The sequence below is a fragment of the Aquabacterium sp. genome (genome assembly GCF_036279675.1).
Taxonomy (GTDB): Bacteria; Pseudomonadota; Gammaproteobacteria; order Burkholderiales; family Burkholderiaceae_C; genus Aquabacterium.
The window spans coordinates 1-57,671 of sequence record NZ_DASUIS010000049.1 but is presented as its reverse complement, the minus strand read 5'-3'; the positions used below and the strand labels follow the sequence as shown (position 1 = coordinate 57,671).

Below are 57,671 nucleotides of genomic sequence, written 5' to 3'. Positions count from 1 at the left end.
CTGGGCGACAAGACAGGGCAGACCACCGCCACCTTCTCATACATCTCCGAGACTGAGGAGGGGCCCAGCTGGAATTCGGGCTCCAAGAAGGTGGACAAGACCGCTTTGATCTACCACATGCCTGCTGGTGCGGCCGAGGCCACGATCACACGTACCGCTCACGAAGGCACGCTGTATGACAACGATTACATGTTCCAGCCGGTCGCGATTCCGAACGTGACCTTCCATCTGCCGATCCGTCGCTCGCTGTCACATACCGAGTCGTACGTAGGTTTCGAGGGCTCCTACATCCATGCCGAGGAACCTGATGGTGCCATGGGCTCGATGGATGCCAACTCGTTGAAGGCATTGACCGCCTACATGTCCACCCTGGATGAAAACGATGACGATCTGCGCAATGCGGGCATGTTCCGCTGGCTGAAGTCCAACGGCAAGCTGGCCCAGACTGGCAGCACCGGCACAACCGAAGGCAGCTTCGTACAGAACGGCTGGAAGGCCTATCCCGGCGTGAGCAGCGCAGTGGCCGCAGGCAAGGTCACCTATGACCAGAACTGTGCAAGCTGCCACGCGGACAAGGTGGGCGCCAACACCAACGAGCGCATGATCCCGCTCAACCAGGTTGGCCGTTTCTTTGCGCCAACGGGCTTCCAGATCAAGCAGCAGTCCATCCGTGCAACGTATCTGCGTGATTTGTACTGGGTGACCTCGCGCGGTCTGCTCAGCGATGGCCACGTGCGTAATCTGGAAGATCTGGTGCATCCGGATCGCTGTACGGAAGGCTCTGCGCTGTACAACCAGTACTACACCCTGCACGCACCCGTTCGCCCGGCACCTGGTACGGCAGATCAACCCACCCCGGCGCCCGATCTGAACCGCAAGGGCGATGTGTTCCGCGTGCCCAAGGCCAAGCAGATCAACGTTTTCGATGTGACCTCACCGGCGCGCAACCTGTTCGTGGAGCGCCACAAGTACTTCACGGTGCCTTCGTTCGACGCGAACAACTACTACTGGGACTTCCAGAAGATGCGCAAGGAATTCGGGCCTGAAATGGGTGCATCTGCTCCCATCGGCTTGCCCGCCACGCCGCACCCTTGGTGTGCCAAGTCGAGCTCGGAGGTCGCCAATCTGGTGCAGTACCTCCTGACGCTGTAAGACATATCCAGGGCCGGGTCGCTTCTCAGGCCTGGCCTGGAGTTTGCTCTCTCCACAAGAGCAGTGGTCTGCTCTCTCCTTGGCGCCAGTTTCTTGTTGGTGTGATGGCGTCTTCTTGCCGCTGGCTTTTGTGAAGCCGGCGGCTTTTTTTTGCCCGTCGGTCAAACGTGCAGCGATATGCCAAAACGTGAAAAATGGCCGCGCCGGGCTCAAGAATGCACAAGCCTTGTCGATATGGCGATATCAGCCATCAGCCCTGTCGACGAGGTTCACCATGTTTTATGTATTGCGCGATGCAGCCGGCCAGATCCGCAGCCTGCACAGGGATCCGGTGGTCGGCGCTCAAACCCTGCCGGAAGATCACCCCGAGGTGCGCCAGTTCATGGGCCTGGATGGGGATGCGCAGCAGTTCGCCTCGCTGGACGCGAGCTTTTTGCGCGTGCTGGAAGACTTGATCGATGCACTGATTCGGCGCAATGTCCTGTGCATCACGGACCTGCCCATGGAAGCCCAGCTCAAGCTGTTTGACCGCAAGCATTTCCGGGAAGGCGCACACTCGCATTCGCTTGATCTGTTCAACCCGAATGCGCCCCGCAGCCTGGAGTCCAACACGGTGATTGCCGAGTGGCATGACCTGCCGGAATAATCGGGATTAACCCAGTACGCGGTGCGTCAGCGCCGGCAGTTGGGTGCGCAATGTGGTCTGGTGGGCCTGGCTGAGTTCCGCCATGACCACGCCGGGACCTTCTTCGGCCTGCATGGCCAGTACCTGCCCCCATGGTTCGATCACCAGCGAGTGGCCGAAGGTGCGCCGGCCGTTTTCGTGCAGGCCACCCTGGGCCGGGGCCAGTACGTGGCAGAGGTTTTCCACCGCGCGGGCGCGCAGCAGCAACTCCCAGTGGGCCTTGCCGGTTGTGTCGGTGAAAGCCGCTGGCAGCACGATGAGGTCCAGCGGTTTGTCCGCGCCCAGGGTGCGGAACAGCTCCGGGAATCGCAGGTCGTAACAGACGCTCAGGCCGACGTGCCAGGTCTGTCCCTGCTTGTCCCTCATCTCGAAGGACACGGGCTGTGAGCCTGGGGTCAGCGAGGCGGCTTCGTCGTAACGACGTTGGCCATCATCGAAGCAGAACAGGTGGATCTTGTCGTAGCGGGCCACGCGTTCGCCTTGCGGGTTGAACACGAGCACCGTGTTGAAGACGCGTTCGGGTTCGTGGCTGAGGATGGGCAAGGTGCCGCCGATCAGCCACACGCCGTGTTCACGCGCGGCCTGCGCCAGCATGTGCTGCATCGGCGCGGCATGCGGGTCCGGGTGCAGGGCATCGGCCAGGGGTTCGGCAATGCGCAGCTTGTCCTTGTCATGCAAGCCCATCAGGCAGAAGTATTCGGGCAGTGCGACCAGCTCGGCGCCGGCCCCTGCTGCCTCGGCGATCAAGGCGCCGGCTTGTGCGAGGTTGTCGTCCACGCGCGGGGTGGACACCATTTGCAAGGCTGCAACTTTCATGTGATCTGGGCTAACAAAATGCCTGACTGTCAGGAGGGGAGGCCAGACGAGGTTCGCCTTGCCTTATGCTTGCCGCCATCATGGCTGAACAAGACGCAAGCGCGCAAGCCGAAACCACGTCGGCTGGCACCCCTCACGCTCCATGGCTCGAATGGGCCGAGCAGATCCACGACGCTGCCGGTCGCGGCGTTTGCCTGCGCGTGCGTGGCGGCGGCAGCAAGGATCACCTTGGCGACATCACGCAGGGCGAGTTGCTGGACACCCGCAGCTGGCAGGGTATCGAATCCTACGAACCCAGCGAGCTGGTGATGCGGGTGCGGGCCGGTACGACCTTGCGCGAAGTTGAAGCGGTGCTGGCCGACAGGGGGCAGCACCTGGCGTTCGAGCCGCCGCGGTATGGCTTCGCTGCCACGCAGGACGGCGAGTCCACCATGGGCGGTGTCGTCGCCAGTGGCTTGAGCGGACCGGCGCGCGTGTCGCGTGGCGCCGTGCGTGATCACGTGCTGGGCTGTTCGGTGCTGACGGGGCGAGGCGAGTTGCTTCGCTTCGGTGGGGCGGTGATGAAGAATGTGGCCGGCTTCGATCTGTCTCGCTTGATGGCGGGCTCGATGGGGACGCTGGGCGTGCTGGTGGATGTCACCCTCAAGGTGATGCCGCTGCCCATGGTGTCGGCCACGATGCGATTCGAGGTCAGCGAGGCCGAGGCCCTGGCTCAGATCAACAAATGGGCGGCGCAGCCTTTGCCGATCGACTCGTCTGCGTGGTGGGATGGCACCTTGCTGGTTCGCCTGCGTGGTGCGCGTGCCGCCGTGGCCAGTGCGGTGCAGGGCATGTACCGCGAACGCCGCGGTGAGTTGCTGGCTCCCCCCGTGGCGGAGGCGTTCTGGCAGGGTGTGCGCGATCACACCGATGAGTTTTTCGTGCGTGCACGCCAGGCCGTGATGCAGGCGGGGCAGCAAGGCGTGACCCTCTGGCGCATCGCCGTGCCACCCACCACGGCCCCGCTGGGCCTGCATGGCGAGTTGCTGGCCGAATGGTTCGGTGGGCTGCGCTGGGTCTGCACCCCGGCGCCGGCTGCGGCCGTGCACGAGGTGGTGGCGAAGGCCGGTGGGCATGCGCAGGCCTTCCTGTCGCTCCAGCGCGGTGCGCTGGTGGCTTCTACAGCCTGGTCGCCCGTTCAGCGGCGCCTGCACGAGCAGGTACAGAAGGCTTTCGACCCTCATGGTGTGTTCGACACGGGCCGCCTGTGGCCACGTCGTGCTGATTGAACCCTCATCGACATGCAGACCCAGCTCGCTCCTCAACACCAGTCCACACCTGAAGGCACCAAGGCTCAGGAGGTGCTGCGCCAGTGCGTGCACTGCGGTTTCTGCAATGCCACCTGCCCGACCTATCGCCTCACCGGCAACGAGCTGGATGGGCCGCGGGGCCGCATCTACTTGATGAAGCAGGTGTTCGAAGGCCAGACGCCCACGCGCACCACGCAGGCGCACCTGGACCATTGCATCGGTTGTCGCCATTGCGAGAGCACCTGCCCATCCGGGGTGCAATACCACGAGCTGCTGGCTGTGGGCCAGCCCGTGGTGGATGCGCAGGTGGAGCGCCCCTGGCGTGAACGCGTCTTGCGATGGGGGCTGATCAAGCTCATGCCCTCGCCCTGGTTCACGCCGGCGCTCAAGCTGGGGCAGGCGGTACGCCCCTTGTTGCCATCAGCCTTGCGCGACCACGTGCCTGCGCGTGCACCGCTGGCGCCACCGGCCTGGCCTGATCCCAGGAAGAGCCTGCACGCCAGGCGTGTGTTGCTGCTCAAGGGCTGCGTCCAGCCAGGTTTGCGCCCCCACATCGATGCCTCAACCGCGCGCGTGCTGGATGCCATCGGCATCCGTGCGGTGGTGGCGTCAGCCTCTACCTGTTGTGGGGCGGTGCAAGGTCACATGGGTGATCTGGACGGCGCCAAGGACAGGGCACGGCGCAACATCGATGCCTGGTGGCCTTACATCGAGTCACCCACACCGGTTGAGGCGCTGCTGATCAATGCATCCGGGTGCGGTGCCTGGGTGAAGGATTACGGTGGCCTGCTGGCCGATGACCCGGCCTATGCCGACAAGGCCCGCCGCGTTGCGGCCCTGGCACGTGATCCGGGTGAGATGCTGGCCAACTGGCTGCCTTTGCTCAAGCGCAAGCTGGGCAAGCGGGCACAGGCCGGTCTGGGCGCGGTGACCTTTCACCCGCCTTGCAGCCTGAGCCATGCCCAGAAGCTCAGCAGCGCGGCCAAGGCCGGACCGATCGAATCCGGCTTGAGGGAGTTGGGCTTCGAGGTCAAGCTGGCGGTGCAGGACAGCCATCAGTGCTGTGGCGCGGGTGGGGCCTACAGCGTGCTGCAGCCTGAGATGTCACGTCAGCTGCGTGACCTCAAGCTCAAGGCCTTGCAGGCGACCGAACCTCATCTGATCGCGAGTGCCAACATCGGGTGCATCGTGCACCTGCAGTCCGGGACGGACACCCCCGTCAAGCACTGGCTGGAAGTGCTTGACGAGGCCTTGTCGCGCTGACCCTCAGTTCGTACCAATCAGCTCGCGCCATGACACGCGCCTGGTGCGCAGGTTGGTGGCGCTGATCGGCGTGTTGGTGGTCACCGTGGAGCCGTCCGACAGGTTGGTGATGCTGATCACCTTGCCGTTGGGCAGGCGCACCAGGGTCGGGGCCGTGGCCAGGGCCGTGGTGGTGCCGTTGGTCAGCATGTTGCCGACGCGGTCTGCACCGGGCACCGTCAGCCCTGTGCGGTAGTCCAGGAAGTTGATGTAGCTGGAGCCACCCACACTGCAGGCATTGGACGAACTGGGGATGTTGGTGGTGTAGGCCAATGTGCCCAGTTGCAGATCCGGGTCAGTGTTGGCGCGTTCACCCGTTTCCGGCAGATCCACATACCAGCCGTTCATGGTGGTGAAGTCCACTGCATAGCTCACGGTGCTGGTGGCCGTGCGGATGTTGCTGGCGTTGTCGGTGAGAGTCTGCTTCACGAAGCAGTCTGTCTTGATCGACGAGGTGCAGGTGTTGTTGCGCGGGCTGCCGTACAGGCCGGATGCGCCACTGACCGAGGTCAGGGGGTCAAGGATGGCGTAGATGGATTGCTGGCCTGTTGTCGAAACGTCCGAGACGCCCAGGTAGGCCCCCGTGCCCACGAAGACCACCGTCTTGCCGTTCACATTGCCGACTTCGGGGCGGCCAGTGACCGGTTGACGCACATTGCTCGCGTTGGCGAGTGTGGCCAGCAATTGAACGTCTGCGGTGCCGCCTGAGCCCGTCAGGCCCGTGACGTTGATGCGCCAGACGTTGCCCAGCAGATCGCCACCATAGACGCGCAAGGCGGTGTTGTTGGTGCCGCCGTTTGCCACATAGGCACTGATCTTGGCCAGACCCGCAGGGCAGGGGATGGCGCTGCAACCCGCAACTGTGGCGGTGGTGCTGCCTGCGCCTGTATCGATCTTCTTGATCACCGCACCAGTCTTGGCGTTGAGCACCCAGACGATGCCGTGGCCACCGCCAGGCGACACGTTGTTGTAGCCCGAGGTCACCATCACGACCCAGGTGCCGTCAGACAGCTTGGTGATCAATGGTTGACCATAGGAGTAGCCCATGTCGGCGTCGGTGATGTAACCCGCTCCCTTGCTGGTGTCGTGTGTGAACTCCCACAAGACTTTCGGCGTGACCGGGTTGGAGATGTCCAGGGCAAAGAAGCCGCGACCGCCTGCCCCCAGGCCACTGACCAGGATGGTGTGCCAGCTGCCGTCATAGTAGACATCACCCTGACGTGGCGTGGCATTGATGTAGAAGCTGTGGTTGCCGGCATAGTTCTTGTCAGCCAGCTTGTACAGGTTGGGCAGCAGCACGGAGGGGATGTAGCTCCAGACCTCGGCGCCGGTGGTGGCGTTGAAAGCGTGCAGCATGCCGTCGTTGGCACCCACATACAGCATGGATTGGCGCGTCGCGTTGGTCGACTTGAACTCCGCGTAGCCCGCGTCGATGTAGTTGAACTGCGGCGCCTTCACGTACACGGCCTGGGAGTCCACGATGTCGCCCAGCACGTGTGCGCGCTGTCGGTAGTAGGTGCTGGCGTCCGGGCCTTCGTTGGTGCGATCGCCGCGCAAGTAGTTGACCAGGTTCATGCCGCCAGCGCCCGTCGTGCTGGACGGGGTGCTGTCCACGCGCGCACTCGCATCCAGACACACGGTGCCGGACGAGCACATCTGTTGCAGTGACGAGATGGCGGCCACCTTGAAGTAGTCCTGCATGGTGGTGGTCAGGGAGGTCCACTCAAAGGGGATGAGCGAATCGCTGGCTGACGGGTTGTAGGTGAAGATTCGGCGCGATGTCCATACCAGGTTGTCCAGCAATGGTGTGGTGCGTGTCTTGCCATCAGACAGGAAGAGCGTGCCCGATTCAGACCAGTCTGGCACGGTTGACAGCGCGCCTGTGTTGATGTCGATCGTGTAGCGCGCCATTTCGCCATACCAGTCCGATGAGCGGAAGGTTGACTTGAAGATGAAGTTGTCGCTGCTCGACACGTTGGGGTTGCTGGTGGTGGCGGCTGCCGCGTCAGACGTGGCGCCATCCACCTTTTGCAGGAAGGTCTTGAGACCATCCTTCAGGTCGGATGGGTTGGCTGCACTGAAGTAGATCCCTCCCCCGTTGACGGCAGCATGCCACAGGTCGTCGATGGTCGTCTGCGTGTTGCTGACGGCCTTGGGCCAGTTGCACAGGCCGCTGGTCTGCCAGGTGCAGATGCCATTGCTGGCCGTGGTGCCACTGGTCGCGGTGCCTTGCAGGACATCGTAGTAGTCGCCGCTCTTGGCCGTGGCGTAGTTCGATTGGAAGCGCATGTAGCCGGATGCCCCGAGGCCAACCGTGGAGGTATACATGCGTTGCTGCTTGTCGGGCACGTTGTTGTTGGCCACATCCGCACCCAGTACGCCGTTCGTGTTCGTGTAGGCCGAATCCCGGATGTCGGTGTTGTAGAAGTAGTAGGCCACATCCGACAGGGTGTTGCTGGTGGCATTGCCATCGAACATGGGGCGCGCGATGGAGCTGGCGCTGTCCTGATCGCCCACGGCTGTGCTGCCATCGATCTTCACGGGGCTGGTGGATTCGTTCCAGTAGCCGTCGGTCGACAGGATCGTGTAGTTGCGCTGGCAGCTGTACTGCATGGGGTCCGTGGTGGTGATCCCGTTGATCTTGCTGGTCTTGCCGGCGTAGTAGCGACCGGCCAGAGACAAGGCGGTACGCAATGGTGTACTGCCGCCGGGTCTGGCTGCAACGAACTTCGCGTACCACTGAGCCTTCTGCCCGCCGGAGGATGTGGATGCTTCGGCCACGTTCAGGAAGTCGCTGCCCGTGTTGTTGTTGATGCTCATGTAGCCGAGTCGGCGCTGTGAGTCTATGCCGGAGAAGGAAATGCTGGCTGCCGACTTGGCCATCTGCATGCGCATGCGGTAGTAGGCCCACCAGTTGGCGAAGTTGGTCATCTCTTCCGCGTAGGTACAGGTCGTGCCTGCGCAATCGCTGCGGTCGGTGGCTTTGGATGTGCTGCCGGGATAAGGGTAGCTGGTGACCGTAGATGTGATCGTGGTGAGCTGGTTGGAGCCCGGCACGCAGGTGGCATTCACGCCAGTGGTGAAAGACGACGCGTTGACCGTGACCGTGCCGACCTTGACATAGCCCGGCGCCCCGGTGGGCATGGTGCACAGGCTGTTCGGGGCCTTGATGGTGACCTGGCTGCCGCTGACCGTGGCGCTGTAGCCCACCGTCGTACAGTTGCCGGTGGCGGCAGAGGTGCAGGCATTGATGGCGTTCTTGATGTTCGTGGCCAGCGTGCTGGTGGACGAACTGGACTGGCTGCCTGACATGATCTGGGCGCCGTTGACCGTGATGCCCGAAATCTCTGGCGTACCGGATGCACCACTCAGCGAGAAGGTCGCGGTGGAGCCCGTGCCATTGCTGATCAACTGGCCGGGGTAGCGTGCGTTGGTGTAGGTTGTCGAGCCGGTGTCAATGCGCGTGGCACGGCAAGTGGTCAGTGCCGATGACGTGCACCAGCGTAGCTTGGTTGGATAGGGGTAGGCAGCGCTGGGCGTGGTGCGCGTCTGGCAGCTCTGCAGGCTGGGTGACGAGCAGTACTCACCCGGGATGAAGGTGTAGTAGTAGGCTGATCCCACCAGGTTCTGGGTTGTGCCGGAACTGGAGTTCGTGAACAGGTTGTCCGTGCCCGTATTGGGGATGTTGGACGGTGTCTGAACGCCAAAGCCATCGTAAGGAACCTTGGTCCAACCCGTTGTGTTGGCCGAGGTCATGCTGGGGTAGCTGGAACCGTCGTATTTCAACGGGGGGACGTAGCTGATGCCCGGGTCATAGTAGATCCCGTTGTAGCCGGCGTTGCGTGCCAGAGCGTTGTTGGATGTGTTGGCCCAGTCAGGCAGGAAGTCCCAGGTCATGGAGCCGGAGTCATCCAGCACGAACAGGATGTTGGGTTTGACCAGCGAGCCGGTCGATGTTTCCAGCGGCGCGGTTGCCAGGTCGGTCAGCGCGGCCGGCGAATAGTTCGTCAAGCTGCCCAGAACCAGGATGCACCCCAGCTTGCGAGCGAGGTGCTTGGACCGAAGGTGTGTATGACGCATGATGTTCTCCGGGTGCTTTACAGCGCAACCATGGACTGGACGTAACTCTGTGTGTTGCGCGGACCGACCACCCTGACCGTGATGCGGTAATAGACCTGGCTGACGGAGTCCAGGTTGACGCGTTCTGCGTCACAACTGCTGCCGCCCGCGCAGGTGCTGCTGGACGCGGAAGGGGCGATGGTGCAGTCGTTGGCGGTGCTTTGCGCATCGCCGGCGCTGACACACATGCGCTGAATCACGTAGGAAACGGTGTTCCCCGCGTTGTCGACGTTACCTGGATTGTTGGTCGGCAGGGTTCGTGCAAGGCCATTGCTTTCTATGTTGTCCTGCCAGAAGGTGGCCCACGTCTGTGTGCCCGTAGGGTCCTGTCTGTTGGCTACATAGCCTTGCGTCGTGTGATTGCATGCCAGTACCGAACTGCCCACACTGCTGTTGCAGGATTCGTTCTCGGTCGAATTGGTCTTGCCGTTGTTGTTCTCCAGCCAGGCTACGGCAGCCTCGATGCCTGCATCGGCAGAGTGGGTGGCCGCTTGCTGGAAGGCCAGGTTGCCGGCGATCACGTTGGATGTGTAGACAGAGCGCGTCAGAGCGAGGGCGCCGAGGGTCAGGGCCACCAGAACGATCAGGGCCATGATCAGCACGATGCCTTGTTCGCGCCGGGGCTGCACGTGTTGGTTCAACATCCTGTGCCTCCTTGGTAGCTGGCCTGGCCACCTTGCCAGATCGAGTTGCGCAGGGGAACGGTGGTCTCCAGGGTCTTGTAGCGGTAGTTCTGCCAGTTGGCGTCGCCGCTGAGATCGAAGCTCACGGCCGACGGGTTGGTTGGCGAGGTGGCCGTGCTGACCGTGGCGCCCGTCCAGGTGGGGGCTGTACCGGTGGGGCTTGTCTTGTCATAGGCTGCGCTGCGGGCCACCACCGCCATGCGCACGGACAGCGTTCTGGCCCAACTGCAGAATGGCGACAGCCCGCTGGTATCGGCGGTGCTGGCAGGCGTGATCTGGTTGTAGGTGGACACAACCCCGGTCATGGTGGAGGCCAGGTTGTTGTTGTCTCTGCCGTATTGGGCGCGCAAGGCCACGATGTTGTTGGCGATCGGTACCCATACCGTGGAGTTCACCGGGTTGGCATAAGCCGCGTTGCCACAGTTGTAGGCCGAGTAGTCGCACATGGTCAGGTTGCCATTGCGAACCGCGTAGGCATGCGCCACGGGCGCATTGCCCAGGTTGTAGATGATGGCGCCTACACCCAGGCCCGAAACGCCGGGCTGCACGCTGATGTTGGAGCCCGAAGTTGGTACGTTGGTGACCACGTCGGTGGTGAGGGTGCAGGGAGTAGGGCGCACCGAGGCCTGGGCCATCACGATGTCGCCGACGTTGAACGACGACGTGGTGCTGACCGGGTAGCTGCCTGCCGTGGAGTTGCTGATCAGGGGGTCGCCTTCGGCCGAGCCGCTGCCGTTGCCGTAGACCACCAGCAAGGTGTCCGTGTTGGCGTCACCTGCCGGTACCTGGGCTGTGGGCGGGTTGATGGTGGTGGGCGCCAGCGGAATGGTGACGCTGGTGCTGTCGGCACTGGTGGTGTAGGTGACGCTGCAGCCCACCACGTTGAAAGAGTTGATGCCGTAGCCGGAGGCCTGGATGTCGCGCTCCAGGTTGAACAAGGCCAGCGTGCCGTTCATCTGGGCGTCATTGCCGCCACCAGCCGTGCGCTTGCTGGCCTCGGAGTTGCTCAACATCTGCAACATGATCACCACGGTGGCCATGCCGATGGCCAGCGCGACCATGACTTCGACGAGGCTGAAGCCTTTTTGAGAACGCGATGCGTGAGTGCACATGCTGTCGGGCTCCTACCTGAGTTGGGCCACAGCGGTGTAGCTGTGCGTGGTCGTGTCGCCGGGCTCCTGCCAGAAGACGGTCACCTGTGCGACGCTGCTTGCCGGACCGGAGGCGGTGGCAGGCACGGTCGTGAAGGTCACGGTGGGCAGGGTGCCCTTGTCGTTGCTGATATTGGGCAGGCCCGAGCTGCGCACCGTGGCCAGCCACTGGTTGTAGCTGGCGCCGGATGAGCCGAAGTTGGTCTGCAGGGTAGCGGCGGTCTTGTCGCTGGCCCACATGCGGCTGATCAGGTCGTTGGCCAGCAAGGCGGCCATCGAACGGTACTCCGCACCTGTGGCCTGCTTGATGGACACGGCCTGCAACTGGATGATCGACAGGACGCCCAGCGAGAAGATCAGGATGGCCACCATGGCCTCCAGCAGCATCACGCCGGTTTGGGCGGCCAGTCTGCTTGCGGGCCGCCTGCGCTTGGTGTGGGCGATCGTGTTCATGTCAGCACGCCGTCGGTTGTGCGTTGGACGCATTGGTGCCCATGGATGGGTCGCACATCCGGGCCTGGCCTGCGGGAGACACCACGATGCGCAGACAACGGAAGGAGCCGGAGCCATCTGAGCTCAGGCAGGCGCCCGATGAGGATGTCACGTCGATGGTCATGGTGCCGACGGTGGCTGTCGGGTTGGAGGCCGGTGTCTGTTGACCCAGACCATTGAAGCTGACAACCCCTTGCGATGCGGTGACCGTGATGCCCGTCGATGTGGAGGCGACGCTCTTTTGAACCATCAGGGGCGCGACCGTATCGGACGTCGCGTCGCCACAGTTGCCTGCCGGCGTGTTGCTGGCACCCAGGTTGACCACCCAGTTCTTGCCGCTGGTATCGACAGCGCAGTCGTTGTCCAATGTGCTGGTGAGCTGAAAGCGTGCGCTGCTGTTGCGTTTGACGGCTTCGGTGCGGGCATGGTGCAGGCCGGTCATGATCGACTCGGCGGCACTGCGAATCTGCGAGTTGCGTATCCATTCCGTCAAGGACGGTGCGCCAGACAGCAGCAGGAAAGCCATGATGGTGAGGCCGACCATGAGTTCGATCAGCGTCACGCCGCGTGAGGTTTTGAATTTCAGCATAGGCCCCCCTTCTTGGTGACCCAGCACCCGGCGTTGGTACTCCAGCCGCTTGGTGCGGCCGTGGTGGCGCGGGTGCCATCCTGGTTGACGGTATAGGTGAAGCCGGCCATTTGCGCGCCGGTCTTGCCGGTGGCTGTCAGCGTGTAGGTGGTGGCCGTGGCTGTGCAGCTGAAGGTGAAGTACGTGCTGGTGGTGGTGTCGGAGGCGGCAGCACCGCCGCAGTTGCCCGCCGTGTTCAGGTAGCTGCGTTGATCCTGGAACCATTGCTCCATGCGTGTCTGCCGTGTGGCCAGCGTGGAGGTGGCATCTGGAATCTTGCTGCGGATCACATAGTCCTGATAGGCCGGGTAGGCCACAGCCGACAGGATGCCGACGATCGCCACCACGATCATCACTTCGATGAGCGTGAAGCCTTGTTGAAGCCGCCTGTCAGGGCGTCTGTTGGTGGTCGCATGCATAGCCAAAACCCCTTCTCTTGAGGAAATGATGTCCTCGCGACAGGAATTCTGGGTGGGGCACCTCGGGCAGGAAGGCCGGATAACCGTGACAAATCCGACGCTTTAGCGCCGGCTTACGACTTGTTGCGCGCAGCTGTTCACGGCCGTGAAGCAGCCCTCAACCGTTTGTCGGCTGAGGGTGACCGTTCAGCGGATCACCGGCGGGCGCGGAGGTCGTGGGGTATCCGGGGGCCTTCAGCGCGCCACGGGGCGGCTGGGCTCGCTGCACCATTCGCTCCAGGAGCCGGCATACAGCCGGGTGTCTGGCAGACCCGCATGGTTCATGGCCAGCAGGTTGTGGCAGGCGGTGACGCCGGATCCACATTGATGCACGATGGCCTGCAGGGGCGCCTGATCGATCAGTGTCTGGAACTCTTCACGCAACTGTTTGGCCGGTTTGAACTGCCCATTGGCCTGCAGGTTGAGCTGGAAGAACCGATTGCGGGCGCCGGGGATGTGACCGCCAACGGGATCCATGGTTTCGTTCTCGCCCCTGAACCGGTCTGCCGCGCGGGCGTCGATCAGGACTTGCTGATCCGGGCGCGTCAGGTGCGCCAGCACATCGTCGGCACCAACCAGCCAGGCGTGCTGTACCTGAGCCTTGAAGCTCGAAGGCTGCCGTGGGGCGCTCACCGTGTCGACCGGGCCTTGCGCAGCCTGCCAGGCTTGCCAGCCGCCATCCAGCACCTGAACCTGGTCGAAACCGTGAAAGCGCAGCAGCCACCACAGACGCGCCGCGAACATGCCACCGGCATCGTCATAAGCCACCACGCGCGTGGCGGCCGTGATACCCCAGGCACGCATCGTCTGCTCGAAAGCCTCCGGGGTGGGCAAGGGGTGGCGACCATTACGGCCCGTCTTGGCGCCCGACAGGTCCCGATCCAGGTGGGCGTACAGCGCGCCGGCAATGTGCCCCTGGGCATGGGCCTGTTCGCCGGCAAGCGTGTTGCCCAGATTGAAGCGGCAGTCGATGACCAGCCAGTCCTGTTCATGGCTCGTCAGTGCGTTGATCAGGTCGGAGGCGGAGATCAGGGGGCTGGTCATGGCAGAGTTGGTGTGATGGTGTGCGGGCTGGAGGCCGAAGAAGTGGCCTGTCAGAGGGCAGAGGATGCCAAGGAGCCGGCTCGAAGCAGCGCCGCGTCGATGGCCTGGGCCACGTCTTCGGGCGCTTCGTGCAGCAGCCAGTGCGTGGCGTGAGCAAGCCGGGTGACGTGCAGGCGTGGCACGAAGCGTGGCAGGCCATCAAGCAGGCTGGGTGGCAGCGCGGTGTCGGCTTCGCCCCAGATCACGCTGGTCGGCACGTTCACGTACAGCAGGGCGTCCGGCAGTTGCAGCGTGTTGATCGTGTCGGTAGGGGATGTGGGCGGGTGCAGGGGCGAGGCCCGGTAGTAGTTCAGCGGCCCGGTCAAGGCCGACGTGGCAGTGTGCGCATCTCCCGCCGGTTGCGGTGTGGCAGACCAGGCTTGTCGGTACTGCTCGCGCAAGGCCGGTGTCAGCCACGCGGCCCCGCCAAAGCGCTCGAAGAAGGTCCACATCAGCTCGAAATCGTTGGCGGCCAGTTGGGCTTCAATACCCGGCGTGCGCAGCAGGTTCATGTAGCTGCTGGCGGCCTGTTGGGCCGGGTCATCTCGCAGGGCCTGGAGGAACAGGCCGGGGTGTGGTGCATTGAGGATGACCAGCCTTTGCATGACGTGGGGCGCCACAGCGGCCAGGCCCCAGGCCAGTGCGCCACCCCAGTCATGGGCGATCACGGCGGCGGCCGGGGTGTCGGGCGTGGCGGCCTCTTGCTGGATCAGGGCGATGAGGTCGCCCAGCACCACATTGGCACGATAGGCCTTCACATCGGCCGGCGCATAGGAGCCGGGGTAGCCGCGCAGATTGGGCGCCACGCAGCGGTAGCGGTCACCGAAGCGTTGCAGCAGGGCGTCCCACACGAAAGCGGCCTCCGGGAAGCCGTGCAGAAACAGCAGCAACGGTGCGCCGGGCGGGCCCGCCACGCGGCAACTCAGAAAGGGTTGCGCCGCACCGTTGGCAGGCAGGGTGACGAGCTCGGTGGAGATCATGCGGCCCATTGTGCATGATCGATCACGCGCTGGCCGCGTGCCTCAGGGCGCGATGTGCACGTCCACCTTGGCGTATGTGGGCAAGGCGGCACCAGTGAGGAAGGGCGCATAGCGGCGATCGCCATCCACGAAGCGCTTGAGCCAGCTGATCACACTCTGGCCCACTGTGTTGTTGACACTGTCCTTGGCCATGTCCAGCGGGCACAGGTGGTCAGCGCTGGCTATCTCCAGATACGCCCGCTCGGTGCCGGGGTTCAGGGTGGCGTAGTACTTGGCCGAGAAGGTCTTGTTGGGCGCGATGGCGTCCTTCTCGCAAGCCAGGATCAACGTGGGCACGGTGATGCCGGAGAAATCCGAGGAGGTGCTCGCGGGCGTCATCGGGATGGCGGCCTTGAGCGTCGGGTCGTCGCGCGTGGCGGTGAGCGTGCCGCCACCGCCTGCAGAGTGGCCCATCAGGGCGCGGCGTGAGGTGTCCGTGGCGCTGCCAAAGGGCGTGTCAGGCAAGGCGGCCAGTGCCACCACCTGCTTGAGCGCCGCAGCCATTTCGCGGCCGCGGGCGTCGGGCACATCGAAGATGGTCTTGGTGCCGATGTTGACGACGACAAAGCCATGCGAAGCCACTCGCTCGGCCAGCCATTGGTAATAGCCGGGCACAGCCAGGAAGCCCGGCGCCATGACCACCAGACCGAATCGGCCCTGGCTGGTGTCGCGCGGGAAATAGACCGTGCCACTGCCGTAGCCATCGGGCTTGGCGATGGTGGCTGTGGCGATGGCGAAGGGGCCGTTGGCCTGCAAGGCAGCCAAGGTGGGGGCCGGGCCGCGCTCGTCGGTGGCGAGGGCGCTCAGGCTCAACGTGAGCGCGCTGACGCACAGGGTGATGCGCGTCAGCTGTCGTGCGTGTGGGGCTGGGGTCATCTGCGGCATGGCTTGTCTCCATCAGCTGTGAATCAGCTTGTGTGGCAGCCATGCTAGGCAGATCAAGGGCGCTTTAACACTAGGTGTTTCCGCCCTGGTTCGTGTCGTCACCCCTGTCATGAAGGGGCGCCAAGGTGTCAGAACAACGCCATGCTGAGCTTGCGGCGGTATTGGTCAATCACCGGGTCATTGCCGGCGATCTCGACCTTGCCTGCGATCTCCAGCTTGGGCTTGTCCTGCGCGCCCGGGGCACCGGCCACGGGCTTGCCCGCCACTGGCTTGGGTTGCGGCTTCGTCATCACTTCGAGGATGGCCACATAGGTCTTGCGCGCCAGTTCATCGTTCCAGGCCTTGTCGCGCATGATGATTTCCAGCAGCTCGTCCATGGCCAGGGTGGGCTGGCTGGCCGCCCAGAAAAGCTGGGCCAGCTCGAAGCGGGCTGCGAAATCACGCTTGTTGGCGCCGATGGCGGCTTCCAGCTCTTGCGGGGCGCGGCCCTGGCGGGCGGCCTGCACCGCCGAGATGTAGCGGCTGAAGGCCAGCGGGCGGGCTTCGGGCACAGGGCCCGTGGCGCGGCCTGCAATGGGCAGGAAGATGTGTTTGGCCGCTTCCACCTGGCCTTCGGCCAGCAGCAGCTTGATCAGGTCGTAGCGGGCTTCGTCATTGCCCGGGTCCTTGGCCAGGGCGTCTTCCAGCTTGGCCACGGCGTTGTCCAGATCACCTTCTTCCGCCAACTGTTCGGCCTCCGCCGTTTCTTCAGCGGCCTCGATTTCGCCTTCCGACGGCACGTGCTTGCTCAGGAACTCGCGGATCTTCTCGGCAGGCAGGGCGCCCACGAAGCCGTCTACCGGCTGGCCACCCACGAACATCACGCAAAACGGGATCGAGCGCACGCCGAACATCTGCGACAGCTGCCCGGCGATTTCCTGCTGCTCGTCGGCATTGACCTTGGCCAGGACGAAACGGCCGGCGTATTCCTCTTCCAGGCGCTCCAGCACGGGGCCCAGCGACTTGCAGGGGCCGCACCATTCAGCCCAGATATCGAGCAAAACAGGGACCTGCATCGAGGTGGCGATCAGGTCGGATTCGAAGTTTTCTAGGGTGATGTCGATCATGTTGGGCAGATCTGGCGAGGATGAAGGTGGGCGGGCGGGCGGCCAGCGCCTAAAATCCCGGGTTTGACGTGGCGTAAAAAGGATCAAGCCGTGACTGACACGACTGGTGTGAAGACTGTGAAAGTGGGTGTGGTGATGGGTTCCAGCAGCGACTGGGACGTCATGCGCCATGCTGCCGACATTCTGACCGAGTTCGGCGTGCCTTTCGAGGCGCAGGTGGTCTCGGCGCACCGGATGCCCGATGACATGTTCCGTTATGCCGAAGCCGCCGCCGACCGCGGCCTGGTGGCCATCATCGCCGGTGCCGGCGGTGCCGCTCACCTGCCAGGCATGCTGGCGGCCAAGACCACGGTGCCCGTGCTGGGCGTGCCTGTGCCTTCCCGCCATCTGCAAGGCGTGGATTCGCTGCATTCCATCGTGCAGATGCCCAAGGGCATCCCCGTGGCCACATTTGCCATCGGTACGGCCGGTGCCGGCAACGCCGCCTTGTTTGCCGTGGCCATGCTGGCCAGCGGTGACGCGGCCCTGCGCGCCAGGCTGGACGCCTTCCGCGCCCGTCAGACCGAAGTGGCCCGTGCCATGACCAATGACCTGACCATGGACACCAAGGCATGACCATCAAGAAGGATGTGATCCTGCCCGGTGCCACCCTGGGCGTGATGGGTGGCGGCCAGCTGGGCCGCATGTTCGTGCACGCTGCCCAGGCCATGGGCTACCGCACCGCTGTGCTCGATGCCGATGCCACCAGCCCCGCCGGCCTGGTGTCGCACGAGCATATCCAGACCGCCTACCTGGACGAAGCCGGCCTGGCCAGGCTGGCCCAGGTTTCGGCCGCCATCACCACCGAATTCGAAAACGTGCCCGCTCAGGCGCTGGACAAGCTGGCCGAGACGCGCCCTGTGGCCCCGGCCGGCAGCGCCGTGGCCATCTGTCAGGACCGTGCCCGCGAGAAAGCCCATTTCGTGGCGTGCGGCGTTGATTGCGCCCCGCACGCCCTGATTGAGACGCCCGAGCAACTGGCCGCCGTCAGTGACGACCTGCTGCCCGGCATCCTCAAGACCGCCCGCCTGGGTTACGACGGCAAGGGCCAGATCCGCGTCAAGACCCGCGATGAACTCATCGCCGGTTGGGATGAACTGAAGCGCGTGGGCTGCGTGCTCGAAAAGATGCTGCCCCTGGCCTACGAGGTCAGTGTCATCGTCGCGCGTGGCCGCGATGGCCAGGTCGTGCACTTCCCGCTGCAGCAGAACCTGCACCGCGACGGCATCCTGGCCGTGACCACCGTGCCCGCGCCCAATGTGACCGAGGCCGTGTCGCAACAGGCTTACGCCTCGGCCCACAAGATTGCGGCGTCCATGAATTACGTGGGCGTGCTGTGCATCGAGTTCTTCGTGCTGGCCGATGGCCGCATCGTGGCCAATGAAATGGCGCCGCGCCCGCACAATTCCGGCCACCACACCATCGACGCGTGTGACGTGTCGCAGTTCGAGCTGCAGGTGCGGGCGATGACGGGCCTGCCCTTGGTCGAGCCCGTGCTGCACAGCCCCTGCCTGATGCTCAACCTGTTGGGTGACCTGTGGTTCCCTGGTGTTGCGGATGATGGCGCGACCGAGCAGCAGGAGCCAGACTGGGCCGCCGTGCTGGCCTTGAGCGGCACCCACCTGCACCTGTATGGCAAGACCGAAGCCCGCAAGGCCCGCAAGATGGGCCACCTGACGGTGACCGGCGCCACGCCGGCTGCCGCGCGTGAGGTGGCCTTGAAAGCCGCGGCCATCCTGGGCATCGCGCCTTTCTGATCGATCAACCGCCGTCCCTGACCTGCGAACCACCACGCCCATGCGTCTGCTCGACCCTGCCCAACAAGCCGATGCGATCGAGCAGGCCGCTCAGCGCCTGGCCGATGGCGGCCTGCTGGCCCTGCCCACTGAAACGGTCTATGGCCTGGGTGCCCGCGCCGATGACGATGCCGCCGTGGCCCGCATCTTCGCCGCCAAGGGCCGCCCGGCTGATCACCCCCTGATCGTGCATGTGCCCAATCAGGCTGCGGCCCTGACTTTTGCCTCGGCCTTCCCGGCTGTGGCGCGCAAGCTGACCGATGCCTTCTGGCCGGGCCCGCTGACCGTGATCGTGCCGCGCAACCCGGATGTGGCCAAGGCCTCGGCCGGTGGCCAGGACACCATTGGCTTGCGCTGCCCGGATCACCCCGTTGCGCGGGCCTTGCTCGAAGCCTGCGCCCAGCGCGACATCCTGGGCGTGGCCGCACCCAGCGCCAACCGCTTTGGCCGCATCAGCCCCACGCGGGCCGAGCACGTGGTCGAGGAGTTCAAGGATCAGGGCGAGGGCCTGGACGAAGTCTGGGTACTCGAAGGTGGCCCCTGTGGTGTGGGCATCGAGTCCACCATCATCGACTGCTCGCGCGGCCACCCCGTGCTGCTGCGCCCCGGCAAGCTGACCCTGGCCGAGATCGAAGCCGTGGCAGGCGAGCCGGTGCAGTGGTCCAGGCCGGAAGCGCCTGATCCTTCGGCGCCCAAGGCCTCGGGCACCTTGCTGTCGCATTACGCGCCGCGTGCCAAGGTCCGCCTGATGAGTGACGAGCAGATCAACGCCGCGCTGGATGTGATCGAGCCCGAGCTCACGGCGGCCAGGATCAGCGATGCCTCGCAGGGCCCGCGCATTGCCGTTTATTCGCGCAGCCTGTGGGCCTGGCGCCCCAAGCACCAGGGCGTGGTGCACCTGTCCATGCCGGGCGATGCCATCACCGCCGCGCATGACCTGTTTGCCGACCTGCGCGAGCTGGACGCCACCGGTGTCGAACTCATCTGGGTGGAGACGCCACCCGAAGATCCCGCCTGGGACGGCGTGCGCGACCGCCTCAACCGCGCTGCCGCGTCCTGAAAACCCGGCTGGAGCCCTCCGCCCGTGGAGGGGCTCCGCCGGATTGCCCATCTTTACGTGGCAGACTCTGGGCCTCCCCGCAGCGCCGTTATGCTCTGGGTTTGAGCGCAGTACCGTACGCCAAGACCGACCGTTAGACGGAGATTTCATGTTTCGCTTTGCCGCCGCCTCTTCCAAGCCTTCGACCCTGGCTCAGACCGTGATCCGTCTGGGTACCGTGGCAGCGGCCTGTTCTGCCCTGACCTGGTCACTGTCCGGCTGCGGCGGTGGCAGCCGCGCCAAGGAATACGTGCCTGAGAGCGTGGTGTCGTTCGGGGATGAGAACAGTGCGATGGAGGACTACACCAATCTGACGGATCCCAGCACGTCTACAGCGAAAAAGGTGCAGGGGCTGGTCTACACCGTGAATGCCGTGGTGAACAACCTGACGCTGAACCTGGTGACCTACTGTACCAACCAGACCCAGAACGCGCTTTGCAATAGCGCGGATGCATCCTCGACACCGTTGACAGGGACCATCACCAACTTCGACATGGGCTCGAACACGACCCATGGGTATTACTTTCAGTCTGAAAACACGGCAGCTGGTGGCAGCAATCTCGTGACGTTCATCGAACTGGGCACGGGGCAGGTTGATGGCGCTGCTGCGCAGGCGCTCAAGCGCACCTACAGCATGATCTACGCGTGCGCGACCAGCCGCCTGTGGAACCAGATCGTGGCGCACGGCTTTAACAAGGGCTTCAAGTCACAGTGTGAACTGGATTGGGATGGCGCCAATTCCTACGCGGCTCATGGTGACAAGGTCGCCGACATGGCCACCAAGATCTCGACTCACATGTCTGAGCTTCACGATGGCGTGTTGGTCACGATCATGATCGGCCAGAACGACATCAAGGAAATCTACGACCGTGTCCAGGGCACGGCCAGCCCGGCTTTGTCTGACAGTCAGGCTCTTCTGGAACTGGATGCCCGTGGCGCCACCGCTGCCAATCTCATCAAGACGGTGCTCGCCACCGGCGCGAAGGTGGTGCTGGCATTGACGCCTGATCTGGGACAGTCGCCTCTGGCGTCTGCGAATGGTCAGAATGCATCATTGCTGACCGCCTACACGGCCAGGTTCAACGACGCACTGAAATTTGGCATGGGCAACGTGGCTGCTCAGGACGGTCGTCACTTTGCCCTCGTGGAGTCGGATCTGTTCACCAACCCGATCACGCGCAGCGTCAGCTATGTCTACAACACGGCAGTGTGCGATATGGCCGCGACTTTCAAGAGGCCGGATGGCACATCGGTCTTGAACGCGGATGCGGACTACGCCAAGCGGCTCAAGTACTGCAATGGCAATACCCTGGTGACCAACGGCAACGTATCGACCTATATGTGGGCGGATGACATCCACTTCGCACCTGCCGGTCATGGCCTGATCGGCTCCCTGGCCGCGTCCCGCGTCGCCAATCAGTTCTGACCCAGCCGGTCCCGCATCGTCCAGGCCACCAGTGCCTCCATCGCGGGGCGTGCGGCGTCGGCCTGCGCATGGTTGATCACGGCCACCACCACGTAGCGGTGGCCTGACTCGCCTTCCACATAGCCGGCCAGCGCGGCCACCCCATCGAGCGATCCCGTCTTGAGGTGAGCGCGTCCGGCCACGCTTTGCAGGCGCCGTGCGGTGCCATCCGTACCGCTGATGGGCAGCGATGCGATGAACTCCGGCATCGTGGGGGCTGCCCACATGCCTTGCAGCCAGCGCCCCAGGCAGCGTGCCGAGCTGCGCTCAATTCGAGACAGACCCGAGCCGTTGTCCAGCGCCAGCGCGTCGCCTTCACAGGGTGAGCGGCCTGCGCCGTCTCGCGTGTTCAACAGCACTTGTTGCGTAACCGCCGCTCTGGCCTTGTCCAGCGTGGCCGGTTGGCCGCCTTGCTGCGCGCCCAGGGTGAGAAACAGCTGCCTGGCCATCACGTTGTTGCTGAACTTGTTGATGTCCCGCACCACCTGGCCCAGCGGTGGCGACACCCAGCTTTGCCAGACCGGGGCCGTATCCGCGCCTTGGGCAGGCCAGTTGCCAGGCAGGATGTCGCCGCCCAGCTTGCCGCCAGCGCGCTTCCAGGTGGCGCTCAGCAGGCGCGCGGTGTAGTCGCCAGGGCCATCGCCTTGCCACAGCACAGGCCAGTCCTTCATGCCGCAGGCCGCAGGGTAGGGGCCGCTCACGGTCAGGGTCCAGGGACGCAGGCCGTGCTGCTTCCAGCCGGCTGCGGGCTTCATGTTCAGGGCGAGGCCTTCGCGCCAGTCTCCGCAGGCGCCGGAGGCTTGCAGGCGCACACGGGGATCCAGCCGCACTTCATCCAGCTCGGGCTCCATGCTCACGCGGAGCTGGCCTGGTCGTGCCGCGTCAGGCATGAAGCGCAGGGTGACGGCCTGGTGGTTGAGCAGCAGGGCATCCGGCCCCGCGTTGTAAGGCTTGAGCACCTGCCCGTCAAAGGCGGCGGGGTCATGGGCCGGGATGTCAAAGGCCTGGCGGTCGATCAGGATGTCGCCTCGGATGTCCTTGAGGCCGGCGGCGCGCCAGCGTGCCATCATCAGCTGAACATGTTCCAGTACGAGGCTGGGGTCGCCGCTGCCGCGCAGGTAAAGCGGGCCGTCCAGCTTGCCGCTGGGTTTGAGGGGGCCGCCCAGTGCCACATCGGTGCGCCACACAAAGGCCGGGCCCAGCGTGTTCAGCGCGGCGCCGGTGGTGAACAGCTTCATCACCGAGGCCATCTGGCGCACGGTCTGTGTTTCGTGCTCCAGGCGAGCGGGGGCTGCACCCTCGACGGGCGCCACCAGCATGGAGACCGCCTCGGGCGGTACATTGGCGGCCTGCAGTGCCGCTACAACCGAGTTGGGCAAAGCGGCCTGAGCGGCGCAGGCCAGGGTGGCGCCGAGTGTGCTCAGCGTGAGTCTCAGGGCCCCCTTGACGCGGCCACCTTGGCCGCTGCGTCGGCTGCCTTTGCCAATGTGGCCGGTACCCTGCGTGCCTGCCCGACTGGCCAGATGGGCGTCATGGAGAACAGGAAGTGCGCTGAGGGTGCGGCGGCGCTGTGCGGTCGGATGGCGGTGCATGGCTCGATCATAGAAGCCCGCGCAGCCCACTCTGTACACTTCAGGCCATGTCTTCGTCTGATTCTGCCGTGCCGGTTCTGCTGGCACTCGATACCGCCACCGACCGCATCCACGCCGCGCTCAGCGTGGGTGGCCAGGTGCATGCCCTGGATCTGCCCGGGGGCGCGCAGGCCTCTGCCAGCCTGTTGCCGGCGCTCAATGGCTTGCTGGCCGAGGCGGGCCGTGTCTGGGCGGACGTGGACGCCATCGCCTTCGGTCGTGGCCCGGGTGCTTTCACCGGCTTGCGCACGGCCTGTTCGGTCACGCAGGGGCTGGCGCTGGCGCTGAACAAACCCGTGATCGCCCTGGACACCCTGATGGCCGTGGCGGAACACGCCCGGCTGGGCTCTCCCGCCTCCTGGGCTGAGGGCGACATCCTGTGGGTCTTGCAGGATGCCCGCATGGACGAACTCTATGTGGCCGCCTACCGCTGGGATGGCCATGAATGGCAACAGCATCAGGCTCCGGCCTTGTGGGCACTTTCCGAGCCAGCCAGTCGTTGGGCCACCCTGGGTGGGCAGCAGGTGCCCCTGCGCTGGGCGGGCAATGCCTTGAAGGCCTACCCTGAGCAGTTGTCGGTGCTCGGTGAGCTGTCTGCGGCCCCTGCCGCGGGTGTGGCCTCGGCGGCCGATCCAGCCGTACCGGGTGGGGCCGCCCTGGCCGCCCTGGCGCAGCGAGCCTGGCAGCGTGGTCAGACGCTGGATGCCGCCCTGGCGCTGCCCCTGTATGTGCGCGACAAGGTGGCTCAGACCACGGCCGAGCGGGTGGCGGTGAAAGCCGCCATTTCCGGGGCCATTTCCGGGGCATGATCCTGCCCTCGCACTTTTTTTGCCATGCCCACCTTGCAGACCCGTTTCGTTGACCGCCCCATGACCGAGGCCGATATCCCGGCCGTGATGGCCATGGAGCGTGAGGCCTGCCTGCATCCCGTGCACGCCTGGAGCGACGACAACTACCGCTCGTCCATGCGGGCAGGGTATTGGGTGCGTGTGCGCTGCGAAGCCGACAGCGGCCGCGTGGTGGCCGTGTGCGTGGCCATGGACGGGGTGGACGAGGTGCACCTGCTCAATATCGCCGTGGCCCGCGAACTGCACGGCCAGGGGCTGGCGCGCAGCATCCTGGCGGTGCTGTACGACCGCTGTCGCCAGCGTCAGGCACCCCTGCTGTGGCTGGAGGTGCGCCCCAGCAACGAGCCCGCTCGCGCCCTGTATCGCCGCGAGGGGTTCATGGAAGTCGGCGTGCGCAAGAACTACTACCCCGCCGCGCAAGGCCGCGAAGACGCGCTGGTCATGAAGCGCGACATCGACATGCACAACGGAGTCAGCCATGCGCTGGACTGACACCCAGCGCGCCATGCTGCGCGAAATGGGCATCCCGCCGTTCTGGCCGGAGGAAGCCGCACCTGCGGACGAGGCTGCACAAACGCCCGCCCCCATGCCCGCCAAGGCCGAGGCGCCTGCTCAAGGCCCGTTCGTGCAAGCGGGCGCCGCCGTGTCGGCACAGTTGCCTTCCGCCGGGGCGACAGGCGCCGCATCATCAGCGCCCCCCGCGTCGTCGGCCACGAGTGCCCGCCCAGCCACGCCACGTTCGCCCGCCGCACCAACTGCCAAGCCCGTCGATGTGCCCTTGGGGCCTCGCCCTGTGGGCGTCGAGACGATGGACTGGCCCGCCTTGCGCGAAGCCGTGGCGTCCTGCCAGGCTTGCAGCCTGTGCCAGAGCCGCACGCAACCGGTCTTTGGCGTGGGCCACGAACAGGCGCAATGGATGATCGTGGGCGAAGCCCCGGGCGAGCAGGAAGACAAGCAAGGCGAGCCCTTTGTGGGCCGCGCCGGTCAGTTGCTCGACCGCATGCTGGCCGCGCTGGCCTTGACCCGTTCCGAAGCCGATGCCACCCAGCAGGTTTTCATCGCCAACGTGTTGAAGTGCCGCCCGCCTGCCAACCGCAATCCGCAACCGCAGGAGGTCGCGCAGTGCGAGCCTTTCCTGACGCGGCAGATCGAACTGGTCAAGCCCAAGGTGATCCTGGCCATGGGGCGCTTTGCCGTGCAGTCCCTGCTCAAATCCAGCGAGCCCATCGGCAAGCTGCGCGGCAAGGTGCACGAGGTGGCCGGCGTGCCGGTGATCGTCACCTACCACCCGGCCTATCTGCTGCGCAGCCCTGCTGACAAGGCCCTGGCCTGGGACGACCTGTGTCTGGCCCGTGAGGTGATGCGCAGCCGGGGATGACCTGGCGCGCAAGTGGCGGGCCGGGGCCTGTCAATCACCCAGATAACGCTGGCGTCTGAACCACCACACCAGCCCGATGACCACCATGGTCATGAGCCCCAGCGCCACCCAGAAGCCCACATGAGAGTGGATCAGCGGCAAGCCGTCGAAGTTCATGCCGAAGACACCCGTGATCAGGTTCAGCGGCAGGAAGACGGCCGTCAGCACCGTCAGCGTGCGCATGATGTCGTTGGTGCGGCTGCCCTGAGCCGAGAAGTGCATCTGCACGGCGCTCTCTGCCGAGCTTTCCAGCCTGCGCACGTGCCCCAGCACCCGCTCGATGTGTTCCTGCACATCACGGGAACGCACGCGCAGCAGTTCGCGTTCGCGTGCCGCCTGTGCTTCGGATGGCATGGGCCATTCTTCCAGGGCGTCGATCCATTCCTGCACGGCGCTGCGCTGGTCTTCGCAGGTGTCTTCCAGCATGTGCAGGGTGTTGCGCGAGTCCAGCAGCGCCTGCCAGTTGGTGAACTGGTTGCGGTTGCTCAGCAGCTCCTGCTGCAGGTAGCCGAACTGTTTGGTCAGCAGCCGGCGCAGATCCAGGTAGCTGTCCACCATGTGGTTGACGATGCGCAGCATCAGGTCGGCCGGGTTGGGCGGCAGGCGCGATGTGCTGCCCCGGCCTTCGTGGCGCATGCCGGGCGCACCGTCCATGCCGGGCTCGTGCGCAGATGAGGGCGGCAGGGCGTTGTCATCTGTCTGGGCGTCATCATGGGTGCGGACGGCCTGCGCGGTCTCGCTGGCATAGCTGGGCCCTTGTGCCAATGCGGCCACGTCATGCAGATCCTGCTGGCGTTGATCATGCCGGGGCGCGTGCGGAATCATCTGGCTCAGGCGGGCCTCGAAGAAGTCGCGCACCGAGCAGTCCGCAGGGTGCACGGTCAGCAGCACGCGGTCGAACAGGGCAAAGCCCACGGGGCTGGTGTCGATGGCCGCCATGGCCTGCCGGGCACTGGAGGCCGTGCCGCGGTCTTCATCCAGGAAGAGTCGCTCGGTGCCATGGCCGGCGGCCAGGCGGCGAAACACCAGCAGGTCGTACCAGGAGGTGTAGTCGTACTGAGAGGGCAGTTGGGGGTTGAGCAGGTCGGCGATGTGCAGGTCAACCAGCGTGCCACCCGCCAGTCGGTGCAGGTGCTGTTGCACCTGAGGCAGCTGGACCTCGAACACGCGCCGGCTGGTCGTGACCCACAGGAAGCCCTGCGCAGGCAAGGCCTTGGGCCATTCGGGCAGTTCGATGAAGTTGTCGTTGATCAGGAAAAAGCGCACTACAGGCTCCCGGGGCTCCAGCCGAGAGCTTATGCGATTTGGTCGGGCGCGCCCTCGATTGGTGCGCCTGTTTGCGTCTGACCGTGGCCGATGGCGATCAGCCGCGCAGCTTTTCTGCTGCGTCCAGGGCGAAATAGGTCAGCACGCCATCGGCGCCGGCACGCTTGAAGGCCAGCAGCGACTCCATCATCGTGGCGTCGTGGTCCAGCCAGCCGTTCTGGGCGGCGGCCTTGATCATGGCGTACTCGCCGCTGACCTGGTAGGCGAAGGTGGGCACGCGGAATTCATCTTTCACGCGGCGCACGATGTCCAGGTAAGGCATGCCGGGCTTGACCATGACCATGTCCGCCCCCTCGGCGATGTCCAGGGCCACTTCGCGCAAGGCCTCGTCGCTATTGGCCGGGTCCATCTGGTAGACCTTCTTGTTGCTCTTGCCCAGGTTGGCTGCCGAGCCCACGGCATCGCGGAAGGGGCCGTAGAAGGCGCTGGCGTACTTGGCGCTGTAGGCCATGATGCGGGTGTAAATCAGGCCTTGCGATTCCAGCGCGCTGCGGATGGCACCGATGCGGCCGTCCATCATGTCGCTGGGGGCGACGATGTCCACCCCGGCTTCGGCCTGCACCAGGGCCTGACGGGTCAGTACGGCCACGGTTTCATCGTTGAGGATGTAGCCGGTGTCATCCAGCAGACCGTCCTGGCCGTGCGTGGTGAAGGGGTCGAGCGCCACATCGGTCATCACGCCCAGTTCAGGAAAGCGTTTTTTCAGTTCGCGCACGGTGCGGGGCACCAGGCCTTCCGGGTTCAGGGCCTCCTGGCCATCGGGGGTCTTCAGGCTGGCGTCGATCACGGGGAACAAGGCCAGCACGGGCACGCCCAGTTCGAGGCAGCGCTCGGCGGCGGCAAACAAGGGGCCACGACCCAGGCGCGACACCCCCGGCATGGAGGAGACGGCCTGGCTGCCGTCGTCCTGGTCCAACACGAACACGGGGTAGATCAGATCCGCAGATGTGAGCGCATGCTCACGCACCAGCCTGCGCGAAAACTCGTCCTTGCGCAAACGACGAGGGCGGTGGTGCGGGAAGTGCTGCGAAAAAGTCATTTCTGTCCAACGTTAAAAATCTGTGAAGGAATGCAAAGCGCGCAAAAAAACACCATTAAAAATGGCTTTTCCGGACATGGGCTAGAGACATGCCGCTTGATCCCATCTATAATCGATCCTGAATGATACGCCGCAAGGCCTTCATTCCCTGCTTTTCCTCCCTGAGCAGGTGCCTTACCGTGATGACAGCGTTAAGGCTTGAAAGCCCCGGCCTGTGCCGGGGCTCTTTTTTTTCCAGAGTTGGCTTTTCGGGGGCTTCCTGCCCTCGCTGCTGTTCATAATTCCGCCATGAGCAACGCCTATCTCTGGGTCAAGGCCCTGCACATCATCTTCGTGGCCAGTTGGTTCGCCGGGCTGTTCTACCTGCCCAGGCTGTTCGTCAATCTGGCCATGGTGCCCTCCGACAGTCATGCCGAACGAGAGCGCCTGCTGCTCATGGCACGCAAGCTATACCGCTTCAGCAACATGCTGATGACGCTGGCGCTGACTTTTGGTCTGCTGCTCTGGCTTTACTTTGGCATGGGCAAGGGGCCGGGGCAAATCTGGCTGCACCTGAAGTTGATCCTCGTCATAGGTGTGGTGGGTTATCACCATGTCTGTCGCAAGCTCTTGCGTGAATTCGAGGCGCTGAGCAACCGCCGCAGCCACAAGTGGTTCCGGGTTTTCAACGAGGTGTCGGTGTTGCTGTTTGCGGCCATCGTCTTCCTGGTGGTGCTCAAGCCGACCATCGGTTGAGCGGCCGCGGATTCCTCGTCCGATGTCCTTGCACCGCAGTTCCGCATGGCCGCTGACGTGGGTGGCTGTGGCCCTCATCGTCTATGCCACGCTCCATCCCTGGAGCGGGTGGCACTGGCCTGATGGGCAGGTGTTCCGCTGGACCTTGCCCAGGCTGGGCTTCGAGGTGGCCAACGATCTGGTGGCCAACATCCTGGGTTACCTGCCGTTCGGGCTGATTCTGTGCGTGGCCCATCTGCGCAGCGGGCGTGGCCCCATGGTGGCGGCGCTGGTGACGGTGCTGACCGGCGCCATGCTGTCGTACACCCTGGAACTGATCCAGTACACCATCCCGACTCGCGTCCCGTCCATCACCGACTGGATCCTCAATACCCTGGGGACGGCCTGGGGGGCGCTGGCCGCCTTGACGATCCATGCCTTGGGCCTCGTCGACATGTGGCACCGCTTGCGCGAGCGGTGGTTCATCCCGCAAGCCGGACATGGTCTGGCGCTGTTGTGGATGTGGCCGCTCGGGCTCTTGTTTCCGCCGCCCTTGCCACTGGGGGAAGGGCAGTTGCTGCCGCGCGTGCGTGTCTTGCTGATGGAGGCCACGCGTGACACGCCCTTGCAGGCCTGGATCCTGCCCGCCGACCCTTTGACCATGTGGTCGTCCTTCCATGTGTCCGTGGCAACGTCGAGTTGGGCGCCCGTGATCGAGTCCCTGACCACCACTGCCGGCTTGCTGGCCCCCATGTGCGTGGCCTGCGCTGTGGCGCGCCCCCGTTCCTTGCGGGTCATTTTGTTGACCATGCTGGTCTCGCTGGCCATTGGGGCCACGGCCCTGTCGACCGCCCTGAATTTCGGCCCGGTCCATGCCTTCACCTGGCTGACGATGCCAGCCGTGGTCGGGATGTTGCTGGGCGCGTTTGGCGGGGTGTTTCTGGTCGATCGCAGTCGCACGACTTGCGCGGTGCTGGGCGTGCTGGTTGTGCTTTTCTTGATCGGGCTCATCCATTTGGCGCCGCTCGATCCTTACTATGCGCAAACGCTCCAGGCATGGGAGAACGGGCGCTTCATCCGTTTCCATGGCTTGTCGCGCTGGTTTGGCATCCTGTGGCCCTATGTGGCCCTGGCCTGGCTGATCGGTCGACTGTGGGGGCGGGAAACCCTCGCGTCTGCGCAGCAGAGGTGAACTTTCTAGAATGCGGACATGAGTTATTACCAGCGCCACATCTTCTTCTGCCTGAATCAACGCATCAATGGCGAGGCCTGCTGCGCCGACCATGCGGCCAAGGAAGGCTTCGATCACTGCAAGCGCCGCATCGCCGACGCTGGTGAGAACGGGCCGGGCAAGGTGCGTGTCAACAAGGCCGGCTGCCTGGACCGCTGTGCGGGTGGCCCCGTAGCCGTGGTCTATCCGGAAGGCACTTGGTACACCTTTGTCGACAAGGCTGACATCGATGAGATCGTGGACCGTCACCTCATCAAGGGTGAGGTTGTCGAGCGCCTGGTCCTGCCGCCAGACGTGGGGCGCTGAGCATCATGCTGGGACGCCCCGCCTCCAGCACCATCGACGGGCCTGCCGGCCTGCTCGAAGTGGTGGTTGAAGACCCCGCGCACATGCCACCCCTGGGCCTGGCCGTGATTGCCCATCCGCATCCCTTGATGGGCGGCACAATGGACAACAAGGTGGTGCACACCCTGGTGCGCGCCTTTGTGCTGGCGGGCTGGCGGGCGGTGCGATTCAATTTTCGTGGCGTCGGGCAGTCCGAATCCAACTGGGACGAGGGGCGTGGCGAGTCGGTCGACATGATGGCCGTGCTCGGGCACTTCCAGAGCGATCCGGCCCTGCGCGGCCTGCCCGTGGCGCTGGCCGGTTTTTCGTTTGGCGGCTATGTGGCTGCCCAGGTCTACGCCCGCCTGGCCCAGGCAGCGGCCAACCAGCCGGCCATTCAGGTGCCAGCCCAACTGGTGCTGATCAGCCCGGCCGTGTCTCGCTTCGACGTGCCGCATGTGCCGCCGCAAACCCTGGTGGTCGAAGGCGAGCAGGATGACGTCGTGCCCCTGAGCAGCGTGCTGGAGTGGGCGCGGCCGCAGGCGCTGCCTGTGACCGTCGTGCCGGGGACGGGGCATTTCTATCACGGGCAGTTGTCGCGCCTGCGCGAGATCGTGTTGCGGCACTTGCTGGCCGATGCGGCCTTTCGTGCACAGGGCGGGGCCCAGGCGGCAGGCGCTTCCGGGAACGAGTAAGCTCGCGGTTTTTCCAGCCGTCCGTGCCCGCCCGGGTCGCCTTGTATTTGGCTCCGGCGGCACCATATCGCCTCCATGACTCCTGTCCTGATGTCTCGCCGGTTGACGCTGGCCGTATCGATGCTGGCGCTTGTCGGCGGTTTGTCGTCGGGCGCGCAGTCTGCGCAGGCCACCGATGCCCGCGCGCCCGTGGCCGTGGCGGCGCCCGTGGTCGGCTTTTTTGCCGAGCCTGCCGCAGCCATGCCCTTGCCGCCGGAAGTGGCGGCCCGCGCCTTCATCCTGCAGGACATGGGCAGCCGCCAGACCCTGGCTGCACGCAATGCCGATGTCGCCGTCGAGCCGGCTTCCATGACCAAGCTGATGACCGCCTACATGGTTTTGCAGGCGGTGCAGGAGGGCAAGCTGCGCCTGGACCAGCCTCTGGTGATCTCCGATCGCGCCTGGCGTACCGGGATGACAGGGGCATCGCGCTCCTTCCTGGAGGTGGGCAGCAAGGTCCGCGTCGATGAGTTGCTCAAGGGCATGCTGGTTCAGAACGGCAACGATGCCGCCGTGGCCCTGGCCGAAGGCGTGGCGGGATCGGTGGATGCCTTTGTCGGCATGATGAACCGGCAGGCCCAGGTCATGGGCTTGAAGGCGACGCACTTCCTCAACCCGGAGGGCTTGAGTGCCCGTGGGCATGTCAGCACGGCCAGGGAGTTGTCCCTCATCGCCGCGCGGCTGATGACGGATTTCCCCCAGGTCATGGGCTACGTCAGCCTCAAGGAATACAGCCACAACGGCTATCGCCAGGTCAGCCGCAATCTGCTGCTGTTTCGGGATCCTTCTGTGGATGGCCTGATGACGGGCTACACCGAGGCCGCGGGCTATGGCCTCATCGCCACCGCCCGCCGCACCCTGCAGGGCAGCGAGCGGCGTTTGCTGAGCGTGGTGGTGGGGGCGGTGTCGCCTGAAGCGCGTGCCAATGAAAGCCAGAAGCTGCTCAACTGGGGCTACAGCGCCTTTGATGTCGTCAAGCTGTTCGACGCCAACCAGAGTGTGACCACGGCCCAGGTATGGAAGGGGCAAGCCTCTTCAGTGCGCCTGGGCCGCCCGACGCCGCTGCTGGTCGTGGTGCCGCGCGGTCAGGCTGGCGCCATCCAGACCAGCCTGACGCGTAAGGACCCCTTGCTCGCGCCGCTGACGCAAGGGCAGCCGGTGGGCATGCTCACGATCAAGGTGGGCACGCAGACCTGGCAGACCGTGCCCCTGCAGACGCTCGAAGCCGTGCCCAGTGCGGGCTGGCTGGGGCGCGCCTGGGATGCCATCCGTCTGGGTATCAAGTAAGCTCGCAACCGTTTTTGCTTCCGGTCACTACCGGAGTCCGTAGAAGAAGGAGGCCGACATGAGTCAGCCAGATCACACCCCCGCCAACTCGCACATCCCCCCCGAGCAGTCGCTCATCGAGTACCCTTGCGCCTTTCCTATCAAGGTGATGGGGGCGCACCACGAGACCTTCGTGGAGGCGGTGGTGGCCATCGTGGTGGAGCATGACCCTGTCTTTGACGCGGCCACCATTCAGCGTCGCCCCAGCAGCAGCGGCAATTACCTGGGCCTGACCATCACGGTCACCGCCACCAGCCGCACCCAGCTGGACAATATCTACCGTGGCCTGACCTCCCACCCGATGGTCAAGTACGTGCTGTAAAGGTCGGCTGTGCCGCCGCTGTAACGGCTGGCGGTAAGCCCCCGGGCGGGATGTCACGCCTGCCGCATACAATCGATTGGTTTTGGCCGGCGCGCCTGTCGCTTTTGTTGAGCGAGGTGCCTCGGCCCTTTGTTTGAAGGAACTTGCCGTGTTTATTTCCGAAGCCTATGCCCAGGCCGCCGCTCCCGCCGCTGGTGCCCAGGGTGGTTTGATGAGTTTTCTGCCGCTGGTGCTCATGTTCGTGGTCCTGTACTTCGTCATGATCCGCCCGCAGATGAAGCGCCAGAAAGAAACCAAAGCCATGCTCGATGCGCTGGCCAAGGGCGATGAAGTGGTCACCCAGGGTGGCGTGATCGGCAAGGTCACCAAGCTGGGCGAAACCTTTGTCAGCGTGGAAGTGGCCAATGGCGTCGAACTGCAACTGCAGCGCGTGGCCATTGTTCAGGTTCTGCCCAAGGGCACCTACAAATAAGAACACAGCGCGAGCTGGCTGTCAGTCGAGGATTTCATGAACCGCTATTCCTGGTGGAAGTACCTGATCATTGCCGTGGCCCTGTTCATCGGCCTGATCTACACCTTGCCCAACTTCTTCGGCGAGGCGCCGGCCGTGCAGCTGTCCAGCGGCAAGGCCACGCTCAAGCTCAATGCCGAGTCGGTGGCCAAGGTGGAAGCAGCCCTCAAGGCTGGCGGTCTCACGGCTGACTTCGTCGAGTTCGACGGCAGCTCGGTGCGTGCCCGTTTCAAGGACACCGACACCCAGCTCAAGGCCCGCGACATCATCACGCGCGCGTTCAACCCGGACGCGACCGATCCGCATTACATCGTGGCGCTGAACCTGCTGTCGCGCTCGCCCACGTGGCTGCGTGCCATGCATGCACAGCCCATGTACCTGGGCCTGGACTTGCGCGGTGGCGTGCACTTCCTGATGCAGGTCGACATGAAGGCCGCGCTGACGCAGAAGCTGGAAAGCCTCAGTGGCGACATGCGCAGCCTGCTGCGCGACAAGGACATCCGTCACAGCGGCATCCGTCGTGACGGCCAGTCCGTGATCGTGCGTTTCCGTGACGATGCCGGTCGCAAGGCGGCGCGTCCCGTGCTGAACGACGGTCTGCCCGATCTGGTCTGGGCCGATGGCACGGATGAATCCGGCGACGTCACCCTGGTCGGCACGCTCAACCCCAAGTCCGAGCGGGGCATCCAGGAACAGGCGCTCAAGCAGAACATCACCACGCTGCACAACCGGATCAATGAACTCGGCGTGGCCGAGCCTGTGATCCAGCAGCAAGGCCTGGACCGTGTGGTCGTGCAGTTGCCTGGTGTGCAGGATACGGCCAAGGCCAAGGACATCATCGGCCGTACCGCCACGCTGGAAGTGCGCATGGTGGACGACAGCACCGAGGCGCAAGCCGCCCTGACGGGTGCAGGCGCCGTGCCATTCGGTGACGAGCGCTATATGGAGCGCGGTGGCGTGCCTGTCATCGTCAAGCGTCAGGTCATCCTGACTGGCGACAACCTGACCGATGCCCAGGCCGGTTTCGACGAGAACCACGAAGCCGCCGTGCACCTGACGCTGGACGCCCGTGGTGCCCGCATCTTCCGTGACATCACCCGTGAGAACGTCGGCAAGCGCATGGCCATCCTGCTGTTCGAAAAGGGCAAGGGAGAGGTCGTGACCGCGCCGGTGATCCGTGGTGAAATCGGTGGTGGCCGCGTGCAGATCTCCGGTCGCATGAGCACCGAAGAGGCCAACGACACCGCGCTGCTGCTGCGCGCCGGTTCGCTGGCCGCCCCGATGGAAATCATCGAAGAGCGCACCGTGGGCCCCAGCCTGGGTGCCGAAAACATCGCTCAGGGCTTCAACAGCCTGATCTATGGTTTTGCAGCGATCGCGGTGTTCATGGTCTGCTACTACATGCTGTTTGGCGTGTTCTCGACCATCGCCTTGTCGGTCAACCTGCTGTTGCTGGTGGCTGTGCTGTCGATGCTGCAAGCCACGCTGACGCTGCCTGGTATCGCCGCCATCGCGCTGACACTGGGTATGGCCATCGACTCCAACGTGCTGATCAACGAGCGGGTGCGCGAAGAGTTGCGCAATGGCTCGGCGCCGCAGTCCGCGATTGCCGCCGGCTACGAGCATGCCTGGGCCACGATCCTGGACTCCAACGTGACCACGCTGATCGCCGGTCTGTCGCTGCTGGCCTTTGGCTCAGGCCCGGTCAAGGGCTTTGCGGTGGTGCATTGCCTGGGCATCCTCACCTCCATGTTCTCCGCCGTGTTCTTCTCGCGCGGCCTGGTCAACCTCTGGTATGGCCGTCAGAAGAAGCTCAAGAGCGTGTCCATCGGGCAGGTCTGGAAAGCTCAGGAATAAAAGGGAGTACACACCATGGAATTTTTCCGCATCAAGCGCGACATCCCCTTCATGCGCCACGCGTTGGTCTTCAACGCGATCTCTTTCCTGACCTTCGCGGCCGCTGTGTTCTTCCTTGTGACGCGTGGGCTGCATCTGTCCATCGAGTTCACGGGTGGCTCGCTGATCGAAGTGCAGTACGCGCAAAGCGCCGATCTGGTCAAGGTGCGCAGCGCCATCGACAAGCTCAACTACGGCGAGGTTCAGGTCCAGAACTTTGGCTCTTCGCGTGATGTGCTGATCCGTCTGCCTCTGCGCGGCGGCATGAAGCAGACCGAAGTCGTGACCAAGGTGTTTGGCGCGCTGTGCCAGGCCGAGTCGGGCCAGGTTGTCAACAAGGACACGGACAAGGGCCCTGCCGAACTCTGTGAAGCCGCCGGCGGCGTTCAACCCGTGACCAAACAGCGCAGCGAATTCGTCGGCCCTCAGGTTGGCGACGAACTGGCTCGTGACGGTGCCCTGGCGCTGGCCGTGACGGTGCTGGGCATCATGGTTTATCTGGCGCTGCGCTTCGAGTGGAAGTTCTCGGTGGCGGCCATCATCGCCAACCTGCACGACGTCATCATCATCCTGGGCTTCTTTGCCTTCTTCCAGTGGGAGTTCTCGCTCTCCGTGCTGGCTGCCGTGCTGGCCGTGCTGGGTTACTCGGTGAACGAATCGGTGGTGATCTTCGATCGGATCCGCGAGACCTTCCGTCGCATGCGCAAGCTCAGCACGCCCGAGGTCATCGACCATGCGATCACCAGCACCATGAGCCGCACGATCATCACCCACGGCTGTACCGAAATGATGGTGCTGGCCATGCTGGTGTTCGGTGGCCCCACGCTGCACTACTTCGCGCTGGCGCTGACCATCGGCATCCTGTTCGGTATCTATTCGTCGGTGTTCGTGGCCGCTGCCATTGCGATGTGGCTGGGCGTTAAACGCGATGATCTGATTAAAACGGGCAAAAAAGACCTCGATCCCAACGATCCACACGCTGGTGCGGTGGTGTAGAGTCGTTGGCAGTTAGTTGAATAACCAGATCGACCGGGGGTGGAGAAGTAACCCGGTCGGTTGAACTGCTGCCAATCACATGACTGTTGGTTCACACCGCGCGCTGGCTCTGACCGCCCGCGTCTGCTTTCTGGAGTCCCTGGCCAAAGGCGTTGGCGCCTTGGTGCAGGCCTCTCTCGAGGGTGCCAAGGTGCTGGCCAGTCAGACTGCTGAACCTTCCCTGAGGTTGCGGCGCCAGGATCTGGTGCTGGACCTGCCCCGCGCCATCTCGGCATGGCAGGGTGAAGTCGACAAACGTATCCACGATGCCTTGCGTGATCTGCGCACAGGCCGCCCTGTCAGTGCCCGCGTGGCCGAGGCGGGGGCGCCCAAGGTGGACATCCCGCTGAGCCTGGTCGACGACAGCGACATGGACCGTGATCTCACGGCCTCGCGATTGTCTCAAGCTGTGTCGGATCTGACCGGCCAGGAGTACACCGACCTCAACGCCCGTCTGCAGGCAGTGGGCGGGCAGGTGGATGGCAGCAATGGCCACATCGACGTGCTCAGCCCGCAATGGATGGCAAAGGGCGTGGTCGAGGGGTGGTTGACCTCAGGCATGACCATCGCACACTGGGCCACGCTCCAGACCGTGTTGCAAAACGAGGTCTCGCATTGGGCCCAGGAGGCCTATCACCATGCCAACCGCGTGCTGCTGGACCATGGCGTGCGGCCTGAAATCGATCTTCGCCCCTTCATCAAGCGCACGCGCGACAGCGGTGTCGGGCCAGCTCGGGCGACCATGCCAGGAGGCCTGGGCGCGTCATCAGGCTCGCGTGCCGTGCATGGTGGTGCCGGTGCCCTGGGGCCAACGGGTAACAGCGGTTTGCAGCCGCTGGGCCAGGCCTACGATGAAACCCAGATGCTGACCCAGACGCCGGGCATGCGCGCCGCGGCGCAACCCCAGGTGGTGCTGAGCAAGCTCAATCAGGTGGTGGCCCGACAGGTGCCCGGCTTTGCCCCGACGGCGCCTGTGCAGTCGCCCGTGGCGCTGAGCGCAGGCCTGGGCCAGGCCATCCACAACGTGGGCCAGGCCGTTCGGCACCATGCCGATGGCCAGGGGGGCGTGCTGACCTCGCCTGCGGCTGCGCTGCAGGAACTGCAGCAAAGCAAGTTGGCCCTGAAGCAGGCGGCGTCCACCCCTGTCGAGCGTGCCACCATCGAAATCGTGGCCTTGTTGTTCCAGGCCATCTTGCAGGAGGAACGCCTGCCGGCCACGATCCGCGTGTGGTTTGCCCGTTTGCAGATGCCCGTGTTGCGTGTGGCCGTCAGCGAGCCCGACTTCTTCGCCACCACCAGTCACCCCGCACGCGTGTTGATCGACCGCATGGGCGCCTGTGTCATGGGTTTCGTGACCGGCTCGCAGGAGCACGACGACGCGCTGCACAAGGAGATCAAGCGCATCGTGCAGGTTGTGGAGGCCTATCCGGATACCGGCCGTCGCGTGTTCCAGACCGTGTTGACCGAGTTCGAGCGTTTTCTGGAAAGCTACTTCCGCGAGCACAACGAGGCCAGCCGCAAGGGCGTTTCGCTGGCGCAGCAGGTCGAGCAGCGTGAAACCTTTGCCATCCAGTACACGATCGAGCTGCGCAAGATGCTGGACGGCGTGCCGGTTCATGAAGGCGTGCGCGAGTTCCTGTTCAAGGTCTGGGCCGACGTGCTGGGCCACAGTGCCGTGTTGACCAGCCAGGCCAGTGATGAAACCCGTGCGCTCAAGAAGGCGGCAGCCGATCTGATCTGGTCGGCCAGCGCCAAGACATCCCGGGAAGAGCGGGCCGACGTGCTGATGCGTCTGCCACCTCTGCTCAAGGCGGTGCGCGAGGGCATGGCGCAGGCCGGCCTGCCCGTCGAGAAGCAGGATGAGCATATCCAGTCGCTGAACGCGGCTCTGGCTGCGGCCTTCTCGGCCCGATCGGCGGCGCTGTCCGCAGCCCACCTGAAGGCGGTGACCGATCGCCTGGATGCGCTCGACGACGTGTTGCCTGACATCGGTGAGGTTGAGCTCGACGAGCAGACTTTGCGCGATTTGTCAGGACATGAGAGCGATAACCTGGAGATCGTTGCAGAAGGCGGCACGATGCCGACGCCCGCCATGCTGGGGTGGGCGCGTGATCTGCACGTGGGCTCCTGGTTCAAGCTGGAGTACCGCGGCAAGTCCGAATCGGTCCAGTTGGCCTGGCAGGGGCTGCAAAAGCAGCTGATCCTGTTCGTGTCACCCAGCGGCCGCGGCGTCCTGTTCCAGTTGCATCGCCTGGCGGCCTTCCTGCAGGCCGGGCTGCTTGTGCCGGTTGAGGAAGAGCCCTTGACCACCCGCGCCACGCGTGAAGCGCTGGCCAAGCTCGACGCCGATCCTGCGCGCCTGCTGAGCTGAATCCGGCCTGTCGCCCTCGGATCCTCGCATCCGAGAATTAAGACACGAACCGGCTTCTATTCCTTCCACCTCGTGGAATCCCATCTGTCAGCATTCCGATGTAAGAGTCTCGGAGTGCGGAATGTTTTTTCGTCGCCAGTCACATGATGGTTCGCAATGGATCACGATGATCCAGGATGGATCGACTGTGCACGCTGCGCAAGTGGTGTACACGGCCGAGGGGCGTCCGCGCGTGGACTGGATGTGGCAGGGCATGGCCGAGGGCATGGATGGTGCCGTGCGTGCCTTGCAGGGCGCCAAGCGCCTCAAGGGGTGCTCGCTGGTGGGCGTGCTCAACCGTGCCCACTACCGCATGCTGGCCACCGACACGCCGGATGTCGCGCGAGAAGATTGGCGAGATGCCATGCGCTGGCACCTCAAGGAGCAGGTGGACTTCCCGGTCGAGGATGCCGTGCTGGATGTGCTGGAGGTGCCGCAGGGGACCTCGCGCAGCAGCAGCGCCGTCATGACTTTCCTGGTGCCCCGTGTGGACTATTCGACGGTCGAACTGGCCGCCGATGACCTGGGCTTGAGCTGGACCGCGCTGGACGTGCCCGAAATGGCGCTGCGCAATGTGTGTGCCCTGGCGGAGGACGGTGAAAAGGCTCACGCCTTGATGGTGTTTGGCGAAAGCCACGGCATGCTGGTGATCACCTTCAAGGGCGAGTTGCTGATGGCGCGTCACATCGAGGTGACGCTGTCGGCCGTGACGGGTGATGAAGAAGTTCGCGGCGCGGCCTTGAGCCGAGCTTCGCTGGAAATCCTGCGCACGGTGGACACCTTCGAGCGCATGCACAGTCAGGTCCAGTTGTCGGGCATGACGGTGGCCTTGCCTCCGGGCTGTGGCACCGGTGCGCTGGAGATGCTCTCGGAGCTGATCTACGTGCCCTTGCAGCCGCTGGGGTTGTCGGCCTGGTTCGACCTGGAACTGCTGACTGACGATGCCATGCCGTTCAGCGAAGGCATCACCTTCAGCGAACTGTGCGTGCTGGGCGCGGCCTTGCGGGCGCACCCCGCACTGACCGAGCGGCCCCAGCTGCAATTGCTCGACCCCAACAGCATCCTGGGGCAATCGCCGCCCTGGGGCGCGGTGCTGGGCGTGCGCCTGGCTGGCGGTGTGCTGGCCTTCGGCACGGCGGCCGGCATCGGTCTGCAAGCCGCGGCTGGCGGTTACAACATGCAGGCAGGCCAGATCGAGCAGGAGATCAACACCCTGCGCATCACCGCGGCCGCCAATCCGCCTTCGCCGATCGTCAAGGAACTCGAGTCCTTGCGGCAGAAGGATGCGCAGCAGCGGCAGGTCCAGGATGCCTTGCAGGGCAGCATGGCCTGGGCTTCGCAAGGTTATTCGGATTACCTGATGGCCCTGGGTCGTCAGACACACCCTTCAGTCTGGATCACCGGCCTGACCGTTCATGGAGATGGCCGCGACATCGTGTTGAGCGGGCGTACCGACAACGCGGCGGCCATGCCCGTCTACCTGCAGCGGCTGGGCCTGGAAGAACGTTTCAAGGGCCGTCGTTTCGCCCAGATGGAAATGTCATCGCTGGACGGCAATGACACCACCGTGGGCATTGTGCAGTTCACGCTCAAAGGTGTGCGCAAGGACGTGGGGGACACCACCACACGTGAGGCCGCCTTGCGTGCCGTGGGCAAGCTGCCTGAAGAGCCCAACAAGGAGGCCGCCAAGAAATGAACAGCACCTTGCTTCGTTCATGGTTGCCGCTGATCATGACGCGCTGGCGTCAAGGCCGTCGCATGTTCGACGCGCGTCTGCTCAACGAGCGACGCCTGATCATCGTGGCCGTGGTGGCCTTTGCCTGGTTCCTGCTGGACTCTGCGCTGGTCACACCTTCCTTCCAGCAGTTCAATCTGGCCTCCAAGCGCAACAAGGCCGCTTTCATGGCGCGTGATGCCCTGATCGCCGAAGTACAGAAGCGCAAGCAGGACATGACGCTGAAAGAGGCAGAAGCCCTGCAGGAGATCAAGCAGATCAAGGAGCGCATCGAGCGCAGCAAGCAGGCATTGGCGCAGCAGCAGGCCATGCTGGTGCCCGCGCGTGACATGCGTGGCTTGCTCGAAGGGCTTCTGTCACAGAGTGGTCGCCTGCAACTCACGCTGATGCGCACCATGCCGCCCGAAGAGGTGAAGTTCGCGCCGGTTCCCGGTGTGGCCATCTCGAATGCCTTGCTCTATCGTCAGAGCATGGAGTTGGCTGTGACCGGTGGCTTCATGGATGTCCTGACATGGCTGCGCAATATCGAGGCGCTGCCGCGCAAATTGCTGTGGGATGGCCTGACGCTCAAGACCAACGAGTTGGGTGTGGTCACGCTGACGCTGCAGGTGCATACCTTCAGCCCGGACCGTGATGCCCTGGAGATCGCGCCATGAACGCCCCCCTGCGCAAAGCCCTGTTGACCTTGGGTGCAGGCCTGGCTTTCCTGCTGGCCTTGACTGCGCACGCTGTCGAGCCTGATCTCAAGGGCGTGACGGACCCCACCAAGCCCCCTTCGGGCGTGATGCTCAAGATGCTGGGAGACCGCGCCGGTCGTGGTGCCAGATCGGGCTCGGGCGAGTCCGGAGCTGCCGAAGCCCAGGCGGCCATGCCTGCGGCATCCGGTGCGTCCGCTCCTGCGGCAGCGGCTTCCGGCGCAGACAGCAGTCAGCCTGATCCATGGGCGGTCAGCTCCATCCGGATCGATCTGGCCACAGGCGACGGCGTGGCCCTGGTCGGGGATGAGCTGGTGAAGGTCGGCGACACGGTGCACGGCATGAAGGTGGTGGCCATATCGGCCAGCGAGGTCCATCTCAAGGGGCCTGAAGGAATTCGGAAGCTCGTGCTTCCCGATGTGATCGAGCAGAGCAGGGCGAAGACAGCCCGAGCCGCCAAGCGCGGACGAAAGGAAAAGAGATGAAGTCCTTGCACACAATCCAGAGCGCCCTGGTGCTCGGCCTGAGCATGGCGGGATGGGGGCTTTCGCATGCGGCAGAGGTTGATGAGCAACTCGCCGGGCGCATGAGCCTGAGTCTGAGCATGAGACAGGTGCAGGCTGTGCTGCAAGCCAACCCTCCCGGAGCCGGCATCTCGACATCCCGCGCCGCAGATGGCCGCTTCGACATTGCCATGCGCAACGCGCCTGCTGCACAGGTGTTTGCGCAACTGGGAGCAGGCAGCCAGTACAACATCCTGGTGCCACCCGACGTGACGGGCAACCTCAGTCTGAATCTGAAGAACACCACCATGCATGAAGCGCTGGAGACCTTGCGCGACATGTATGGCTACGACTACCGCATCACAGGCAACCGCGTCTTCATCTCGTCGAACGCCGTCCAGACCAGGTTGTATCGCATCAACTACCTGCCCGGTCGTCGTGTCGGGTCTTCCGAGTTGAGCATCGCCTCGGCCGCCACGGCCAACACCAATGGCTCGGGCTCGTCCGGCAGTTCCGCCAGCTCCTCTGGCTCGGGTTCCACCGCTTCAAGCGGCACAGGTGGCAACAACAATGGTGGCTCGAGCGCGACGTCCTCGGTTCGCACCACGTCTGACACCGACTTCTGGAAGGACGTCAGCGATTCACTGGCTTCGCTCATCGGCAACAAGGATGGTCGCAGTGTGACCATCAACCCCGGTGCGGGCGTGATCCTGGTTCGAGCCACGCCGGCTGAATTGCGTCAGGTCACCGAGTACCTGCGTGCCGTGCAGGTCACGATCGAGCGTCAGGTCATGCTGGAGGCCAAGATCGTGGAGGTGCAACTGTCCAAATCCTCCGAGACCGGCATCAACTGGGGCCTGTTCCGCAGTGATGGCCTCAACGGCGGGCATCTGGGCGTGGTGGGCATGGTGCCGGGTGTGAGCCTGACGTCGTCCTTGACCAACAGCAATGTGTCGGTGACGCCGGGCACGGGTGTGACCACCACCGCCACCGGCAAGGGCTTCTACGGTCTGGCCTTGCAAACGCCCAACTTCTCGGCCTTGCTGTCCTTCCTGGAAACACAGGGCAATGTGCAGGTGCTGTCCAGCCCGCGCATTGCGGCCATGAACAACCAGAAGGCGGTGTTGAAGGTCGGCAGTGACGATACTTTCGTGACATCCGTCACCAACAACGTTACCGTGGTCAACAACACCACCGTGAACTCGCCGACAGTGGCAACCAAGACCTACTTCAGCGGCATCTCACTGGATGTGACGCCGCAGATCGACGACACCGGGACCGTGATGCTGCATGTGCACCCCGCCATCAGTGTGGCCACCACCAAGGACCTGTCGCTCAAGCTGGGCGACTCTGGTACCTACCAGGTGCCCGGCGTGGCCATCTCGATCAACGAGACCGACAGCATGGTGCGCGTGCGTGACGGGCAGATCGTCGCCATCGGTGGCCTGATGCAGCAGTCTGGCAGCGACAGCCTCACTGGTGTACCCGGGCTGGGTGAAGCCCCTGTGGTGGGGCGCCTGTTCCGATACAAGAGCAACAGCAGCACCAAGCGTGAACTGGTCATCCTGATCAAGCCCACCGTGTTGAGTGAAGACGGTCTGGGTGCGCCCAATGCAGAGCCGGCCACGCCGCTTCTGAGCGATGCATCCAAGTGATCGATGTGAGAAATTGAGGTAAGCCATGTCGCGCCCGCAAAAATTCAGGTTGGGTGATCTGCTCGTTCAGGACAAGCTCGTCACCGAGGAGCAACTGACGCAGGCGCTCGGTGAGCAGCGCGGCAGCGGGCGCAAGCTGGGCGAGGTGCTGGTCGATCATGGCTGGATCACCGAAGCGCAGATCGCCAAGGCCGTGGCGCGACAGCTGCGTGCACCCTACATCGACCTGGCGCATTTCCCTCTGCGCCCGGAACTGGCCCAGCTGCTACCTGAGGCCCACGCCCGCCGCATGCACGCCATCGTGCTGGATGATCCTCCCAGTGGCCTGATGGTCGGCATGGCCGACCCGACGGACATCTACGCTTTCGATGAAATCGGCCGTCTGCTCAAACGCAGCATCGACCTGGCCGTGATCACCGAAACGCACCTGCATGCTGCGCTCGACCGGGTCTATCACAGCACCGAAGAGATCGAAGGCCTGGCGCGCGAGCTGACCAGCGAGCTGGCCGGCGCCGAGTCGGATCTGGGTGACCTGCTCGGCATGGACTCGACCAGCAATGAAGACGCGCCCGTGGTGCGCCTGCTGTATTCGGTGTTCGAGCAGGCCCTGCGTGTACGCGCATCCGACATCCACATCGAGCCACAGGAAAAGCAGCTGCGCATCCGCTTCCGCATCGACGGTGTGCTGCATGTGCAGACCGAAGCCGATGCCAAGATCTCCAGTGCTGTGGCCTTGCGCCTCAAGCTGATGTCCGGCCTGGACATCTCCGAGAAGCGCCTGCCGCAGGACGGCCGCTTTGCCGTGCGCCTGAAAGACGGTACGGTCGACATCCGTATCTCGACGATGCCGGCGCAATACGGTGAATCCGTGGTGATGCGCTTGCTCAGCCAGAGCACCGGCATGCTGGATCTGGAAAAGATGAAGATGCCGCCGCGCATGCTCACCGCCTTGCGCAAGGCCATCGACAAACCCAGCGGCATGATCCTGGTTACCGGCCCGACCGGTAGCGGCAAGACCACCACCCTGTATGGCGCCCTCAATGCCTTGAACAGCACCGAGCGCAAGATCATCACGGTGGAAGACCCGGTGGAATACCGTCTGCCTGGCCTCAACCAGGTGCAGGTGATGGAGAAGATCGACCTGGGGTTCGACCGCGTGTTGCGCGCTGCGCTGCGTCAGGATCCCGACGTGATCCTCGTGGGTGAAATCCGGGACAAGGCCACGGCCGAAATCGGCTTGCGTGCGGCCATGACGGGGCACCTGGTCTTGTCCACGCTGCACACGAACGACGCGGCCTCGACCCCGGCGCGTCTGATCGACATGGGCGTGCCGCGCTGGATGGTGGCGCTATCGCTGCAACTGGTGGTGGCGCAGCGTCTGGTGCGCACCTTGTGTACCGCTTGTGCCGTACCGCATGAGCCCTCGCCACAGGAACTGGTCTGGTTGCGCGGCCAGCTTGGCGAAGAGGCCGACAACGCCACGTTCAAGTTCGGCAAGGGCTGCCCTGAATGCAATCACTCCGGCTTCAAGGGGCGTACCGGTGTGTACGAGTTCCTGGAGATGACGCTGGGCCTGATCGATGCGCTCAACCATCCCGAGCCCGGCGTGTTCTCCAAGGCTGCGCGTGAGGCCATGGGGCGCCACACCCTGCGTCGCGATGCTGCGCGCCTGGTGGTGGAAGGGCGCACCACGGTGGATGAGGCCATGCGCGTGAGTGCCGAGGTTGACGAATGAGTCGTTTCAACTACGTCGCCAAAGGGCCGCACGGCAATATCCAGGGCACCCTGGAAGCCGCTTCGGCCTCGGCGGCGGCCAGCGAAATTCAGGCCAAGGGTCTGGTGCCGCTGACCATCAAGCAGGACGGCCCGGTGGCCGTGGCTGCGGCCGCCAGTGCGCCGGTGAAGATGCCGGCGTTCATGCAGCCGAAGGTCACGCAGATGGATGTGATGCTGTTTGCCAAGCAGCTCTACACCCTGTTCAAGGCGGGCGTGCCCATCCTGCGGGCTCTGGCTGGTTTGCAGGAGACCACGCAGAACCCGACGATGAAGGTGGTCTTGCAGGATCTGCGGCGTGCGCTGGAGGGCGGTGTGGACTTGTCCACCGCCATGGCGCAGCACCCCAAGTGCTTCGATGGCTTCTTCGTGGCCATGGTCAAAGTGGGCGAGTCTTCCGGTCGGCTGGAAGAGATCTTCCTGCGCCTGGCGCAGCACATGGAATTCGAGATGTTCATGCAGCAGCAGGTCAAGTCTGCGCTGCGCTACCCCAGCTTTGTCATCATGGCCATGACGGCGGCCATCGGCGTGATCAACGTGATGGTGATTCCGGCCTTCTCCGGCGTGTTCAAGGGCCTGGGGGCCGAGTTGCCCCTGCCGACCAAGATCCTGATGGCCACGTCGGCATTCACGATCGAGCACGGTTGGTCGATCTTCATTGCAGCCGTTGCTGCGTTTTTCGTTTTTCGAAAATGGGTCAAATCACCTCAGGGCAAGCCAGTCTGGGATCGGTTCCTGCTGCGCATGCCCATCGTGGGGCCCATCGTGACGAAAGCCTCTCTGGCGCGTTTTACCAGAGCTTTTGCTCTCTCACTGAGAAGCGGCGTGCCGCTGGAGCGCGCGCTCATTGGCGTGGCACAGACGGCCGACAACGCCTACCTCACGCAGCAGATCGACTCCATGCGAGAGCGCATCATGCGCGGCGAATCCCTGGCGCATTCGGCGGCGAGCGCGGGCGTGTTCACACCCATGGTGCTGCAGATGATCGCCATCGGTGAGGAGACCGGCATGGTCGACGAGTTGCTGGATGAAGTCGGCGAGCTCTATAGCGAGGACGTGCAGTACCTGCTCAAGACCCTGTCTCAACAGATCGAACCTATCCTGATCGTGTTCATGGGTGGGCTGGTGCTGGTGCTGGCGCTGGGTGTGTTCCTGCCGATGTGGAACATGGGTGGCGCGGCGATGAAGCATTGATGGCGAGTCAGACGCGTGAAAAAAGCAAACGTGAGAACTAGTTCCGCTTTGTGGGCGTATTGCACGGTTGCTGGCTTTCGGTTTGTCGCACCATCTGATAAAGGTCGATCAAGTCGTCGTTGTAACAACCCTAAAGTTTCAACGAAGCGGGTCGAAAAGTGAACAAACGTGCATTTATCTACAAGCCGGGATGCACGACAGGTACCCGGGCCAACGTGAACTTGCAAGAGGTAATAGGTATGAAACGCTCGCAAACCGGCTTCACCATGATCGAACTGATTGTGGTCATTGTCATTCTGGGCATCCTGGCAGCGACGGCGCTGCCGAAATTCGTGGACCTGCGCAGCGATGCCGTGTCATCGGCAGGCAACGGCATGGCCGGACAACTGGGCAGCGCGATGTCGATCAACTACGCAGGTTGCCAGGCCAACAACAACGTGGCGGCGGCCAACAAGTGCGTCACCATCAACAACTGCAGCCAGGCTGCGACCCTGCTGACAGGCGGGGCCTTCCCGACCAACGGCACCACCACCTTCTCGGTGGCGGCAGCCTCCCTGACGACCACCAACGGTTCGACTGCCAACTGCACCTTGACGGCGACCAACGGCACCACCTCTGCAACGGCGACCTTCACCGGCGTGGCTGCAGGCAACTGATGCATGAGCGCGTGGGCCTGAACGGCGTAGCCAGGCAGACCACACGCTTTTTTTGCTGACGCTGCGACAAGCTCCACCACGATGGCCTGTCGCGCTTTTTTACTGACTATTTAAGGCTCGAGGTGAACACCATGAAAAACAGGCAGACTGGTTTCACCATGATCGAATTGATCGTGGTCATCGTGATTCTGGGTATCCTGGCGGCGACAGCCTTGCCCAAGTTTGTTGATTTGCGCAGTGACGCCGTTGCCTCAGCCGGTGACGGCATGGCCGGTCAACTGGGCAGCGCCATGGCAATCAACTATGCAGGTTGCCAGGCCAACAACAACGTGGCGGCGGCCAACAAGTGCGTCACCATCAACAACTGCAGTCAGGCTGCGACCTTGCTGACGGGCGGTGCATTTCCGACCAACGGCACGACCACGTTCTCCGTGGCTGCTTCCAGTCTGACCACCACCAATGGCGCGACCGCCAACTGCACGTTGACGGCCACCAACGGCACGACCACCGCCAACTCGACCTTCACTGGCGTGGCGGCAGGCAACTGATCCTCACCGATGTGAGGGTGAAGCAAAGCCAGGCTTGCCCTGGCTTTTGTCTATCAGGGGAGTGCATTTCATGAGGCGTTTGCAGGCGGGCTTCACCATGATCGAACTGATCGTGGTCATCGTGATCCTGGGCATCCTGGCCGCGACGGCCCTGCCCAAGTTCCTGGACTTGCGCGGGGATGCCATCACCGCGTCTGCGGACGGCGTGGCCGCGCAACTGTCCAGTGCGATGTCGGTCAACTATGCGGGTTGTTCGGCAACGGGGCATGTGGTCACGGCCAACAAGTGCATCGCCGTATCCAATTGCTCTCAGGCCGCCGGTCTGCTGGCGGGGGGTGTCTTGCCCACGAATGGCAATGTCACCTACAGCATCACCGCCCAGGCGCTGGGGTCCGGCGCGGCTGGTGCCGATGGTGTGACGGGTGATTGCACGCTGTCAGCCACCAATGGCACCACCACGGCCACGGTCACGTTCACAGGTATCTCGGCGGGTCTGTGATGGCCTGAGCGCCGCTTAAAGCTTCAAGAAGGCCGCAAAAGCAGGATTAGTTCTGCTTTTGCGGCCTTTGTATTGCTGCGTCTTTCGCGCTTGTTGCAACATGTAAACAATTGGGCGTGGTGGCATTTTCAGACACAGGGGCTGACCTCAACGCCAGACGCATTGTCATTTTTCCGGAGTTCTTCCATGGTCAACACACGGATGCTGAACGGCTTCTTCAAAGCAGCGTTGTCGCTGCTGTGTGTGCTGGCGCTCATCGGGCCCGCTCTGGCTGGTTACTACGTCTATACCAGTGGCGTGTATTCGCCGCCCAGCCCCGGTGCCAACCTTTACACCATCGACTTCAGCACGCGCACGCTGGCCAGCGAACAGACGGCCAGCCGATTGACGTATTCCAGTTCGGCTGGGGCGGGCGGGTTCCTGACGTCGGGTGGTTCGATCAGCTATACCGGGTCGGTGTCTGCCAGCGGATTTTCTGGCAACACCATGAAGATCAGTTCGGGCACCACGGGCAACGCCAGCACGGTCACGGTCAACTTTGCGAACCCCACGCCCTATGTGGGGCTGATGTGGCGCGCTCAGTTCAACAGCGAGAACTCCCAGATCCTGACCGTGACGCTGTCCGACGGTAGCACCAAGGTGCTCAAGAACTGCACGTCCTCCAGCAATTCGCAGTGCATCGGCATGTATGTGGACGATCCCAACTGGTTGGTGTCCGTGCTCAACTTCCTGCTGGGCTGGCTGCTGGGAGACACCATCACCTGGTATCCCATCTATGTGCAGTACACGCCGGACAGTGGCGTGAAGGTCTCTTCCATACAGTTCAAGCTCTACAACTGCGGCGGTTGCGGCTTGTTGTCGACGAACACTTCGCAGGATTGGTATGTCGACAACATCAGCTACATCGATGGTGCACCGGCGCCTCATCATCTGGCGCTGACCACGGGTTCGAGCAGCGTGTCTGCCAACGCCGCCACCACCTTCCGCATCACGGCGTGTGGCGATGCCTCCTGCACGACTCCTTATGTGACCGGGGCCTCCGGCACGGTATCGGTATCAGGCGTGTCCGCCACCTACTCGTCTGCCTGGACCATACCGGCCGGGCCCGTCAATTATGTGGATGTATCGGTGACCCCGACCACGGCCGGCACGGCCACTATGAGCGTGCCCACTTACTCCCCCACCCCCAGCAACACCCCCAAGGTGTTCTGCGGCATCGGCGCGGCGGCAGCCAGTGGCAACTCATGCGCGATGACGGTGACCGTCCCCTTGCACCACGTGAACATATCGGCCAGCAATGGCCTGACATGCACGCCCAGAACCTACACCGTGCAGGCCTGTGCAGATGCCTCTTGCGCGACACCCTATACCTCGGGGCTGTCCGGCACGCTCGCGGTGAGTGGCTCGGGCATGACGGTCAACTATCCCTCAGGGGCTGCGTTCAGCATTCCCAATGGCTCCTCCAGCACCACCGTGTCCGTTCACGCCACCACAGTTGGCTCGCTCACCACGGCCACCTTGAGCGGGCTGTCTGCCACACCCACCGGCTCACCCTCGGTCTATTGCGGGATGAACGGATCGACACCTGCCAGCGGCGGCAGTTGCACCATCAGCCTGGCCAGTTCGGGCTTGTTCTTTGATGTGCCGAATCACCTGTCCGAGGCTTCGCAGTCGGTGACGATCAGTGCGGTTCAGTCGAGCAACAATGCGACGGCATGTACGCCAGCTTTTGCCAGCGTCAACAAGAGCGTGACCTTCAAGTGCGGCTACAGCAATCCTGGTTCAGGGACTTTGCCGGTTCGTGTCGGCGGCAGTGCACTGAATGCTGGCAACAGCACGGCTGCTGCTTGTGATGTGACCGGGCGGGCTGTCACCTTGAGCTTCGATGCCAGTGGCGTGGCGACGACCACGGTGCAGTATGCCGATGTGGGCCAAATGAGTCTGACCGCGACCTACACAGGTTCCGGCACGGATGCGGGCTTGAGCATGAGTGGCAGTGACAGCTTCATTGTCTCGCCAGCGTCGTTCTCGTTCAGCAGTGTGACCGCCGCACCTGTGGCCGGCAGCGCCTTCACTGCGACCTTGACGGCGAAGAACAGTGCCGGTGTGGCCGTGCCCAATTTCGGCAAGGAAACGCCCGCTGTGAGCGACTATGTGCGCGTGGCCTGGAGCAAGTACCGACCCACGGGGGCGGCCGCTGTGGCTGGCACGCTGACGGGCACGGGGACCGGCGCCAGCGGCTCGACCGCGCTGGCATCCGGCAGTTTTGCCAATGGTGCCGTGACCTTGTCGGATCTGAAGTGGACCGAGGTGGGCACGGGCGATCTGTCAGCCACCTTGCTCAGTGGCAGCTATCTGGGGTCGGGCACCTCGGTAACGGGTTCAACCGGCAGTACCGGTGCCGTCGGGCCCTTTGTGCCGCATCACTTCGACGTGAGCCTCACGCAGGCTTGTGGCGTATTCACCTACAGTGGCCAGCCCTTCACGGCCAGGATCACGGCGCGCAATGCCTTGGGTAACACCACCGTCAACTACGATGGCACGGGCAGCACCTCGCCCAATTTCGCCAAATCCGGCTCCTTGTCTGCTGTGGGGGCGTCGTCTGGCAGCCTGAGCAGTGCGGGCTTCACAGCCAGCCAGTTCAGCGTCGGCGAGGCCACGATCTCGGCGACACCGGTCTTCACCTTCACCAACAAGCTGACCTCGGCGACAGCCGTCACCATCCGCGCAGCCGATGCGGACGCCGTCTCTTCCAGTAATGGCACGGATGGTTCCCTGAGCGTGCGCAGCGGTCGTGTCAAGGTCTCGAATGCCTTTGGTTCAGAGAAGACCAGCTTGAGCGTACCCGTGCAGACGCAGTACTGGAACGGCAAGGCCTGGGTCATCAACAGCCAGGACAATTGCACCAGCATTCCGGCAACGGCCGTGGTGCGCAGCAACTACCTGGACAACAAGGGCGCCAGCACCACCGCCTGGAGCACAACACCAACCTCTGTGACGATCACGGGGGGCAATGGCACGCTTTATCTGAGTGCCCCGACCGGTGGCGCGACGGGCAGCGTGGATTTTGCTTTCAACCTGGGCGCAACCGGCACGGATCAGTCCTGCCTGAGCAGCCACCCCGCCAGCAGCGGCGCTTCCTTGCCCTGGTTGAGGGCCCAGAACGGCACCACGGGCAGTTGCGCGGGTGTGACGACCTTCGATCGTGATCCTTCTGCTCGCGCCACCTTCGGCGTGTACCAACCGGAAGCGAAGAAGACGGTGTACCAGCGTGAGTTGTACTGACGCGGGTACTGCGGTGTGATTGGGGGTCTGTTTGGTCCTTTCAGCATGCTGAAAAAACTCAGAATGCAGATTGATTCTGGCTGTGTGCGGGCGGTTTGTCTCGTGTGCAGTCGGCAACGCAGGCGTGCAACGGGGTGTGGACCCTGAGGCATTGGAGTATCGGCATGGGCAAGCGCAGTTGGACGTGGATAGGCCAGGGGCTGTTGAGCCTGTTGCTGGTGCTGTGCGCGTCCCTGGCCCAGGCTGGCTTGTCGGTCTACACGGATGGCACGACCTCGCCTCCCAGCCCGGCGGCCAACCAGCGCACCATCGACTTCGATACCAAGACGCTGGCGACAGAGCAGACGGCCAGCAAACTGACCTACAGCTCTTCCAATGGTGACTGCAATCGCTGGTACCTGATCTTCGTGGGCTGGCTGTGTCTGGCCGGGTCCGACCAGGGCAGTGTCTCCTACACGTCAAGCTCGTCATTGACCGGCTTTTCCGGCAATGTGATGAGCCTGTATTCCGGCGTCAACTCCAACACGACGTCGGTCACCATCAACTTTGCCAACCATACGCCGTATGTCGGCTTCCTGTGGGGTGTCGAGTTCAACTCCCAGAACTCGATGGTCGTGAACCTCACACTGGCTGACAACTCGGTGGTCACGCTCAAGAACTGCAGTGACGCGTCCAACAGTCAGTGCATGGCCAAGTATGTCAGCGTGAACTGGTGGAACACGGTCTACAACGCCTTGCTGGGCTGGCTGCTGGGCGATGTGGTGGATTACTACTCCGTCTATGTGCAGTACCAGCCCGATAGCGGGGTGAAGATCAAATCGATGCAGTTCGTGGTGTCCCAGTGTGCGGCCTGCGGCTTCCTGTCATCGAATACCGCGCAGAACTTCAAGGTCGACAAGATCACGTATGTGGACGCATCGGTGGCCCCGGACCACCTGGAGGTGACCACCTCGGCCAGCAGCGTGTCTCAGGGCGCGAGCACCGACGTGACGATCAAGGCCTGTGGCGATGCCACGTGTTCGGTGCCCTACATCTCCGGTGTCACGGGCAACCTGTCGGTGACCGGTACGGGCCTGACCACCACCTACACGACCGGTGCCAGCTTCTCGATCGCGGCCGGGCCCACGAACACGACCACCGAGACCATCAGCATCTCGCCAGCCGGCACGGCCACAGTGGCGCTGACCGGCTACTCACCCACGCCCACGAACACCACCAAGGTGTTCTGCGGGCTGGGCACTGCGGCGTCCAGCGGTGGCAGCTGCAGCCTGACTGTGCTGGGCTTGCACCACATGGAGGTGACAACCTCGGCATCGTCCGGCTACATCAACTCGGCGGTGACCTACACCATCAAGGCGTGCTCCGACGCCTCTTGCGCCACGACCTACACGGGCGGCGTGACGGGCACGCTGGCGCTGTCAGGTGTCTCGGTGACCCCCTCGGCCAGCCAGGCTTTCACGATCGCGGCAGGCAGTGCTACCACCACGGTCAACGGGACACCCACGGCGGCGGGTGCCGTGACAGCCGCCCTCAGTGGCGTATCACCTGCGGCATCGGGCTCCCCCTCGGTGTATTGCGGCATGGGCGTGACCGCTGCCAACGGCAACAGCTGTGCCTTCACGGCCAGTCAGGCCTTGCATCATCTGGAGCTGACCACCACCAACAGCAGCAACGTGACCTGCACGCCGATCACCTACACCGTCAAGGCGTGCGGTGATGCGGCCTGTTCGACCAACTTCACGACGGGTGTGAGCGGGACCCTGACCGTGTCCGGCGTGACCGTCAACTACCCTGCCGGGCAGACCTTCACGATTGGCAGCGGCAGCTACTCCACGACCATCTCGGCGCACGCCACCACCGTGGGCACCGCCACGGCGGCGCTGTCGGGCTTGTCGGTGACGCCGACCGGCTCTCCCACCGTGTACTGCGGCATGGGCTCGTCGGCCACCAGCGGGGGCTCCTGCGCCGCCTCGACGGTGGATTCGGCCTTGTACTTCACGGTGCCCAACCACCTGGCCGAAGTCTCGCAGTCCGTGACGGTCAGTGCCGTGCGGGCCAGCAACAACGCGACGGTGTGTGCACCCGCGTTTGCCAGTACGAGCAAGAACGTCACCTTCAAGTGTGCCTATGGCAACCCCAGCTCGGGAACCTTGCCCGTGCGGGTGGGCTCTACGGCGGTGAACAGTTCAGGCAGCACCGCTGCGGCCTGTGATGCCACTGGCAAGGCGGTCAGCCTGAGTTTCAATGCCAGTGGCGTGGCCACCACCACGGTGCAATATGCAGACGTGGGGCAGGTGACCTTGACGGGTACCTACACCGGCTCAGGCACGGATGCCGGCTTGACGATGACGGGCAACAGCACCTTCATCACCAGCCCTGCCTCCTTTGCCTTCAGCAGCCTGCCCGCCTCACCTGTGGCCGGCAGCACCTTCTCAGCCACCTTGACGGCGAAAAACAGCGCGGGCAATGCCGTTCCCAATTTCGGCAAGGAAACGGCCGTGACCCAGGACTATGTACGCCTGTCTTGGGCCAAGTACCGGCCAACGGGGGCTGCAGCTGTGGCCGGCACCTTCACCGGCACCGGGATGACGGGCTCGGCGCCCTACATCTCGTCGAGCAGCTTCAGCAATGGCGCGGTCACGCTCAGCGACCTCAAATGGACCGAAGTGGGTACAGGTGACCTGACCGCCACCCTGGTCAGCGGCAGCTACCTCGGCACAGGCAACACCGTGACGGGCAATACCGGCGGCAGCGGTGGCGTCGGGCCCTTCTTGCCGCATCACCTCAAGGTCACGGTGACGCAAGGCTGCCCCTCGGGTGCCAGTGCTTTCACCTACAGCGGGCAACCTTTCTCGCTCAAGCTGGAGGCGGTTCACGCAGATAACGCGACCGTCACGCAGAACTACGATGGCTCTGGTGGTACCACGCCCAATTACGCCAAGGCGGTGACGATGTCCCTCTCGGGCGCGGGTGCCAGCTCGGGCAGCTTGAACATCACCTCGGTGGCCGCCGCGAGCTTCTCTGCGGGCGTGGCCAATATTCCGAGCACCGATGCCTCCCCATTCAAGTTCACGTTCGCCAACAAGCTGACCTCGGCCACTTCGGTTGGCGTGCATGCGGCTGAAACCTCCGGCAGCGTGACATCCACAGGCTGGGACGGCTCACTGGCCGTGCGCAGTGGTCGTATCAAGGTGTCCAACGCATTCGGTTCTGAAAAACTCTCGCTGGACATTCCCGTGCAGGCGCAGTACTGGAACGGCAAGTCCTGGGTCATCAACAGTGACGACAGCAGTTGCACCTACATCCCCGTGGCCTCCGTGGTGCGCAGCAACTACCTGGATTACAAGGGGGCCAGTACCGCCGCCTGGACCACGACGCCCGCGACCAAAACGACAGTGAACAGCGTACCCATGGCTGTGGCCATCAGTGGTGGCAATGGTGTGCTGACCCTCAGTGCGCCCAGCCCTGCGTCGACCGGCAGTGTGGACTTCGCGTTCAATCTGGGTACCAGCACCACCGACCAGTCCTGCCTGGCCAGCCACCCATCGAGCACGGCAGCCAGTCGCGATTGGCTGCGCTCGCTCAACGGCAGTGCCAACAGCTGTGCCGGCGTGACCAGCTATGACCGTGACCCGAGCGCCAGAGCGACGTTCGGTGTCTACAAACCCGAAACCAATAAGGCCGTTTTCATACGTGACTTGTACTGAAGCTCAGGTGTCAAACCGCCTGCATCAGGCAGGCTTCACCATGGTCGAACTGATCGTGGTCATGGTGCTGGCCGGGATCCTGGCCGCCTATGCCATCCCCAAGGTGTCCGGCGCACTGGGCGCGCGCGATGATGCCTGGCACGATTCCCTGCAAGGCGCCTTGCGGTTTGCGCAGAAGGGGGCCGTGGCCCGTCGGCGTCTGACCTGCGTGACGATCACCAGCACCACGGTCACCGTGTCGTCTGCGGCGGTGAATCCGGCATCTTCGTGCACGAGCAACATCAACGGGCCCAATGGCACGTCCACCTTTGCCTCATCGACCAACAGCAGTTCGGCCACCACGGTGTCGCCCTCGGGCACGATCTACTTCCAGCCTGATGGCCGCGTGACCACGGATGGTGCGGGCACGACCTCGGCCAATCGCACGATCACCATGTCGGGCGCCAGCAGCATCACGGTGTACGGGGAGACCGGCTATGTCGAGTAAATCGTCGGCACGCGGCTTCACCCTCATCGAGATGGTGGTGGCCATCGTGATCATCGGCGTGGCGCTGGCGGGCGTGATGGCGGCGTTCAACCAGAGCGCCAGGAACAGCGCCGATCCGGTGGTGCGCAAACAGATGCTGGTGCTGGCTGAAGAGATCCTCGAAGAGATCGAGCTCAAGCCCTACACACCCGTGGCCAACAGTGCGCCCGCCACGTGCGCGCGCAATACCTATAACGACGTGTCCGACTACAACGGCTACGCCACGACGAACAAGATCTGCAACATCGATGGCACCTCGATCTCTGCGCTCAGCGCCTATTCGATCAGCGTGACGGTGACGACCTCCACCCTGGGCGCCGTGGCAGCCGCCAAGCTCATCACCGTGACGGTGTCTCGCGGCAGCGAAAGCGTGACCCTCAAGGGTTGGCGAACGGACTACGCATCATGAGGACATCCATCCCCATGGCCCAACGTGGCGTCACCCTGGTCGAGCTGGTGCTGGTGATCATGATCGGCGCCATCATCGCCACGACGGTGTCGCTCTTCATCAAGCCGGCCATCGATGCCTACACCGGCTCCCGCTTGCGGGCCGACATGTCAGATCAGGCCGACACCTCCCTGCGTCGCATGCTGCGTGATGTGCGGCGTGCCGTGCCCAACTCCATCCGTGTGCCGTCGGACCAGTGCTTCGAGCTGGTGCCCGTCGTATCGGGCGGACGCTATCGCATGGCCCCTGACAATGTCAATGACGCGGCGGCCTGCAACCCGCAGCCCACGCCACCCACCGCACCGCCTGCCAGTTGCTCGGCATGGGTGGACACCTCCCAGACCACCATGGCCTTTGACACCTTGTCGCCCATGTCGACGACGCCATCCACGGGTGACTGGGTGGTGATCAACAACCAGAATGGCAATGACGTCTACACAGGCGCCAACCGATCGGCCATCACGGCGGTGAGCACGCCATCCAGCAGCACGCAGGGCTACAAGCGCATCACGATGTCGACCATGCAGGTGTCGTCCGGCTATGCGGGGGGGCGCTTCCTGACGGTGTCCAACAACGAGCAGTCCGTGTTCTACATCTGCTCGGGCGCCGACGGCACGCTCAACAGCAATGGCGATGGCAAGGGCACGCTCTATCGCCTGGTTCGCTCCTTCACCTCCGCGTACCCGACGTCCTGCCCCTCCACGGCCGGGGCGGTGGCATTGGCCACCAAGGTGAAGTCCTGCTCTTTCATCTATGACCCCAACCAGGGCGCCACCCAGCAAAGCGGCTTCCTGTGGATGGATCTGGAGATCGCTCGCAACAACGAAACAGCGCACATGGCCGTCGGGGCCCATGTGATGAACGTGCCATGAACAAGAACCGCTCACGCCACCCACGAGATACCGCGGCCCGTGCGCAACGGGGCCTGGGCATGGTGGCGGCCATCGTGGTGCTGGTGATGATGGCCGTGCTGGCCGCGGCTGTCACGCGACTGACCTGGACGCAGCAGATCTCGTCGGCACAGGACATCATGGGGGCGCGAGCGTTTCAGGCTGCCAATGCCGGCACGGAGTGGGGCATGTACCAGGCGCTCAAGGGCAGCTGGATGGGCACGAACTGCACCGGCAGCCAGACGCTGGATCTCACCAGCAGCATGGGCTTCAAGGTCACGGTGACCTGCACGACGCAGGCCACGGCCTACAACGAGGGGCAGGATTCCACCGGCACGAATCTGACGGTGCGGCTGTATGTGATCGACGCGGTCGCCTGCAATGGTTCGGCGGCCACCTGTCCGGATGACGCCAATTCGGCGGGCATGAATTACGTCGAGCGCAAGCGCCAGTCCATCATTTCCAGCGCCGATCCCGGCTTCTAGGGCCTGGCTGTTGCGGGCGGCAACACCGCCCAGGCCACGGCCACCGTGTAGGGCTTGCCCATCCAGGTGGTGTGGATCAACAAGGTCGGTTTGACCTCCAGCCTTGGGTAACGTGCCAGCAGCGCCTGAACCTGCTCGCGACTGTCTGTGGGTACCGGCAGGTTGGCGTCACCTCGGCCGATGGGCCAGACAAACAGGGCCCCTTCGCGTTGCACCTGCTCGGGTTGCAGCCACAGCGATTCAGTGAAGTCCGCGTCGTAGAAGACGGAGGGGCGATCGTTGCTGTAGTGCGCCACAGTGCCCGCCACGAACTCCTCCCCCGCGACGATGCGCAAGGGTTGTCCGGTCTGTGTGCGCCACTGCGTGGTCAGCGTCTGGGCGATATCCTGGCCCGGGTAGCTGGTGCGATCCAGGCGGTGCTTCTTCTGCGGGCCCCACAAGGCCGTGCTGGCAAACACGACAATGGTCAGCGCCACCCAGGCCAGCGTGGCCTTGGTGAAGCGCCCGATGTTCAGCGTCTCAGGTTGTCGCCAGGCGAGGTAGAGCGGGGCGGCGCACAGAAAGAAGGGTGAGGCCCACATGTGCAGCATCTTGGCCTGAGCCACGGTGGCCGCAGCCATGATCAGCAACAAGGGGGCGAGCGCCAGCGTGAACAGGAGCCAGCCTTGTTCCGACGGGCGTGACGTGCGGGTGGCGGGGCCCAGCGCGCGCATCAGGGCCCACAGGGGCAGGAGGGTCAGGCTCTGGGCGATCACGAAGTTGATGAACTCCTGCACCCAACTGCCGGTGCGGGCCAGCTCATCGCTGTGCCCACGGCCCAGCGCGTATTGCAGCGTGGCCCAGTCATGGGCCATGGCCCAGTTCACGTGTGGTGCCACCATGAGCCCGAACACGGCCAGAGCCGCCCAGGGGCCCGCCGTGGCCCAGCAGCGGCGCGCCACTGGGTGCACCAGCGTGTAGATGATCATGCAGGCTGGCAGCAGCAGGAACACATACTTGCCCAGGGTGCCCAGTCCGCAGCACAGGCCCAGTGCGATCCAC

General features: G+C 63.9%; 51 protein-coding genes (1 of these 51 running past the window's edge). 36 read left to right on the top strand and 15 right to left on the bottom strand.

All coding sequences use genetic code 11. The features are described 5' to 3' along the window. Positions 1-1,152, top strand: partial view of a hypothetical protein gene (locus VFW93_RS05565; protein ID WP_329692996.1) — the final stretch only. It extends 1,188 nt beyond the left edge of the window; the window shows 1,152 of its 2,340 coding nt (coding positions 1,189-2,340); its start codon lies off the left edge, out of view; its stop codon occupies positions 1,150-1,152. Between the two features lie 274 nt (positions 1,153-1,426). Beyond that, on the top strand, positions 1,427-1,798 hold the full coding sequence (locus tag VFW93_RS05560; protein ID WP_329692995.1) for a hypothetical protein: 372 nt from the start codon (positions 1,427-1,429) through the stop codon (positions 1,796-1,798). Between the two features lie 6 nt (positions 1,799-1,804). Here VFW93_RS05560 and VFW93_RS05555 read toward each other — a convergent pair whose 3' ends face one another. Continuing rightward, positions 1,805-2,653: a carbon-nitrogen hydrolase family protein gene (locus tag VFW93_RS05555; protein ID WP_329692994.1), complete on the bottom strand. Its 849-nt coding sequence runs from the start codon at positions 2,651-2,653 to the stop codon at positions 1,805-1,807. 80 nt (positions 2,654-2,733) lie between these two features. Here VFW93_RS05555 and glcE point away from each other — a divergent pair, with 80 nt between their 5' ends. Both glcE and glcF read left to right on the top strand, forming a co-directional pair. Next, on the top strand, positions 2,734-3,921 hold the full coding sequence (gene glcE, locus VFW93_RS05550; RefSeq protein WP_329692993.1) for a glycolate oxidase subunit GlcE: 1,188 nt from the start codon (positions 2,734-2,736) through the stop codon (positions 3,919-3,921). Between the two features lie 12 nt (positions 3,922-3,933). Further along, positions 3,934-5,205, top strand: a complete 1,272-nt coding sequence (gene glcF, locus VFW93_RS05545) for a glycolate oxidase subunit GlcF (protein WP_329692992.1) — start codon at positions 3,934-3,936, stop codon at positions 5,203-5,205. A 3-nt stretch (positions 5,206-5,208) separates the two neighbouring features. Here glcF and VFW93_RS05540 read toward each other — a convergent pair whose 3' ends face one another. The 10 genes from VFW93_RS05540 to VFW93_RS05495 form a co-directional block, all read right to left on the bottom strand. Further along, positions 5,209-9,324 carry a PilC/PilY family type IV pilus protein gene (locus tag VFW93_RS05540; protein WP_329692991.1) on the bottom strand — a complete coding sequence of 1,372 codons (4,116 nt, stop codon included), beginning with the start codon at positions 9,322-9,324 and terminating at the stop codon, positions 5,209-5,211. A 17-nt stretch (positions 9,325-9,341) separates the two neighbouring features. Next, positions 9,342-10,007: a hypothetical protein gene (locus tag VFW93_RS05535; protein WP_329692990.1), complete on the bottom strand. Its 666-nt coding sequence runs from the start codon at positions 10,005-10,007 to the stop codon at positions 9,342-9,344. Beyond that, on the bottom strand, positions 10,001-11,158 hold the full coding sequence (locus VFW93_RS05530) for a PilW family protein (RefSeq protein ID WP_329692989.1): 1,158 nt from the start codon (positions 11,156-11,158) through the stop codon (positions 10,001-10,003). Before VFW93_RS05530 ends, VFW93_RS05535 begins: the two co-directional genes overlap by 7 nt. Positions 11,159-11,170: 12 nt before the next feature. After that, positions 11,171-11,650 (bottom strand): hypothetical protein, encoded by a 480-nt coding sequence (locus tag VFW93_RS05525; RefSeq protein WP_329692988.1) that lies wholly within the window; start codon positions 11,648-11,650, stop codon positions 11,171-11,173. 1 nt (position 11,651) lies between these two features. After that, complete coding sequence (locus VFW93_RS05520) at positions 11,652-12,278, bottom strand: GspH/FimT family pseudopilin (RefSeq protein WP_329692987.1); 627 nt, start codon at positions 12,276-12,278, stop codon at positions 11,652-11,654. Then, positions 12,272-12,736, bottom strand: a complete 465-nt coding sequence (locus VFW93_RS05515; protein WP_329692986.1) for a type IV pilin protein — start codon at positions 12,734-12,736, stop codon at positions 12,272-12,274. The genes VFW93_RS05520 and VFW93_RS05515 overlap by 7 nt, the downstream gene beginning before the upstream one ends. Positions 12,737-12,970: 234 nt before the next feature. After that, complete coding sequence (locus VFW93_RS05510) at positions 12,971-13,819, bottom strand: sulfurtransferase (RefSeq protein ID WP_329692985.1); 849 nt, start codon at positions 13,817-13,819, stop codon at positions 12,971-12,973. 50 nt (positions 13,820-13,869) lie between these two features. After that, entirely contained in the window at positions 13,870-14,838 is a 969-nt protein-coding gene (locus VFW93_RS05505) for an alpha/beta fold hydrolase (RefSeq protein ID WP_329692984.1), read from the bottom strand. A gap of 42 nt (positions 14,839-14,880) precedes the next feature. Continuing rightward, on the bottom strand, positions 14,881-15,762 hold the full coding sequence (locus tag VFW93_RS05500; RefSeq protein ID WP_329692983.1) for an alpha/beta hydrolase: 882 nt from the start codon (positions 15,760-15,762) through the stop codon (positions 14,881-14,883). A gap of 128 nt (positions 15,763-15,890) precedes the next feature. Beyond that, entirely contained in the window at positions 15,891-16,868 is a 978-nt protein-coding gene (locus tag VFW93_RS05495) for a tetratricopeptide repeat protein (RefSeq protein WP_329692982.1), read from the bottom strand. A gap of 90 nt (positions 16,869-16,958) precedes the next feature. Between VFW93_RS05495 and purE the strand changes: the two genes are divergently transcribed. The 4 genes from purE (at position 16,959) to VFW93_RS05475 (ending at position 21,228) form a co-directional block, all read left to right on the top strand. After that, positions 16,959-17,483 carry a 5-(carboxyamino)imidazole ribonucleotide mutase gene (gene purE, locus VFW93_RS05490; protein WP_414639593.1) on the top strand — a complete coding sequence of 175 codons (525 nt, stop codon included), beginning with the start codon at positions 16,959-16,961 and terminating at the stop codon, positions 17,481-17,483. Then, positions 17,480-18,664, top strand: a complete 1,185-nt coding sequence (locus tag VFW93_RS05485; protein ID WP_329692981.1) for a 5-(carboxyamino)imidazole ribonucleotide synthase — start codon at positions 17,480-17,482, stop codon at positions 18,662-18,664. The genes purE and VFW93_RS05485 overlap by 4 nt, the downstream gene beginning before the upstream one ends. Positions 18,665-18,704: 40 nt before the next feature. Beyond that, entirely contained in the window at positions 18,705-19,763 is a 1,059-nt protein-coding gene (locus tag VFW93_RS05480) for an L-threonylcarbamoyladenylate synthase (protein WP_329692980.1), read from the top strand. A gap of 148 nt (positions 19,764-19,911) precedes the next feature. Further along, the gene (locus VFW93_RS05475) at positions 19,912-21,228 is read left to right on the top strand and encodes an SGNH/GDSL hydrolase family protein (RefSeq protein ID WP_329692979.1); all 1,317 of its coding nucleotides are present in this window, start codon (positions 19,912-19,914) and stop codon (positions 21,226-21,228) included. Here the strand turns inward: VFW93_RS05475 and dacB are convergent. Then, positions 21,219-22,859, bottom strand: coding sequence for a D-alanyl-D-alanine carboxypeptidase/D-alanyl-D-alanine endopeptidase (dacB, locus tag VFW93_RS05470; protein ID WP_329692978.1), 1,641 nt, complete (start codon positions 22,857-22,859; stop codon positions 21,219-21,221). The genes VFW93_RS05475 and dacB overlap by 10 nt on opposite strands. Before the next feature lie 47 nt (positions 22,860-22,906). Here dacB and tsaB point away from each other — a divergent pair, with 47 nt between their 5' ends. From tsaB to VFW93_RS05455, 3 genes are read left to right on the top strand one after another with little or no spacing between them, the layout of a single operon-like run. Continuing rightward, the gene (tsaB, locus tag VFW93_RS05465) at positions 22,907-23,707 is read left to right on the top strand and encodes a tRNA (adenosine(37)-N6)-threonylcarbamoyltransferase complex dimerization subunit type 1 TsaB (RefSeq protein WP_329692977.1); all 801 of its coding nucleotides are present in this window, start codon (positions 22,907-22,909) and stop codon (positions 23,705-23,707) included. Positions 23,708-23,731: 24 nt separating this feature from the next. Then, on the top strand, positions 23,732-24,238 hold the full coding sequence (gene rimI, locus VFW93_RS05460) for a ribosomal protein S18-alanine N-acetyltransferase (RefSeq protein WP_329692976.1): 507 nt from the start codon (positions 23,732-23,734) through the stop codon (positions 24,236-24,238). Further along, positions 24,225-25,124 carry a uracil-DNA glycosylase gene (locus VFW93_RS05455; protein WP_329692975.1) on the top strand — a complete coding sequence of 300 codons (900 nt, stop codon included), beginning with the start codon at positions 24,225-24,227 and terminating at the stop codon, positions 25,122-25,124. The genes rimI and VFW93_RS05455 overlap by 14 nt, the downstream gene beginning before the upstream one ends. Before the next feature lie 30 nt (positions 25,125-25,154). Here the strand turns inward: VFW93_RS05455 and VFW93_RS05450 are convergent, their stop codons facing one another. Further along, positions 25,155-26,429 carry a magnesium transporter CorA family protein gene (locus tag VFW93_RS05450; protein WP_329692974.1) on the bottom strand — a complete coding sequence of 425 codons (1,275 nt, stop codon included), beginning with the start codon at positions 26,427-26,429 and terminating at the stop codon, positions 25,155-25,157. Between the two features lie 97 nt (positions 26,430-26,526). Further along, positions 26,527-27,528 carry a porphobilinogen synthase gene (gene hemB, locus VFW93_RS05445; protein WP_329692973.1) on the bottom strand — a complete coding sequence of 334 codons (1,002 nt, stop codon included), beginning with the start codon at positions 27,526-27,528 and terminating at the stop codon, positions 26,527-26,529. A gap of 288 nt (positions 27,529-27,816) precedes the next feature. Here hemB and VFW93_RS05440 point away from each other — a divergent pair, with 288 nt between their 5' ends. The 25 genes from VFW93_RS05440 to VFW93_RS05320 all read left to right on the top strand — a co-directional run bounded on the left by VFW93_RS05440 (position 27,817) and on the right by VFW93_RS05320 (position 56,630). Further along, positions 27,817-28,263, top strand: a complete 447-nt coding sequence (locus VFW93_RS05440; RefSeq protein WP_329692972.1) for a CopD family protein — start codon at positions 27,817-27,819, stop codon at positions 28,261-28,263. Between the two features lie 22 nt (positions 28,264-28,285). Next, positions 28,286-29,434, top strand: a complete 1,149-nt coding sequence (locus VFW93_RS05435) for a VanZ family protein (protein ID WP_329692971.1) — start codon at positions 28,286-28,288, stop codon at positions 29,432-29,434. 18 nt (positions 29,435-29,452) lie between these two features. After that, positions 29,453-29,779, top strand: a complete 327-nt coding sequence (locus VFW93_RS05430) for a (2Fe-2S) ferredoxin domain-containing protein (RefSeq protein WP_329692970.1) — start codon at positions 29,453-29,455, stop codon at positions 29,777-29,779. A 5-nt stretch (positions 29,780-29,784) separates the two neighbouring features. Further along, entirely contained in the window at positions 29,785-30,492 is a 708-nt protein-coding gene (locus tag VFW93_RS05425; RefSeq protein WP_329692969.1) for an alpha/beta hydrolase, read from the top strand. Between the two features lie 75 nt (positions 30,493-30,567). Beyond that, entirely contained in the window at positions 30,568-31,818 is a 1,251-nt protein-coding gene (locus VFW93_RS05420) for a D-alanyl-D-alanine carboxypeptidase family protein (protein WP_329692968.1), read from the top strand. Between the two features lie 58 nt (positions 31,819-31,876). Continuing rightward, positions 31,877-32,179: an HP0495 family protein gene (locus VFW93_RS05415; RefSeq protein ID WP_329692967.1), complete on the top strand. Its 303-nt coding sequence runs from the start codon at positions 31,877-31,879 to the stop codon at positions 32,177-32,179. Between the two features lie 148 nt (positions 32,180-32,327). Beyond that, positions 32,328-32,651, top strand: a complete 324-nt coding sequence (gene yajC / locus VFW93_RS05410) for a preprotein translocase subunit YajC (RefSeq protein WP_329692966.1) — start codon at positions 32,328-32,330, stop codon at positions 32,649-32,651. A gap of 36 nt (positions 32,652-32,687) precedes the next feature. Continuing rightward, on the top strand, positions 32,688-34,547 hold the full coding sequence (gene secD, locus VFW93_RS05405; protein WP_329692965.1) for a protein translocase subunit SecD: 1,860 nt from the start codon (positions 32,688-32,690) through the stop codon (positions 34,545-34,547). Positions 34,548-34,562: 15 nt separating this feature from the next. After that, a complete protein-coding gene (secF, locus tag VFW93_RS05400; protein WP_329692964.1) occupies positions 34,563-35,582 on the top strand; it encodes a protein translocase subunit SecF in 1,020 nt (339 codons plus the stop codon). A 79-nt stretch (positions 35,583-35,661) separates the two neighbouring features. Next, a complete protein-coding gene (locus VFW93_RS05395) occupies positions 35,662-37,992 on the top strand; it encodes a DUF1631 family protein (RefSeq protein ID WP_329692963.1) in 2,331 nt (776 codons plus the stop codon). Positions 37,993-38,113: 121 nt separating this feature from the next. Continuing rightward, a complete protein-coding gene (locus VFW93_RS05390; protein ID WP_329692962.1) occupies positions 38,114-39,727 on the top strand; it encodes a hypothetical protein in 1,614 nt (537 codons plus the stop codon). Then, entirely contained in the window at positions 39,724-40,422 is a 699-nt protein-coding gene (locus VFW93_RS05385) for a type 4a pilus biogenesis protein PilO (RefSeq protein ID WP_329692961.1), read from the top strand. Before VFW93_RS05390 ends, VFW93_RS05385 begins: the two co-directional genes overlap by 4 nt. Continuing rightward, positions 40,419-40,946 carry a hypothetical protein gene (locus tag VFW93_RS05380; RefSeq protein WP_329692960.1) on the top strand — a complete coding sequence of 176 codons (528 nt, stop codon included), beginning with the start codon at positions 40,419-40,421 and terminating at the stop codon, positions 40,944-40,946. The genes VFW93_RS05385 and VFW93_RS05380 overlap by 4 nt, the downstream gene beginning before the upstream one ends. Continuing rightward, positions 40,943-42,619 (top strand): pilus (MSHA type) biogenesis protein MshL, encoded by a 1,677-nt coding sequence (gene mshL / locus VFW93_RS05375; RefSeq protein ID WP_329692959.1) that lies wholly within the window; start codon positions 40,943-40,945, stop codon positions 42,617-42,619. Before VFW93_RS05380 ends, mshL begins: the two co-directional genes overlap by 4 nt. A 25-nt stretch (positions 42,620-42,644) precedes the next feature. Then, complete coding sequence (locus VFW93_RS05370; protein ID WP_329692958.1) at positions 42,645-44,354, top strand: GspE/PulE family protein; 1,710 nt, start codon at positions 42,645-42,647, stop codon at positions 44,352-44,354. Then, positions 44,351-45,586, top strand: coding sequence for a type II secretion system F family protein (locus tag VFW93_RS05365; protein ID WP_329692957.1), 1,236 nt, complete (start codon positions 44,351-44,353; stop codon positions 45,584-45,586). The genes VFW93_RS05370 and VFW93_RS05365 overlap by 4 nt, the downstream gene beginning before the upstream one ends. Positions 45,587-45,825: 239 nt before the next feature. Beyond that, positions 45,826-46,242, top strand: coding sequence for a type II secretion system protein (locus VFW93_RS05360; RefSeq protein WP_329692956.1), 417 nt, complete (start codon positions 45,826-45,828; stop codon positions 46,240-46,242). A 131-nt stretch (positions 46,243-46,373) separates the two neighbouring features. Next, positions 46,374-46,790: a type II secretion system protein gene (locus tag VFW93_RS05355; protein ID WP_329692955.1), complete on the top strand. Its 417-nt coding sequence runs from the start codon at positions 46,374-46,376 to the stop codon at positions 46,788-46,790. A gap of 70 nt (positions 46,791-46,860) precedes the next feature. After that, positions 46,861-47,289 carry a type II secretion system protein gene (locus tag VFW93_RS05350; protein WP_329692954.1) on the top strand — a complete coding sequence of 143 codons (429 nt, stop codon included), beginning with the start codon at positions 46,861-46,863 and terminating at the stop codon, positions 47,287-47,289. 186 nt (positions 47,290-47,475) lie between these two features. Continuing rightward, a complete protein-coding gene (locus tag VFW93_RS05345) occupies positions 47,476-50,574 on the top strand; it encodes a DUF6701 domain-containing protein (RefSeq protein WP_329692953.1) in 3,099 nt (1,032 codons plus the stop codon). A 164-nt stretch (positions 50,575-50,738) separates the two neighbouring features. Further along, on the top strand, positions 50,739-54,281 hold the full coding sequence (locus VFW93_RS05340; protein ID WP_329692952.1) for a DUF6701 domain-containing protein: 3,543 nt from the start codon (positions 50,739-50,741) through the stop codon (positions 54,279-54,281). 40 nt (positions 54,282-54,321) lie between these two features. Beyond that, positions 54,322-54,768: a pilus assembly FimT family protein gene (locus VFW93_RS05335; RefSeq protein ID WP_414639591.1), complete on the top strand. Its 447-nt coding sequence runs from the start codon at positions 54,322-54,324 to the stop codon at positions 54,766-54,768. Continuing rightward, on the top strand, positions 54,758-55,216 hold the full coding sequence (locus tag VFW93_RS05330; protein WP_329692950.1) for a type II secretion system protein: 459 nt from the start codon (positions 54,758-54,760) through the stop codon (positions 55,214-55,216). The genes VFW93_RS05335 and VFW93_RS05330 overlap by 11 nt, the downstream gene beginning before the upstream one ends. Further along, on the top strand, positions 55,213-56,127 hold the full coding sequence (locus VFW93_RS05325) for a prepilin-type N-terminal cleavage/methylation domain-containing protein (RefSeq protein ID WP_329692949.1): 915 nt from the start codon (positions 55,213-55,215) through the stop codon (positions 56,125-56,127). The genes VFW93_RS05330 and VFW93_RS05325 overlap by 4 nt, the downstream gene beginning before the upstream one ends. After that, entirely contained in the window at positions 56,124-56,630 is a 507-nt protein-coding gene (locus tag VFW93_RS05320) for an MSHA biogenesis protein MshP (protein ID WP_329692948.1), read from the top strand. The genes VFW93_RS05325 and VFW93_RS05320 overlap by 4 nt, the downstream gene beginning before the upstream one ends. Here VFW93_RS05320 and VFW93_RS05315 read toward each other — a convergent pair. Beyond that, a partial coding sequence (locus VFW93_RS05315; protein WP_329692947.1) for a glycosyltransferase family 39 protein occupies positions 56,627-57,671 on the bottom strand: 1,045 nt, incomplete at its 5' end. The genes VFW93_RS05320 and VFW93_RS05315 overlap by 4 nt on opposite strands.

Bases quoted from the DNA above. Each gene is read 5' to 3' on its own strand.
- glcE (WP_329692993.1), top strand. From the start codon at position 2,734: ATGGCTGAACAAGACGCAAGCGCGCAAGCCGAAACCACGTCGGCTGGC.
- VFW93_RS05390 (WP_329692962.1), top strand. From the start codon at position 38,114: ATGTTTTTTCGTCGCCAGTCACATGATGGTTCGCAATGGATCACGATG.
- VFW93_RS05435 (WP_329692971.1), top strand. From the start codon at position 28,286: ATGTCCTTGCACCGCAGTTCCGCATGGCCGCTGACGTGGGTGGCTGTG.
- VFW93_RS05455 (WP_329692975.1), top strand. From the start codon at position 24,225: ATGCGCTGGACTGACACCCAGCGCGCCATGCTGCGCGAAATGGGCATC.
- VFW93_RS05395 (WP_329692963.1), top strand. From the start codon at position 35,662: ATGACTGTTGGTTCACACCGCGCGCTGGCTCTGACCGCCCGCGTCTGC.
- VFW93_RS05415 (WP_329692967.1), top strand. From the start codon at position 31,877: ATGAGTCAGCCAGATCACACCCCCGCCAACTCGCACATCCCCCCCGAG.
- VFW93_RS05525 (WP_329692988.1), bottom strand. From the start codon at position 11,650: ATGAACACGATCGCCCACACCAAGCGCAGGCGGCCCGCAAGCAGACTG.
- hemB (WP_329692973.1), bottom strand. From the start codon at position 27,528: ATGACTTTTTCGCAGCACTTCCCGCACCACCGCCCTCGTCGTTTGCGC.
- VFW93_RS05385 (WP_329692961.1), top strand. From the start codon at position 39,724: ATGAACAGCACCTTGCTTCGTTCATGGTTGCCGCTGATCATGACGCGC.
- VFW93_RS05425 (WP_329692969.1), top strand. From the start codon at position 29,785: ATGCTGGGACGCCCCGCCTCCAGCACCATCGACGGGCCTGCCGGCCTG.
- VFW93_RS05500 (WP_329692983.1), bottom strand. From the start codon at position 15,762: ATGCCGCAGATGACCCCAGCCCCACACGCACGACAGCTGACGCGCATC.
- VFW93_RS05330 (WP_329692950.1), top strand. From the start codon at position 54,758: ATGTCGAGTAAATCGTCGGCACGCGGCTTCACCCTCATCGAGATGGTG.
- VFW93_RS05505 (WP_329692984.1), bottom strand. From the start codon at position 14,838: ATGATCTCCACCGAGCTCGTCACCCTGCCTGCCAACGGTGCGGCGCAA.
- VFW93_RS05535 (WP_329692990.1), bottom strand. From the start codon at position 10,007: ATGTTGAACCAACACGTGCAGCCCCGGCGCGAACAAGGCATCGTGCTG.
- glcF (WP_329692992.1), top strand. From the start codon at position 3,934: ATGCAGACCCAGCTCGCTCCTCAACACCAGTCCACACCTGAAGGCACC.
- secF (WP_329692964.1), top strand. From the start codon at position 34,563: ATGGAATTTTTCCGCATCAAGCGCGACATCCCCTTCATGCGCCACGCG.
- dacB (WP_329692978.1), bottom strand. From the start codon at position 22,859: ATGCACCGCCATCCGACCGCACAGCGCCGCCGCACCCTCAGCGCACTT.
- VFW93_RS05530 (WP_329692989.1), bottom strand. From the start codon at position 11,158: ATGTGCACTCACGCATCGCGTTCTCAAAAAGGCTTCAGCCTCGTCGAA.
- VFW93_RS05495 (WP_329692982.1), bottom strand. From the start codon at position 16,868: ATGATCGACATCACCCTAGAAAACTTCGAATCCGACCTGATCGCCACC.
- VFW93_RS05340 (WP_329692952.1), top strand. From the start codon at position 50,739: ATGGGCAAGCGCAGTTGGACGTGGATAGGCCAGGGGCTGTTGAGCCTG.
- VFW93_RS05540 (WP_329692991.1), bottom strand. From the start codon at position 9,324: ATGCGTCATACACACCTTCGGTCCAAGCACCTCGCTCGCAAGCTGGGG.
- VFW93_RS05325 (WP_329692949.1), top strand. From the start codon at position 55,213: ATGAGGACATCCATCCCCATGGCCCAACGTGGCGTCACCCTGGTCGAG.
- VFW93_RS05350 (WP_329692954.1), top strand. From the start codon at position 46,861: ATGAGGCGTTTGCAGGCGGGCTTCACCATGATCGAACTGATCGTGGTC.
- VFW93_RS05520 (WP_329692987.1), bottom strand. From the start codon at position 12,278: ATGCTGAAATTCAAAACCTCACGCGGCGTGACGCTGATCGAACTCATG.
- VFW93_RS05515 (WP_329692986.1), bottom strand. From the start codon at position 12,736: ATGCATGCGACCACCAACAGACGCCCTGACAGGCGGCTTCAACAAGGC.
- secD (WP_329692965.1), top strand. From the start codon at position 32,688: ATGAACCGCTATTCCTGGTGGAAGTACCTGATCATTGCCGTGGCCCTG.
- VFW93_RS05345 (WP_329692953.1), top strand. From the start codon at position 47,476: ATGGTCAACACACGGATGCTGAACGGCTTCTTCAAAGCAGCGTTGTCG.
- VFW93_RS05335 (WP_414639591.1), top strand. From the start codon at position 54,322: ATGGTCGAACTGATCGTGGTCATGGTGCTGGCCGGGATCCTGGCCGCC.
- VFW93_RS05510 (WP_329692985.1), bottom strand. From the start codon at position 13,819: ATGACCAGCCCCCTGATCTCCGCCTCCGACCTGATCAACGCACTGACG.
- VFW93_RS05380 (WP_329692960.1), top strand. From the start codon at position 40,419: ATGAACGCCCCCCTGCGCAAAGCCCTGTTGACCTTGGGTGCAGGCCTG.
- VFW93_RS05430 (WP_329692970.1), top strand. From the start codon at position 29,453: ATGAGTTATTACCAGCGCCACATCTTCTTCTGCCTGAATCAACGCATC.
- VFW93_RS05320 (WP_329692948.1), top strand. From the start codon at position 56,124: ATGAACAAGAACCGCTCACGCCACCCACGAGATACCGCGGCCCGTGCG.
- VFW93_RS05480 (WP_329692980.1), top strand. From the start codon at position 18,705: ATGCGTCTGCTCGACCCTGCCCAACAAGCCGATGCGATCGAGCAGGCC.
- tsaB (WP_329692977.1), top strand. From the start codon at position 22,907: ATGTCTTCGTCTGATTCTGCCGTGCCGGTTCTGCTGGCACTCGATACC.
- VFW93_RS05555 (WP_329692994.1), bottom strand. From the start codon at position 2,653: ATGAAAGTTGCAGCCTTGCAAATGGTGTCCACCCCGCGCGTGGACGAC.
- VFW93_RS05420 (WP_329692968.1), top strand. From the start codon at position 30,568: ATGACTCCTGTCCTGATGTCTCGCCGGTTGACGCTGGCCGTATCGATG.
- VFW93_RS05440 (WP_329692972.1), top strand. From the start codon at position 27,817: ATGAGCAACGCCTATCTCTGGGTCAAGGCCCTGCACATCATCTTCGTG.
- VFW93_RS05485 (WP_329692981.1), top strand. From the start codon at position 17,480: ATGACCATCAAGAAGGATGTGATCCTGCCCGGTGCCACCCTGGGCGTG.
- VFW93_RS05475 (WP_329692979.1), top strand. From the start codon at position 19,912: ATGTTTCGCTTTGCCGCCGCCTCTTCCAAGCCTTCGACCCTGGCTCAG.
- rimI (WP_329692976.1), top strand. From the start codon at position 23,732: ATGCCCACCTTGCAGACCCGTTTCGTTGACCGCCCCATGACCGAGGCC.
- mshL (WP_329692959.1), top strand. From the start codon at position 40,943: ATGAAGTCCTTGCACACAATCCAGAGCGCCCTGGTGCTCGGCCTGAGC.
- VFW93_RS05560 (WP_329692995.1), top strand. From the start codon at position 1,427: ATGTTTTATGTATTGCGCGATGCAGCCGGCCAGATCCGCAGCCTGCAC.
- VFW93_RS05360 (WP_329692956.1), top strand. From the start codon at position 45,826: ATGAAACGCTCGCAAACCGGCTTCACCATGATCGAACTGATTGTGGTC.
- VFW93_RS05355 (WP_329692955.1), top strand. From the start codon at position 46,374: ATGAAAAACAGGCAGACTGGTTTCACCATGATCGAATTGATCGTGGTC.
- VFW93_RS05370 (WP_329692958.1), top strand. From the start codon at position 42,645: ATGTCGCGCCCGCAAAAATTCAGGTTGGGTGATCTGCTCGTTCAGGAC.
- VFW93_RS05365 (WP_329692957.1), top strand. From the start codon at position 44,351: ATGAGTCGTTTCAACTACGTCGCCAAAGGGCCGCACGGCAATATCCAG.